Raw genomic sequence first — 57,671 nt, forward strand, 5'->3', positions numbered from 1 at the left:
CTCGCTGGTGAGCGGCCAGGTGCACTACTCGGGCATCCTCTACGAGAACGGCACCTTCGTGGACGACTGCCTGGTGTACTATCGCAGCAACGACCACGTGATGATGGTCGTGAACGCGTCGAACAAGGACAAGGACTTCGCCCACATCAGCAAGTACGTGGGCAAGTTCAACTGCAAGCTCGAGGACATCAGCGACTCGGTGGCACTGCTCGCGCTGCAGGGGCCGAAGGCGGAGGAGATCCTCGCGAAGTTGACCGACGCGGACCTCGGCGCCATCAAGTACTACCACTTCACCGACGGCAAGGTCGCCGGCGTGGGGCCGATGATCATCTCGCGCACCGGCTACACGGGCGAGGACGGCTTCGAGCTGTACCACGACGTGAAGGATGCCCAGAAGATCTGGGACGCCATCATGGCCACCGGCAAGGTGCAGGCGGTCGGGCTCGGCTGCCGCGACTCGCTGCGGCTCGAGATGGGGATGGCGCTGTACGGCAACGACATCGATGACACGGTGACGCCGCTCGAGGCCAATCTCGGCTGGCTCGTGAAGCTCAAGAAGGGCGACTTTGTAGGGAAGGCGGCGCTCGAGGCGCAGAAGGCGGCCGGCGTGCCGCGCAAGCTCGTGGGCTTCACCATCGCCGACAAGGCGTTCCCGCGGCACGGGTACCCGGTCTTCGTGAACGGCCAGCCGAGTGGCACGGTGTGCAGCGGCACGATGAGCCCGTCACTCGGGCTGCCCATCGGCACGTGCTATGTGCCGACGGCGCACGCGGCGGTGGGGAACCAGGTCGAGATCGAGCAGCGCGGCAAGCGGGTGACGGCGACGATCACGGAGATGCCGTTCTGGAAGCACGGAAGCCATAAGTAAGCGACGGTCGACGGCAGACGGTGGACGGTAGAGATGCCGCCCACCGTCTACCGTCTACCCTCTACCGTCCACCGTCCCTCTCCCCCCATGCGAGTCCTGATTACGCTCACGGACGTGGAACCAGCCGTCCGGTTGAATGCGATCCTGGAAGGCGTCCCCGACGTCGAGACGTTCGTCGTCTCGCCGATGGATGACCTGCCGGGCGCGGTGCAGCGCCACCGTCCCGATGTCATCGTCTTCTCGGGCGCGCTGCTCGATGCGCAGACGGTGGCGATCGTGCGCGACCAGCTCTGGCTGGGGACGGCGATGGTCGGCCTGGCGGACGTCGGGGATGCGGGGCTCGAACTGCGCCTCAAGCAGATTGGCTTCAGCGAGGTCATCACCAAGCCGGTCGCGCCGGAGGAGGTGGCCCAGACCGTGCGCCGTCTCCTCGACCGGCATCGCCTGGCGATGCTCACCGGGCTGTGGGGCGAGAGCGACGCCGTGCGTGAGGTGCTGGTGCAGGTGGAGCAGATGGCGCCGGTCACGAGCACGGTGCTGGTGGAGGGCGAAAGCGGGACGGGGAAGGAGCTCGTCGCGCGCGCCATTCACGCGCTCAGCCCGCGGCGCAACAAGCCCTTCATCGCGGTGAACGTGGGGGCGCTCCCCGAGACGCTGCTGGAGAGCGAGCTCTTCGGCCACGAGAAGGGGGCCTTCACCGGGGCGGCGGAACGTCGCATCGGGCGCTTCGAACTCGCGCACGGCGGCACGATCTTCCTCGACGAGATCGGCGAGATCCCGCAGAGCACGCAGGTGAAGCTGCTGCGCGTGCTCGAAGAGCGGCAGGTCACGCGGGTGGGGGGCACGCAGGCCATCCCGGTGGATGTGCGCGTCATCGCCGCCACCAACCGGGCGCTGCGGGAGCATGTGGCGCAGGGAGAGTTCCGCGCCGACCTGTATTATCGCCTGAACGTGCTGCGCATCTACCTGCCGCCGCTGCGCGAACGGCGCAGCGACATCGGGTTATTGGTGCGTCGTTTCGTGCACGAGTTCGCCACGCTGCACGAGCGCGAGTTCCACGGCATCAGCGGCGAGGCGATGGACGCGCTGGTGAACTACGCGTGGCCCGGAAACGTGCGCGAGCTGCGCAATCTGATGGAAAGCATGGTCGTGCTGGCGCACGGCCGAGAGATCGGGCTGGCGGACATCCCGCCGGGGATCCGGGAGGGCGGCGCCGACCGCCTGCTGCCGATCCCGGTGGGCGCGCTGCTGCGCGAGGGCGCCAAGGCGGACGGGCGCGAGCTCGAGTTCATCGTGCGTTCGCTGCTGGAGCTCAAGATGCAGGTCGAGGAGCTGCGCCGCCGGGTGGACGAGGAGCGGACCGTGCTCCAGCAGATGAGTGGCACCGACCCTCGGCTCGTGGCGAGCCTGGTGGGGGCGGGGCCGGGGATTGAGCCCCCCGGGCTGGCCCGTCCCAGCAACAGCGTGATGATCACTCCCGGGATGACGATGGCCGAAATCGAGCGCCTGGCCATCGAGGCCGCGTTGCGTGAAACGCGTGGTAATCGTCGAAAAGCAGCGGAAATCCTCGACATCGGCGAGCGGACGCTGTACCGCAAGCTGAAGGAGTACGGGGTTCCGGACGAGCTCGGCACGACGGAAGAATAGTCCGTCGGGGGCTGGCGGCTGGCCAAAAATTGAACAGTTTGAGGTCCGACCGGGGGCTCCAGCGTGGGTGCCCCCCGACGTCGGGCTTCGCGTGCCGGTAGGTGTATCGTTTTGTTGCAGTTTCCTTCGCGCGGGTGGTAGATGTGAGTCAGTCAGCGCATTCCGATGGCCATCCGGTGATTGCCGGGACGGTGCTGCCCCTGCAGCGCGCCGAGGAATTGTTGGCTACGTTACATAGCGTTATAAGCGTGCGGATCGTGCCGTCGGAGAGCGGCGGGGTGGACACGATTCACGTGCTGACGACGGGGGAGACGACGCCGAAGCAGATGGTGCGCAATGTCGAGAGCGCGCTGATGGCGCATCTCGGCATGCGGGTGGACCATCGGAAGGTGAGTGTGGCGACGACGTCGGCGCGGCCGACGCCGGGCGGCGGGATTTCGGGCGAGAGCGTGGCGGCGGCCCTGGCGGCGGCGCCGGTGCCGGCCGGGGCGGCGGCGAAGTCGGCGGCGGTGCCGCCGGGCCGGACGATGTATTTCGAGGACGTGGAGATCCGCGGCTCGCGGACGAAGGGCGTCGGGTGCAAGGTGACGCTGCGTCGCGGCGCGGAGGTGTTTGTGGGGGAAGCCGAGGGGTTCGAGAGCGATCGCAGCCGGGTGGATGTGGCGGCGCGCGCGACCCTGGCGGCGATCGCGAAGGTGGAGGGTGACGACCACCGGCTCAGCCTGGAGGGGAGCAAGGTGGTGGAGGCGTTTGAGCGCGAGTTCGTCTTCGTGGGCGTGACGGTGCGGATGGGGCGCGAGAGCGCGCTGATGACCGGGAGCGCCGAGGTGAAGGACAGCGCGGAGACGGCGGCGGTGCTGGCGGTGCTGGATGCGACAAACCGTTGGGTGGCGGGCCGGGCGGGTTAGGCCGGACTGTTGCGCGGCGGACAATAGAAGGTGGGGTTCCCGTTCCCGCTGAGCGAGAAGAGCTGAGCGGTACCGGTGCACTTGTGCACCATGAGCGAAGCCGACCCAAGCGGCAGCACGGTCTAGCGAGCGCTAGCCGTGACTCTGTGGAAGGGAGGTGAAACTCAAATGCTGTCAATCATGACGTGGTTCTTGGGCGCTCTGGCGGATACTCTGACTTGGGGCTAACGGAACTGGGCTGGGGACGGGACCCTCGCTTCACCTGGTACGCGATGTGAACTCGATAACGAGACGAACCCAACAGTATGTCTTGGCGGTCAGCGCGGTTACGCTGCTCGCCACGGTACTTGTCGTCCGTAGATCGAATGTTTGGGACCACGCAGACGCTATTGCGGCGGCCTTCTTCTTCGCCTTTGGTTTGCTGGCGCAATTTCTTGGCTACAGGCGCGGAGCTGGTAGGATTGGGACGATTGCGTTCCTTCCGTATCTCTCAATCGCCGCGCTTGCTCCCAATGGAGCCGCGCTTGCCTGCGTCGTGAGTTCCGTGACTATCACGGAGATTATCGCTCGGCGCGAACCCATAAAACTTCTTTTCAACGTCTCGCAACATCTACTCGCCGTTGCGCTAGCGATACTCGTCTATACCGCGCTCGGAGGCGAATCGTTGCTGAAGTCGCAACTGAACATCGTCGCGTTCATCGCGATGTTCGCGACTTACATGACGACAAATCGCTCAGTTGTAAGTGGCGTTCTTTCAATCGTAAACCGTACTGCATTCAGGCGAGAACTCTACGTCGCATCAAAAAGCACGCTCGTAAATGATGTACTGGCGTTTCCTCTTGTCTTGATCTTCGCCGTGATGTACGCCCGACTGGGCTATACGTGGTCCGCCCTGCTCGCGTTGCCGATGGTCGGTGTGAGGCAGCTGTATAAGACGGTCTTCGATCTTGAACGAATCAATGAAGAGCTGTTGCAGCTAATGGTCGCGGCCATCGAAGCTCGCGATCCGTACACTTCAGGGCACTCTCAGCGGGTTGCACGGTATAGTCGAGTGATCGCACGCTTGGCGGGCCTTAGTGCGCGTAAGGTTGAGCAGGTTGGCACGGCGGCGCTCCTACATGATGTTGGAAAGATCCATGAAGAATTCGCGCCGATCCTCAGAAAACCGGGTCGACTCAACGATGTGGAATTTGAGGTGATGAAGACCCACTCGGCTAAAGGCGCGACGCTAGTTGGGAAAGTTACGCACTTCTCTGAGCTCATTCCGATGGTGCGAGCACACCACGAAAAATGGTCTGGCAAGGGTTACCCGGATGGACTCGCTGGTGATGAGATTCCACTCGGCGCGCGCGTCATCACTATAGCGGACACAATTGACGCGATGACCACAGCGAGGCCCTATCGACCCGCGCGAACCCTAGACGAAGTGCGAGAAGAGATTTCACGGATGTCTGGGATTCAATTTGACCCACGACTCTGCGATGGGGTGCTAGAGGGGAATAAGTGGTCTGAGCTTTGCCTCGAAGTTGAGATCGCCGCGCGGGAGTTCCCTGCAGATGGCAGTCATGTGGACATGGAAGACGCTAGGTCGCAACGTCCGTCGATGGAGTTCCCGACGCACTGAGCCCAAGTAAGGCTGCCAAAGCTCCGGGAAGGGGCAGGGTATCGCGGCGGGCATGTCGCACATACCACTGAACAAACGCGACAGCTGCCTCCGAACCATGCACGCGCGTGATGCCATCCGCGTACGCAATGGCGATCACATCGGGTCCCGAGTGGCGAAATAGCTTGTCTCTGACTGCATCGATAGCGCTCAGACACTCGAGGATCACTGCAGTGTCTTGGTCATGTGATGCCACGAGCAACGCTGCAGCCATGCTCATGTACTGAGCGCGACGCCGACCCCTCGCAATGATCTCCGCGGGTCTACTTACTAGCGAACGAGCTTCGTCGAATCGACCTAGCAGACAGTAAGCAAGCGCGCGTGTATCCAACGCAGACTGCTGCCGAAAGGCGCCGCCCAGCACCTTCGGGTGATCCGTGACGTCGTGCGTCAACCTTATCGCCTCTTCGTAATCTCCGTAATCCAAGTGCACGCCCGCCATGAGGTCGGCGATCGTCGCACGGGCGTGAGGACGCTTGTGGCGATCCGCAATCTTCGCGGCTTGCGCGAGACGATCAAGCGCGACATTGAGCGATCCCATACGTCGCGCTGGGTAGTGGGCAAACTTGAGAGCGTTGATTACTTCGGCGTCGTCTTGCGACTCGCGTGCCGCGCGCAGCAAGCGACGCCCCGCCTCCTCCGCCTGATGCAATTCGCCAATCGCAGTCTCGTAGATCACCCGACCCTTGAGGAATGCAATCTGATCAAGGTTGGTCTGAGCACCGATTTCCCGCATGAGCTCGAAGAACCACGAGATGCCATCTGCATCTAGCCCATTGTCGGATGCTGCCATGCCGAGGACGGCAGATGCAAGACGAATGCTTGCGGAGAGTTGTTCGTCCGTCGCTAGATGGCGGAGTTGCGAGACCATGGTTGCCTCATCGGTTCCCAGCCACCACTCGGCGTTCAAGCGTGCAAGGTCGAGGCTGCCGATCTGATCCGGGGTCCAAGGCAGATCCAAGCTTCGCGTTCGCGCGATGGTGTCGAGCACGTCCGCCCAGACTTCCTCTGTCTGCTGCGCAAGCATTCTTCCTTGAAGCGCAGCATGGGTGGCGGCTGGACTAGATGCATACTCCACTGCGGCTTCATAGGCGTTGCTGGCGTCTGACGCCGCCCCGGTGCGCATCAAATACTCCGCACACCGCATCATCGTCGCATACGCCAGCTGCTTCTCGCCGCTCTCCTGGTACAAACGCGCCGCGTCCCAGTAGATCTCGATGCCGCCGTCCGACTGGGCGTCCGCCTCGAGCACCCGCGCCGCGCTGACCGCCAGGCTGCGAAAGACCCCGGCGGTCATCCCGTGCCGCACCCGCTCGGTCCACAGGTCGTGCGGCGCGAGCGGCTGCCCGGGCTCCGAGGGCAGCGCCAGCATGTCGTCCAGCTCCCCGAACGGCGTCACGAGCCACGGCGCCTCGACGCCGAGCACGCGCTCGACGCGCGGCAGCGTCGCATGCTGCCCAAGCAGCGCGCAGGCCTGCAGCAAGCGCAACGCGTCGCGCGACAGCGTGCGCACCTGCTCGTCGATCAGCGTCGCCAGGTCCGCGGGCATCGTCGGCGACTCGCGATGCGTCGTGTGCTGGTGCACGAGATGCCCGAGGAAGAGCGGGTTCCCGCCGCTCACCGCGCCAAGCCGCTGCGTCACCTCGTCGAACTCGCTCTCGCTCACCGTGCCGACCGACCGCGTGAACTCGCGCATCTCCTCGTCCGTCAGCGGGGCGATCCGCTCCTGCGCCGCCCCGAGCAGTCGCTGCGCTGCGCCGTCGTCGCGCGTCGGCACGCGGCGCGCCGACAGGATGACCGCGAGCTTGACGTGCGGCCGGCTCTCGAGCAGACGCGCCATCATCAGCAGGGTGATGGGGTCCGCCCACTGGGCATCGTCGACGAAGATCGCGAGCGGCGCCTCGCCCAGCACCGCGTCCATCAGCTCGACCCACGACAGGTAGACGGCGTACTGCCGGCCGCGCGCCTCCTCGGGCTCCAGCGGCTCCTCCCCGGTGTCGGCGCGCCCCATCTGCCGCATGAGCGTCAGTGCATCGGGATCGGCGCCAAGCGCCCCGGGCGCTTCGAGCAGGTGCGGCAGCAACTCGGTGAGCAGCGCGAAGGGACGATCCTCGTACGACGGGCGCGCGCCGCCGGCCACGACGCACCAGCCGGCCATCCGCGCGGCGCGCGACATCTCGCGCAGCAAGCGCGACTTGCCGATCCCCGGCGGACCGACGAACCACTGCACCGTGGCCTCGCCGCCACGCGCCAAGGCGAGGATGTCCTGCGCCCGCGCCAGCAGGTCATGCCGCCCGATGAACGGCGCCGACGTGGCCGTGACGCGCCGCCCGGTCGTGTCGGTCAGCTCGGAGATCCGCCGGCGCAGCATCCGCGCGGGAAGGCCGATGACACGCGCCCGGTCGCCGATCTCCCGCAGGTACGTGTCGAGCACTTCGAGCGCGGCGTTCTTGGCGCCGACCATCGCCAGCGCCTCCGCGCGCGCGAGCGTCGCCTCCTCGTTCAGCGAGTCGCCCTGCAGGCACATCAGCGCCCAATGCTCCACCTCGCGCCACCGCCCCTCGCGACGCGCCAGCGCGATGCGGTGCAGCGTCGCCTGCCGATACTGCGCCGCGAGGCGCGCGCGCAGCTGGTCGAGCCACTCCGCGAGCCGGCTGCCATCGGCCGGCACAAATCCGGGCAGCACGCTCGCCACGCGCTCGATGTCCGCCGGCTCCGCGCAGAACGGCCAGTCGTGCCGCAGGACCGCCGTCAGGTCGCTGTCGACGACGTCGCGCTCGAGCCGCACGTCGTCGGTGCGATCATCGAGGTTCAGCCCCGCCTTCCGCAGGCGATAGAGCGCCTGCCGCAGCGAGTGCCGTCCCGCCGCGTCATCGCTTCCGGGCCAGAGCAGCTCGATCAGCTCCGCGCGCGCAATCCGCTCGCCGCAGCGCTGCGCGAGCAGCAAGGCCAGCGGGAACAGCATCCCGTGCTCAGGGACGAGCACGAGCGTGCCGAGCGTGACTTCCGCCCGGCCGAGTCCGCGAACGACGAGCTGGACCGCTTCGTCCTGAGCCATAGGAGGAATGGATGAGCCAGCGTCACAGCCGCGTCATTTTGCCTCGGGCCGAGGCGCGGCGACAGGGGGGAGTGCGCCCCGTCTACCGGAGATTCAGGATCTTCTCGACCCCGACGCCCTCGGCTTCCGCCTGGAAGTTGAGCACCAGGCGGTGGCGCAGCACGCTGAAGGCGATCGCGCGCACGTCGTCGAGATCGGCCACCGGCCGGCCGTCCATCGCCGCGCGCGCCTTCGCGCCGAGCACGAGATACTGCCCCGCGCGCGGGCCCGCGCCGAAGGCGATGTACTTGCGCACCATCTCGCTCGCCCCCGGCTCGCCGGGACGCGTGCTGCGCGCCAGTTCCACCGCAAACTTCACCACGCTCGGCGGCGCCGGCAGGCGGCGCACCAGCTTCTGCATCTCGCGAATCTCGTCGGCCCTGAGCACGGCGCGCAGCTCCTGCGCCCCCGCGCCCGTGGTGGTGCTGACGATCCGCTCCTCCTCGTCCTGCGTGGGATAGCCCACCCGCAGCTCGAACATGAAGCGGTCGAGCTGCGCCTCGGGGAGGTGGTACGTCCCTTCCTGCTCGATGGGGTTCTGCGTGGCGAGCACGAAGAACGGCTCCGGCAGCGGATACGTGTTGCCGGCCACCGTCACCGTGTGCTCCTGCATGGCCTGCAGCAGCGCGGCCTGCGTCTTTGGCGGCGCGCGATTGATCTCGTCGGCGAGGACGATGTTTCCGAAGACGGGGCCCTTGGAGAACTTGAACGAACGCTTGCCGGTGCCGTGGTCTTCCTCGAGCAGCTCGGTGCCGGTGATGTCGCTCGGCATCAGGTCGGGCGTGAACTGCACGCGCGAGAACTGCATGTCGAGCGTCTCGGCGATCGTCTGGATGAGCAGCGTCTTGGCGAGCCCGGGCACGCCGATGAGGAGGACGTGGCCGCCCGCGAGAATGGCCGAGACCATTGAGTCGACGATGTCGTGCTGGCCGATGATGCGGCGGCCGATTTCGTCGGCGATCTGCCGGTGCGCGACCTTGAGGCGGTCGAGGAGTTCTAAGTCGCGAGAGTCCGTCATCAGGGCGTGTGGTGCAGGGGCACAGGCACAGTGTGGTGCAGGGTGCAGGGAAAACTAGGGGCGCCGCATCCGTGTGGAAGGGCGCCCGATCAAATACGCAGTGGCGGGAAAATCGTTCAGCGCACGGCGAAGGTGACGCGCTGCTCCTGCGGGTAGTTCTGCGAGACGAGGCGCGCGACGGCGGTGTAGCGTCCCGGGGCGGGGGACTTCCACTCCTCGTTGAACGAGAGGGTGTCGTCGCTGCGCAGCACCTTGTTCTGGAAGGCGGCGGTGAAGAGCCGGCCGTCGCTCCAGCGCCAGACCTGGCGGCCATGCTCATCGAGGACGGCGATGTCGTGCGTCATCCCGTCCTTGAAATTCAGTTCGACCTTGCGATCGCCGCCGTTCGTGACGTGCAGCTGGAAATGGACGGCGTCATCGACGCGCACGTCGAGCGCGGAGGCGACGGCGGGGCCCTTCTTGTGTGCGGTGTGCGAGCCTGACGCCGACTCGTTGGTGCGCGAACGCGTGCACGCAAAGGCGAGCACCGCGATGACCAGCAACACGAAAGAGACGCGTCCGTTCATTCTCTTCGCCAAAGGGGCGAAATATTTGTGATCCCCGCTGTCAGGGATCTTCCATTTCCGCCGTTCAACTTACTGACACCTTGACGATCCGTCAAACGGCTGGTAACAGTCCAAGTCGCGGTGTGGTAGGCACTTGGTCAATCGGTCATCTTGACCGAGTGCAGCGCAGGTCAGACGCTGACACTGGCCCCGGATGTGTGCTTCCCGGCAAGGCGGGGGCGGGTGAGTTGTCCACGCGCTTCTGACGGGTCGGGATGTGCGCTATGAGAGGGAAACACCGGTTTCCCGCAGCGCGTTTCGCTTGCGAAAGATTTCACAAGCGGATAATCTTCAAGGCTGTGGCGAGTGATCCGAAGGAGACGCGAAAGCGTGCCGAAACCCTGTTGAATCAAGGGGCTTTCGGGTCCGGCCCGTTGACCCAGTTCATGGGGCTCGGGCTGCAGTTCGTGCTGTCGATCCTCCTCTTCCTCTACGTCGGGAAGTGGGTGGACGGGAAGCTCGGCACCTCGCCCTGGTTCATGATCCTCGGAGTCTTCACCGGCGCCACGGCGGCTTTCTACAGCATGTACCGCTCCCTGAAAGCAGTCGAACGTCGGCAAGAGGAACAGGACCGGCTGGAGAAAGAGGGAAAGTGAAGCGCATCCTCGCCTACGCGGGGCTGTCGCTCCTGCTGATCGTGGGGCTGGCCTGGCTGCTCGCTAAGCTATGGCCCGACCCGATGGCGCAGCAGGCGGTCTGGTTCTCGGCGGGCATCGCCCTCGGCATCCAGATCATCGGCTTTCTCTTCGTCCGCGTCATCGTGCCGGCGCACGTCATTGCCGGCTGGGGCGCGGGGATGCTGCTGCGGTTCCTGACCCTGGTACTTCACGCGCTGATCGGCGTGCGGCTCATGGGATTTCCTCCCGCGCCCGCCCTGCTGAGCCTGGCTGCGTTCTTCTTCGTTTCCACGCTGATCGAACCCGTCTTCCTCAAGCCATGAAGTCTGGATTCCTCGCCCTCGCGCTGACCGCTGCCGTGTACGCCGCGCCGTTGGCGGCGCAGGAGCCCGCGCCCGCCGCCCCGGCTGCGCCGTCGACCGATGTCATGCAGACGGTCGCCGACAAGCAGAATGAGAAGCTCCAGCACGGCGGCGCGATTGCGCCGGCCGAGGGGGCACCGGCACCGAAGGCCGAGGGTGCGGCGAGCGCGGAGAAGGCCGACATCATCACGCCCCACATCACCGACGGCAAGCATATGGAGCTGCCGTGGCTGAACGCGGCGCACGGCTTCGCGAAGGAAGTCACGCTGCCGTCGGGATGGCCGTCCTTCGACGTCCCGCTGCCGATCATCGGGCTGTTCCACGTGGACACGTCGCCCACCAAGCTGGTGGTGATGCTGTGGGTCGTCGCCGCGCTGCTCATCGTGGTGCTCGTGGGCGCGGCGCGGGCGCATCAGCGCCGCGCGGCCGAGGGGCTGCCACCCCGGGGGCTGGCTGGCGCGATCGAGGCGATGGTGCTGTACATCCGCAACGAAGTCATCCTCCCGAACGTCGGGCATCACGGCGAAGGCTTCGTGCCGTACCTGCTCACGATCTTCTTCTTCATCCTCTTCGCGAACCTGCTCGGCCTGATCCCGTACATGGCGACGGCCACGGGCAACATCGCGGTGACGGCGACGCTCGCCATCCTGACCTTCCTCGTGGTCGAGATCGCCGGCATGAAGGCGCTGGGCAAGGGCTACATCAACACGATCATCTTCTGGCCGCAGGACATGCCGTTGCTCATGCGGATTCCGATGTCGATCATCCTGAGCCCGGTGGAACTGCTCTCGAAGTTCACCAAGCCGTTCGCGCTGGCCATCCGTTTGTTCGCCAACATGACGGCGGGGCACATCGTGGTGCTGGCGCTCATCGGCCTGATCTTCACGTTCCAGAGCTGGGTCATTGCGCCGGTGCCGGTCGTGATGGCGGTGGCGATCATGCTGCTGGAGCTGATGGTGGCGCTGGTGCAGGCGTTCATCTTCACGCTCTTGAGTTCGGTGTTCATCGGCTTGGTGAGGGAGTCGCATCACTAGGCGACTGATGGCAGATGGCAGATGGCAGATGGCCGATGGCTGATGGGCGGGGCTGGCATCACCCACCAGTTCCGATGGTAGCCAGGCAACTACTGGCGAGTTCCGCTGGGCCCCGGGGTCCGTTGGCGGATGGTGGCGGGGAGACCCGTTGCGGGTGCTGACGCTGTACCACTTCACGAATCAGGAGTAACGACGATGATGTTCCCCCTGTTGCAGGCCGCTGCGGCCACCAAGGAGTACATGGGTGCGTGGGCGATGATGGGCGCCGGCATTGGCGCTGGTCTCGCCATCATCGGCGCCGGCCTGGGCATTGGCCGCGTCGGCGGTCAGGCCGTTGAGGGCATGGCCCGCCAGCCGGAAGTCGCCGCCAAGATCCAGACGGCCGCGCTGATCTTCGCCGCCTTCATCGAAGGCGCCGCGCTGTTCGCCGTGGTCGTGACGTTCCTTATCCAGAGCAAGTTCTAGGCAGCCTGGCGGCCCGCACGCCCCGGGGTGTGCGGGCCCGCCGACCCCTCCTCTCCTGACACCCAGTTCCCATGCGTTCCTTCTTGATCCGCGCCCTGACGCTCGTCGCCGTTGTCGCCATGCCGGCGTTCGCCAGCGAGGCGGAAGCCCCCAAGGGCGGCCTGCTGTCGCCGGCCGGCGGCCTGATGTTCTGGACGGTGCTGGTCTTTGCGATCCTCTTCTTCGTCCTCTCCAAGTTCGCGTTCAAGCCGATCCTCGCCGCCGTGGAAGGGCGCGAGCAGGAGCTGCGCGAGACGATGGACCAGGCGAAGGCCGATCGCGAGCTGGCCGCGCAGCTGCTCGCCGAGCAGAAGCAGCAGCTCGAAGCGGCCCGCGCGGACGCGCAGAAGATCATCGCCGACGGGCGCGCGACCGCCGAGAAGATGCGCGCCGACCTGATGGAGCACACGCGCACGCAGCAGGCCGACATGCTCGAGCGCGCCAAGCGCGACATCGAGTCCGAGAAGCAGGGCGCCATCGCCGAGCTGCGCCGCGAGGCGGTGGACCTGGCGATCGCCGGCGCGAGCAAGGTGATCGAGAAGAACCTCGACGACGCCTCCAACCGCGCGCTCGTCGACAAGTACCTCGCGGCCATCGGGTCCAAGTAATGCAGAGCTCCGCGATCTCCCGGAACTACGCCGACGCGCTGCTGACGCTGGCCACCAAGGAGAACGGCCGCGACAGCTTTGGCGCGTACATCAACGGCCTGGCCGATGTCCTGGAGCACGACCAGACGTTCCATCGCTTTCTCGCCGCGCCGCAGGTGAGCGAGGTGAAGAAGAACGAGGTGCTGGGCAAGGCGCTGGACGGCAAGGCGCCGGCGCTCTTCGTGCGCTTCCTCCAGAAGATGGTGTCGAACCGCCGGCAGATGCTCATCCGGGAGGTCGCGGAGGAGTACAACGACCTGCGCGACGAGCAGGAAGGGCGCGTGCACGCGCGCGTGACGGTGTCGCGCGAGATGAGCGACGCCGACCGCGACGCGCTGGCCGCGTCGCTCACGCAGGCGATCGGCAAGACGGTGGTGCCGCACCTCCACGTCAACCCGGCCATCCTCGGCGGCGTCATCGTGCGCATCGGCGACACGGTGATGGACGGGTCGGTGCGGCGGAGGCTCTCCGTGCTCAAGGCGGGGATGACTCGCTAGGACCCTGGTGCAGGGGCACGGAGCAGGGTGTGGTGCACAGGAGGGGGAGATTGAATGGGGGCGGCCGCTGGCCGCCCCTTTGTTATTCAACCGCGTCGACTGTCGGCGCGCGTCGGGGGGCGGCATCTTTGCATAGAGGATGGCCGCATGGAGGGCCGGCATGCGCATGGGATGGGTGGCGGTGATGGCGATGGGAGCGGTGACACTCGGCGCGCAGTCACCGCGGGCGGTGACAGTGCGCGTGACGACGTCGGGCGGTCAGCCGGTGCCGTATGCCCTGCTATCGGTGGATGGGACGCCCGATCGCATCGCCGACGCGCGCGGCGGCGTGACGCTTGTGCTCCCGGCGCGCGATTCCGTGCGGGTGTCGGCGCGGCGCATCGGCTTCCGGCCGCTCGACGGCTGGGCGCGGCGGGCGGCGAGCGACGACGCATTCGAGGCGACGATGATGCCGATCGCGGCCACGATGGATACGATCCGCGTGATCGCGGCGATGGTCACGCCACTGTCCAAGACGGGGTTCTACGACCGCGTGGAGCGCGTGCAGAAGAGCGCGATGCTGGGCGAGTTCATCACGCCGGAGGAACTGGGAGCGAAGAACTATTCGCGACTCTCGGAGATCATGCAGGGGCGGCAGTACAGTCACATCGCCATGAAGAATTCAGGAGCGCGATCGCAGCCGGTGCTGCAGGGGCGTGGACGGTGTCCACTGAACATCGTCGTGGACGGGCATCCGGTGAAGAACACGATCCAGGACGAAGCGGTGAGCGGCGTGCCACTGTCGATTATGTCGCGCGGTTCGAGTCAGATCACCGGGGGAAATAATCCGATCGGCCTCGACGAGATCGTCGACGGACGGTCAATCATGGGAATCGAGATCTATCCGAGCACGGCGAATGCGCCCGCGGAGCTCATTCCGATGGCGTCGCGCGGCGGGTGCGGCCTGGTCGCCATCTGGACGGGGCCGCGAAAGTGAGGCGAGACGTTCGCGGGAAGGTGCGGGAGTTGGTCGCGTGCTGATGCGTCGTCGCTCTCGATGTGCACTGGTCGCCGCGCTTGCCGGTGCTGCGCTCGCCGCTACCGTGCTCCCGACACCAGTGCGCGCGCAATCGGTGCAGGGAACACTGCTGCGCGCCGACTCGATGCCGGCGGCCGGGGTGATCGTCGTTGCCACGCGCGGCGCGCGGGACAGCGTGCTGGCGCGCACGATGACCAACGGCAACGGCCGCTACCTGCTTACCCTCACGCCGGGCCCGGTGGCCCTGCGCGCGCTGCGCATAGGGCACCGGCCCCACGTCTTCGCGGAATTCACGGTGACGGCCGGGATGCGACGCGATGCGCGGACGGTGCTGCCCAACGATCCGATCGTGCTCGCGGCCGTCACGACGGAAGCGTCGTCGCGCTGCCGGCAGTCGGGGACGGCCGGCGCGAACGTGGCGACGGTCTTTGAGGAGGCGCGCAAGGCGCTGCTGGCGTCGACGCTCAAGTCGGGGGATGGTGATCCGCTCGCGCGGCTGAGCGTCTTCGAACAGGCGCGGTCGGTCGGCAATCGCGGGTACTCGCAACCCAAACTGGAATTCCAGGAAGGCGTGACGCTCAAGCCGTTCCAGAGCCTGAAGCCCGATTCGCTGGCGAAGGTGGGCTATATGGTGCTGGACCTCACCTCGGCGGAGTACTACGCACCCGACGCGGAGGTGCTGCTGTCGGAGTCGTTCACCAGCACGCACTGCCTTGGCCTCAGCGAGGGGAAGGACGCGACCGCGGGGCTGATCGGGCTGACGTTCCGCCCGCAGCAGCTCCGGCGGAATTACGTGGATGTCCGCGGCACGCTGTGGCTCGATCGCGCGACCAACGAACTGCGCCGCATGGAGTATTCGTACGACGGGCTGCCCATCACGATGCAGCGCGCGGACCCTGGCGGCGATGTGGAGTTCACGCGCCTCGCCGACGGCACGTGGTTCGTGAGCAAGTGGGAGATCCGGATGCCGCGGATGACGCTCTCACCGGGGACGCCGCAGCTGGTGGGGCTGTGGGTCAAAGGGGGCGAGGTCTGGTGGATTCGCCGCGGGCGATCGCTGTTGTATACCAATGGCCGCGACGAACCGGCGAAGGCCGAGCAAGTGGCGGCGACGGCGGCGGCCAGCGCGGAGCGTGACTCGGCGGCCGCGGACTTCGCGTGCACGCCGGCGAACCCCGGCGATCTCGGCGGACTGCTGGTGGGGACGGTGGTGGACGAACGCGGCGCGCCGCTTGCTGATGCAGTGGTCACGGTGGAGTGGAAGGGGAACTTCAACACCGCCGGACGCGGCATCACGTGGGAGATGCAGGGGTTGAGCGCGATCACCGGGCGTGACGGCACGTTCGGCATCTGCGGTGTGCCGACCGGCCAGATGCTGAGCGTGGCGGCGCAGTACGGCACGCGCAAGACGCCGAAGGCGGCGGTGCAGATTGCGCCCAGCATGCGCGTCGCGGCGCGGGTGGAACTTCGCGTGGTCGGCGTCCGGGGCAACGCGCCGGCGAAGGGTGTGGTCGTGCGCGTCCGCAGCGACGCCGGCGTCGCGATCGCGCACGCCCTGGTGGAAGTGGAAGGCGGGCGCGGGCGCGTGACGGACGACAGCGGGCGCGTCTTCCTGGATGCGGCGCCCGATACGCTGCGCATGGCCGTGCGACGGATCGGGCACGCGCCGTTCTCCGGCCGCATCGGTCGCACCGCGTCGGGCGAGTTTGCGGTGACGCTTCGACCGCTTGCGCAGACGCTCGCGGCGGTGCACGTGGTGGAGCGCGGCGTGAAGTCGCCGCTGGAGCTGTCCGGATTCTATGACCGGGTGCTGCGCGCGCAGCGTGGGGCGTTCAACGCCGACTTCATCACGCCCGAGGAATTGGAGACGCGTCGCGGGGCGCGCCCCAGCGACCTGTTCCAGGGGCGGCGGTTCGTGGCGCCGGCGCGCACGCCGGGGGGCAGGCCGCGGACGTTCCTGCAGGGACGAGGGCGCTGCAACATGACCGTCTACGTCGACGGACAGTTGCTGCGGCCGGATTCGCCGCGCGGCGTGATTGCCATTGACGAACAGCTCGACGCCAACGCGATCAGTGCAATCGAGATCTACGCGAGCGCGGCCAATGCGCCGGCCGAGCTGATTCCGCTGGTTGGCGCGGTGGAGGAAGCAGCGTGCGGGATTGTGGCGATTTGGACGGGATCAAGACGGTGAGGGGGGCGGGTTCTCCCGCGCCAAGCCCCCGCACTCCGCGCTCCGCCCCCCGCTCCCTGTCCTTTGTCTCTCCCGCGGGCCAATTTTCCTTCGCTATGGCCGACTCTCCCCTCAACCGTCGCGGTTTCTTCTCGCAGGGCCTGTCGCGCCTGCTGGGCGAGGTGGTGGATGCCGTGTCGCAGCGGGTGTCGCCGGTGCCGTATGTGCGGCCGCCGGGCGCCATCGCCGAGCCGGCGTTTCTCGCGGCGTGCACGCGATGCCGGGAGTGCGGGGCCGTCTGTCCGGCGCTCGCGATCCGGATGCTGCCTTCGACGCACGGGATCGCCGCCGGGACGCCGGTGCTGGAGGTGGATGACCGTGCCTGCATCATGTGCGCGGACATGCCCTGCGTGACGGCCTGCCCCACGGGCGCGCTGCTCGCGCCGAAGCAGGGCTGGGCCGACGTGAAGATGGCGGTGATCGGCATCGACGACCGGCGCTGCATCGCGTTTCAGGGCATCGAGTGCGGGGTCTGCACGCGAGTCTGTCCGGTGGGCGACGCGGCCATTCAATTGGATGACAAGGGGCGGCCGTTCATTGGCGCCGCCTGCACGGGGTGCGGCAAGTGCGTGACCGCGTGCGTGACGACACCCAGCGCGATGACCGCGCGACCCGCGAGGAACTGAGATGGACGGAAAGAGCCACGTGCAATTCGTGCCGAAACCGTGGGGGCACGAACTGATCTGGGCCCACACCGACCAGTATGTGGGCAAGGTGCTGCACATCAAGGCCGGCCAGGCGCTGAGCGTGCAGTACCACAACCAGAAGGACGAGACCATCCACCTGCTGCGCGGCGACATGATCTACCGCGTGGACTTCAGGGACGGACGCGGGCTCGTGGACGTGCCGTTCAGCGTGGGCGAGAGCTACCGCAACACGCCGGGCGTCATCCACCAGATGGAAGCGGTGACCGACTGCGATGTGCTCGAGGCCAGCACGCCGCACCTCGACGATGTCGTACGGCTGACCGACCGCTACGGTCGAGAGGGGACGAGCGCGCCATGAAGGTGATCATACCGCTGGCCGGCAAGGGGACGCGCCTGCGCCCCCACACGCACACCGTGCCGAAGCCGATGCTCAAGGTGGCGGGCAAGCCGGTGATGGACTACGTGCTCGACGACGTCCGCAGGCTGGGCGACGTGACCGAGGTCATCTACATCACCGGCCACCTGAAGGAGACCGTCGAGGCGCACGCGCGCGCGGCCTACGCCGACATGCCCGCGCGCTTCATCGAGCAGAAGGTGCAGGACGGCACCGCCGGCGCGGTCGCGCTCGCCAAGGCGTTCGTGCAGGAGCCGGTGCTCATCATCTTCGTGGACACGATCTTCGACGCGGACCTGGGCGTCATCAAGACGAGCCCCGACGATGGGATCATCTGGACCAAGGAAGTCGAGGACTACCAGCGCTTCGGCGTGGTGGTGACCGACGCCAATGGCCACATGACGAAGATCATCGAGAAACCGAAAACCCCGGTCTCGAAGCGGGCGAACATCGGGCTGTACTACATCCACGACTGGAAGCTGCTCTTCGAGGGGATCGACCAGGTGCTGACGGCGCCCAAGAACCAGGGCGAGTACTACCTGACCGACGCCTTCCAGTACATGATCGACCACGGGGCCAAGCTGAAGGTGCTCGACGTGCATGGCTGGTACGACGCGGGGAAGATCGACACCCTCCTCGATACCAACCGCGTGATGCTAGAGAAGGGACTCGCGCGGAAGCCGAAGGACCTCGAGGACTGCACCATTATCGAGCCGGTGTACATCGAGGACGGCGTGGTCGCGACGGGTTCGACCCTCGGGCCGAACGTCTGCGTGCTGGCGGGGTCCAAGCTGCTGAGTTGCACGGTGAGCCACACCCTAATTGGCGCGCAGAGCATGCTGGCGCGCTGCACGCTCACCAAGTCGCTGGTCGGCGACCGCGTGGTGCTCGAGGGGGTGCGGGGCGAGGTGACGGTGGGGGATGATGCTGAGGTGAGAAGCAGGGCTTAACAGCGACTCAGGATATGGAATCCGGATCAGGAATGCGGATTGCGATTCACGAAAGCGATGGACGATTCTACGGGGAGGGGACGATGCGTGGACTGCGAGTGATGGGGATGGGAATGCTGCTGGTGCCGGCGCTGCTGGTGGCGCAGGCGAAGCCGGCGCCGAAAGCGCCGAGCAAACCGGCGATGCCGCACGACATGAGCAAGATGGGCGCCGATACGGGCATGAAACATGACATGGCGGGAATGAAGCACGACATGTCCGCGATGGGGCAGGGGATGGGCATGGGCGACATGAAGAGCGGGTGGGCCGAACTCGATGCCTTCCACAGCCTGCTGATGTCGACGTGGCATCCGGCGCTGAAGGACAGCCTGACGATGGCGCGATCGCTGGCCCCGCAACTCGCGGCGAGCGCGGAGAAGTGGGCGAAGTCGAAGGGGCCGGCCGCGTGCGACAACGCGACGGCGCGCAAGGCGCTGCCGGGGATCGTCGCCGACGCGAAGACGTATGCGAAGGTCGTCGCCGACAAGGGCAACGATGCCGCCGTGAAGGCCGCCCTGAAGAAGGTGCATGACGGTTTTGAGATAGCGGGCAAGCCGTGCATGCAGGCCGCGATGAAGGTGAAGGGCGGGATGGGGATGGGCGCGATGATGGGACGGAAGACGGGTTGGAAGGAGTTCGACGCGCTGCACACGCTGGTGATGAACGTCTCGATGGCGGCGAACAAGGGCGACCTGAAGCCGGCGCGCGAGAAGGGCGCCGAACTCGCGAAGGCGGCGGACGCGTGGCAGGCATCGAAAGGCCCCGCATCGTGCGATAACGCCGCGGCGCGCAAGGGAATGCCGAAGGCAGTGGCCGACCTGAAGGCGATCGCCACCCTCGCCAGGAGCCAGGGCAATGACGACGCGCTCAAGGCGGCCATCAACCAGGCGCACGACTCGTTCCGGCCGGTCGCGCAGCCGTGCATGATGGGAGGGATGGCGAAGGCGTCCGACGCCAATAAGCCGGCGCCGGCAATGGATCACTCGAAGATGGACCACTCGAAGATGGTCCAGCCGCAGCCCAAGAAGCCGTAGCGCGCGGCCGTTCGGCATTGAACTCCGCCAACCTGACCACAGGTGCCGGTCACGTGAACGCCCCGCTGGCCCGTCGGCCGGCGGGGCGTCTCTCTCGCGATCTCGCGCGCGCCCGGGTACTTTTTTCGGGTCCTGAGTGTGGGAGATCGTCGTGTCACACGCCTCTGATGATCGCGCGGGCCTGACCCGCCGCGACTTGCTGAAATCGGCCGCCTTCGCGGGCGCGGCCCTTGGCGCCTCCGGCGCCGTCTTCCCCGCGATCGCCGAGTCGGTGTCGGCGGGCGCCCATCCTGACGAGGCGCCGCCCGCCCCCGCGTGGGCGAAGACCATGAAGGGCGTTCCGTTCGAGCGCCACGAGACGGTGCGCATCGCGATCGTGGGGACGGGCCTGCGCGGCCGCTCGGTGCTGCACGAATTTCTCGGCTGTCCCGGCGTGCGGGTCACCGCGCTCTGCGACAACGTCGCCGACAAGGCGCAGAAGGCCGCCAAGATGGTGACCGATGCGGGCCAGCCGGCGCCGGCGCTGTTCACCGACGGCGATCGCGCGTTCGAGCAGCTGGTGCTTCGCGACAACATCGACTTCATCCACACGGCGACGCCGTGGGAATGGCACGTGCCCGTGATGCTGGCCGCGCTGAAGGCGGGCAAGCACGTGTCGAGCGAGTGCCCGTTCGCGATGACGCTCAAGGACCTGTGGGAGCTGGTGGACGCGAGCGAGAAGTACCGCCGGCACTGCCTGCAGCTCGAGAACTGCAACTACGGCTACAACGAGATGCTGGTGAACCGCATGGTGCACGCCGGCGTGCTCGGCGAGCCGCTGCACGGCGCGGCCGCGTACCTGCACGACCTGCGGGGCATCGTGTTCGAGGACCGCGACGAGGGGCTGTGGCGGCGTCGGTGGCACACCACCAACAATGCCAACCTGTACCCCACGCACGGGCTCGGCCCGGTGGCCTGGTATCTCGACGTCCACAAGGGCGACAAGTTCGAGTTCATGGTGTCGATGAGCACCGAGGAGCGCGGGCTGACGCTCTATCGCGACGAGACGGTGAAGGACAAGTCGAACCCGAAGTGGCAGGAGAAGTACATCACGGGCGATCTCAACTCGTCGCTGATCAAGACGGCGAAAGGGCGCACGATCCTGCTGCAGCACGACGTCTCGAACCCGCGGCCGTATTCGCGCCTCAACGCGATTCAGGGAACCAAGGGCATCTTCGAGGATTACCCGGCGCGCATGTACGTCGATGGCCAGGCGGGCGGCGAGCGGTACACCAACCTCGATCCGTGGAAGAAGGACTACGAACATCCGCTGTGGACCCAGCTCGGCGAGCAGGCGCGCAAGGGCGGGCACGGCGGGATGGACTTCGTGATGGCGTGGCGCCTGGTCCAGTGCCTGCGCGAAGGGTTGGTGCCCGACATCGACGTGTACGACTCGGCGGCCTGGAGCGCGCCGTTCCCGCTGAGCGAAATTTCGGTGGCCAAGGGATCGGCGCCGGTGAAATTCCCCGACTTCACGCGCGGCAACTGGAAAGCCTAGCCCGATCGCCTGCGGTCTCCCGTCTTCCGTCTCCTGTTTCCCGTCTTTCAATGACCTTCGCCAGAATCGACTGGATCATCATCGCCGCCAGCATCATCATCTCGTTCCTGCCGGCGATCTTCTTCGCGCGGCGGGCGAGCCAGAACACGGCGGAGTTCTTCACATCGGGACGGGCCGCCCCGTGGTGGCTGGTCGGCATCTCGATGGTCGCCACAACGTTCTCCACCGACACGCCGAACCTCGTCACCAACATGGTGCGCGAGAAGGGCGTCGCCGAGAACTGGGCCTGGTGGTCGTTCCTGCTGACGGGAATGATGACCGTGTTTTTCTACGCGCGACTCTGGCGGCGCTCCCGCGTGCTGACCGACCTCGAGTTCTACGAGATTCGGTACTCAGGCAAGGCGGCGCAGGCGGTGCGCGGCTTCCGCGCCATCTACCTGGGGCTGTTCTTCAACTGCTTCATCATGGCGACGGTGAACCTGGCCGCCGCGAAGATCGGCAACATCGTGCTGGGCTGGCCCACGTGGCAGACGCTCCTCGTCTGCTCCGTCATGACCATCTTCTTTGCGTCGGTGTCGGGGCTGTGGGGGGTGCTCGTGACCGACTCGCTGCAGTTCGGCATCACGATGACGGGCGCCTTTGCGGTGACATATTTCGCCCTGAAGCAGCCGGAGATCGGCGGCCTCAGCGGGCTGTTCGCCAAGGTGCCGGCGGAGTCGCTGCACATGCTGCCGGACTTCGGCAACTGGTCGTCGGCGCTGGTGGTGTTCATCATCCCGATCACCATCCAGTGGTGGTCGGTCTGGTATCCGGGCGCCGAGCCGGGGGGCGGCAGCTACATCGCCCAGCGGATGCTGGCGTCGAAGAGCGAGAAGGACGCCGTCATCGGCACGCTGCTCTTCAACGTCATGCACTACGCGCTGCGCCCGTGGCCGTGGATCCTCACTGCGCTGGCGTCGACGATCATCTATCCGCAGCTCAGCGACATCGGCAAGACGTTCCCGTACGTGGACCCGTCGCTCATCGGCCACGACATGGCCTACCCGGCGATGATGAAGTTCCTGCCGGCCGGTTTCCTGGGCCTGGTGGTGGCGGGAACGCTGGCCGCGTACCGGTCGACGATCGAGACGCACCTGAACTGGGGCACGTCGTATCTGGTGCACGATTTCTACCGGCGCTTCCTCAAGAAGGACGGCACCGAGAAGCACTACGTGCTCATGGGACGGCTCACGACCGCCGGGCTGATGGTCTGCGCGGTGGGGTTCTCGTACCTGCTGGGGACGGCCAAGGAGGCCTTCGAGCTGATTCTCTCGGTGGGCGCCGGCACGGGCCTGCTGTACCTGCTGCGCTGGTTCTGGTGGCGCATCAACGCATGGAGCGAGATCTCCGCGATGATCGGCTCGTTCGTGGTGGCGCTTGGCTTCTTCATCGCGCGGCGCTCCGGTGTGGAGATCTCGGCCACGACGTCGCTGCTCATCACGGTGGCGAGCACGACGGTCATCTGGGTGTCGGTGACGCTGATGACGCAGCCCGAGGACCGCGCGACGCTGGTGAAGTTCTACCAGCTGGTGCGGCCGACGGGCCCGGGCTGGAAGCCGATCGAGGCGGACGCAGGCGTCGGCGGGTCGCTCGACGGGCTGCCGCAGTCGCTGCTGGGCTGGGTGCTGGGGTGCAGCTTCGTCTACTCGGCGTTGTTCGGGGTCGGCAGCTTCCTGTATGGTCACATGCCGCAGTTCTATGCGGCGCTGGCAGTCTTTGCGGGTTCTGGCTACGGCGTGTACCGGGTGCTGCAGGGATTCTGGACGGAAGGCGCGGACCCGAACTGATGAGCGTTCGCTGATGCGCACCACGCAGGCGGTGATCCTCGCGCGCGGCCTCGGCTCCCGGATGCGGCGAGCCGAGGCCGCGGTGGCGTTGGATGCGGCGCAGGAGCGGGCGGCCACCGCCGGACAGAAGGGGATGATGCCGACGCTCGGGCGGCCATTTCTCGACTTCGTGCTGTCGGCGCTCGCCGACGCGGGCGTCACGGACGTGACGCTCATCGTCGCGCCCGATCATTCGCTGATGCGCGACTATTACGAGCGGCAGTCGCCGCCGCGGCGCGTGCGATTGCGCTGGGCGGTGCAGGCGGACCCGCGCGGCACGGCAGATGCGGTGCTCGCCGCCGCCGGGCACGTCAACGACGCGCCATTCCTGGTGCTCAACTCCGACAACTACTATCCGGTGGCCTCGTACGACGCCCTCTGCGCGCTGGGCGGCGCGGGGCTGGTGGCGTACGAGGGTGAGGCGCTGATTCGCGACGGGAACATCGACCGCGAGCGGGTGATGGCCTACGCGCTGCTCGACATCGATGCCGACGGCGTGCTGCGCGCGATCGTCGAGAAGCCCGCCGCCGATCATCCATTGGCGCAGCGCGCCGAGCGGTGGGTGAGCATGAACCTGTGGAGCTTCACGCCGCGCATCTTCGAGGCGTGCCGCCGCGTGACGCCGTCGGTGCGCGGCGAGCTGGAACTGCAGGATGCCGTGATGATCGCGGCCCACGACCTGGGCGAGACCTTCCACGTCGTTCGTGCGCACGCCGGTGTGCTGGACCTGTCGCGCCGCGCTGACGTGGCCACGATCGGCGACCACCTGCGCGGGGTCACGGTTCAGCCGTGACCTGGCGCTACCGCACGCCGGGGCGCATCGAGCTGGTCGGCAAGCACACCGACTATGCGGGCGGCCCGTCGCTTACCTGCGCGACGCCTTTTCACATGCATGCGAAGGCGGAACCGATCGCGGAGCCGGTCGTGCGCGTGCACGACCAGCGCAGCCGGGCCACGATGGAGGTTCCGCTGGCGCGTGAGGCCTCGCTTACGGGGCCGCGATCGTCGGTGTATGTCGCGGCGGTGGCGCGGCGTATCGCGCGCGACTTCCCGGCGGCACGCGCGGGGGTGGCCATTTCACTCGGCTCGTCGATTCCGACGGCCATGGGGATGAGCAGTTCGAGTGCGCTCGTCATCACCATCGCGATGGCGGTCTTCGATGCCAACGCGCTCTGGACATCGTCCGAATGGTCGTCGGTGGCCGGAGACGAACTCGCGTTCGCGCAGTATTGCGCGGCGATGGAGAGCGGTGCGGCGTGGGGACCGTTCGCGGGCGACACGGGTGTGGGAACGCGCGGCGGGGCGCAGGATCACATCGCCATCTGCGCCTCGCACGCGAAATCCGTGGCAGCGTTCGCGTATCTCCCCGGACGGCTGGTTCAGCGCGTGCCGTGGCCGGACGGCTGGCACCTGGTCGTGGCGACGAGCGGCGTGAAGGCGACGAAGACCGGGAATGCGATGCACGCGTACAACCGTGTCGCCGATGCGGTGCGCGCGCTCGTCGCGGTGTGGAACGCCGACACCGGCCGCGCCGACGGCACGCTGTCCGAGATCCTGCATTCGGCTCCCGGCGCGTTCGATCACGCGCTCTCGCTGGTGGACCGCGCGGCGGGTGAATGGATGAGCGCCGACTACCTGCGTGAGCGGGTTCGACAGTACCGCGAGGAGACGACGGTCATCGTGCCGGGAATGGTCGACGCCATCGCGCGCGGCGACGCGGGCGCCGCCGGCGCGTTGATGCAGCGGTCGCAGGAGATGGCGGAGCAGGCGCTGCAGAATCAAGTGCCGCAAACCGTCTGGCTGGCCGCGCATGCGCGGGAGCATGGCGCAGTGGCGGCGACGGCATTCGGGGCCGGGTTCGGCGGCGCCGTGTGGGCGCTCGTCGCGGAGGGAGATCCGGAGCGGATGGCGCACGAGTGGATGCGGGCGTTCACCGCGGTGCCCGGCTTCGGCGGTTCGCATCGGGAAACCGCGCGCGTGCTGGTGCCGGCCGAAGGTGCCACGCGGGGGGCGGCATGAGCGCGCGGTCCGCCACTCCAGCAGGCGGTGCGCGCGGCCGATTGCCGCGAACCGTCAAGGCGCTGGCCGCGGTGTCGTTCTTCACGGATGCCGCCAGCGAGATGATCTATCCGCTGCTCCCGGCTTTCCTGACCGCGACGCTCGGCGCCAGCGCGGCCTGGGTGGGCATCATCGAGGGAGCCGCGGACGCGACCGCTTCGATGTTGAAGCTGGCCAGCGGGTGGTGGTCGGACCGCGTCAGGAAGCGCAAGCCGCTGATCGTCTTCGGCTACACGCTGGCGGCGGTGCTGCGTCCGCTGGTGGCGGCGGCGGGCGCGGCGTGGCAGGTGCTGGCGATCCGCGTCGGCGATCGCGTGGGCAAGGGAATCCGTGGCGCGCCGCGCGACGCGATGATCGCCGACGCCGTCGCGCCGAATGACCGGGGGCGTGCCTTCGGGGCGCAGCGCGCGGCCGATCACGCAGGAGCATTCGTCGGTCCGCTCATCGCGTTCGTGCTGCTGCAGTGGGTGGGCGTGAGCGTGCGGACGGTGTTCTTGCTGGCGGCGATTCCGGGAGCGATCGCGGTCCTCGCGGCGGTGTTCGGGGTGCGAGAGGGTGATGGCGGAGGGCGGACGGCTGATGGCGAAGTACGGCCGATCGCAGAGACCGGGCAGGCGGCCAATGATCCAGCGGCGACAGCCACTGCAACCGCGGCTGGTGCGCACGCGCCACTCGGTGCCCACTTCTGGCGCTACCTTGCGGTGCTCGTCCTCTTCACGCTGGGCAACTCGACCGACGCGTTCCTCCTGCTGCGTGCGTCGCAGCTGGGCGTCACCGCGGCTCTGCTGCCGATCCTCTGGGCGGCGCTGCACGTGGTGAAGTCGGCGACGAGCATTCCGGCCGGCGTGTGGAGCGACCGGGTGGGGCGGCGCACGATGATCGCCGCGGGGTGGCTCTGGTACGCGCTCGTGTATGTCGGCTTCGCATTCGCCACCGAGACCTGGCACGCCTGGGCGCTCTTCCTCTCGTACGGACTCTTCTTCGGCCTCACGGAGGGCGTGGAGCGCGCGCTCGTGGCCGACCTCGTGCCCGCGTCGCGGCGCGGCATGGCATTTGGCTGGTACAACGGCGTGCTCGGGGCCGCCGTGCTGCCCGCCTCGGTGGCCTTCGGCCTGATGTGGGACTGGAAGGGAAGCGCCTTCGCCTTCACCGTGGGCGCGGCGAGCGCATGCCTGGCGGCAATCGGTCTCGTCCTGGTGCGCCCGACGCGCACGGCCTGACGCACCGCCTGACGCGCCGTCCGGCGCTCCGCCTGACGCTCCTACACGGCAACGGCCGTCAACAGCAGCGATTGCCGGGCTGCGAATAGCGCGCGGTCAGGCGCTCGCGATGAAAGTCGCGCTCCGAGAGCGGCTCCTGCCCCGGATGCTGCGTGCGCACGTGCGTGACGTACGCCTCGTAGTCGGGGACCCCGATGATCTTACGGATCACCGCCGCGACGCGCCGCGCGACGCCAAGGGCCGGCGCGGCGTCGCGATGCATCGGGTCGGCGCGTTCGGTCATGGCTTGGCCTTGCTTCCCGTGGGGCCGATGGTGCGTTCAAACAAGTCGAAGATGCGCGAGTACTCGTCCGTCCAGCTCGATGGGCGCACGAAGCCGTGATCCTCGACCGGGTAGACCGCAAGATCCCAGCCCGTCTTGCCGAGTTCGATGAGCCGCTGGGTGAGCCGCACGATATCCTGGAAGTTGACGTTCGTGTCCACCATCCCGTGCAGCATGAGCAGCGGATCTTCGAGCCCCTCGGCGTGGAAGATGGGTGAGGAACGATGATAGGCGATCGTGTCGTGCTGCGGCAAGGTGAGAATGGATCCCGTGTAGCCGTGGTTGTAATGCGCCCAGTCGGTCACGGAGCGCAGGGCGGCGCCAGCGCCGAACCGCTTGGGTTCGGTGAAGAGCGCCATGAGTGTCATGAAGCCGCCGTAGGAGCCGCCGTACATCCCGACGCGCTCGGGATTGATGCCGTACGTCTTCTCGAGCCAGCGTGACGCGTCCACCTGGTCCTGCAGGTCCCGACCGCCCATGAAGCGATAGATGGCGGTGCGCCAGTCACGCCCGTAGCCCGCACTGGCGCGATAGTCGAGATCGAGCACGACGTAGCCCTTGGACGCCAGATAGTTATTGAACATGAACTCGCGCGGATACTGGCTCCAGAAGTGTCCCACGTTGTGCAGATAGCCGGCGCCGTGCACGAAGATCACGGCCGCGCCGTTCGCCTTGGCTCCGATGTCCTCCGGGCGATAGACATGCGCGGGAACCGGCACACCGTCGGACGCCGGGATCATCACGATGGCCGGATCGATCCACTTGAAAGCGAGCCAGTCGGCGGCCTGCGAAACCGTGAGCTGGCTGGGTGCCGGTGCCTTGCACAGCGCGGCGGGCGGGCAAGCGGTCGCCAGGAACAGGTCGGGAGAGCGGAGCGTGGTCGAGAAGACGTCGGCGATCAGCTTCTCGTCGGGCGACGGCACCGCGCCGTGACCTCCCGCACCGACGGTGAGCCGCTGCCGCGCGCCGCCGGCGATGGGCATGCGGTAGTAGTCGCGGTCGAACGCTGAGACTTCGCTGGAGTGGAAGAGGAAGGACTTTCGGTCGGCCGAGAGCGCGACGTCGTACATCTCGAACTGCCCCGTCGTCAGCGCACGCCGGTCACTGCCGTCGGCCGCCACCGAGTACAGCTGTGCCCACCCGGTCGATTCGTCCACGAAGTAGATGCGGCGGTCGTCGTCGTAGAAGCCGGCGCAGCCAAAGGAGCACGGTCCGCCGACCCACGCGGTGTCACGCATCACGGCGACGGCCTTCAGCGTTCCGGTGGCCGCGTCAACGGTGGAGAGCTGGCGCGTCTTGAAGTTGCTGGCCGCGCCGATCACGAGCGCGGTGGTGCCCGCCTGGTTCCACGCGACGAGCTGCGAGTTGGCGATGAGCGAGTCGCTGTCGATGGAGCGCAGCCATTTCACGTCGCCGCGCGGCAGCTGCTGATAGCCAAGTCGCGTGCGCGGCTGCGCGTCGCCCACCTTGGTGCGATTGGGGATGTCCTCGGTGAAGCCCGACGCGGTGACGTAGTTCGGGACGATCCCGTTGCGCGCGTCGGAAGCCGCCGTGGTCGTGGTGAAGAGCACCGCGTTGCCGGCGGGGCTCATCAGGAGCTGCGCGAGCCGCTCGCCGGCGGCGAGGGTGACGGGGCGAATGCCCAGCGAATCGCGTGCGGCCGATTCCGCGCGCCGCACCGAATCGGCGGCGAGCTGGTCGCGGATGACTTCGAAGAGGATGCGCTGGTCGCGCTCGAGCGCGCCGCGCTGGGTGTCACCGCCGGCCCGGGCCCGCGCCGCATTCGCCTCGGCGGCGCGGATGTCCGTCAGCTGGCGCGTGGCGCCGCTCGTCAACTCGATGCTCCACGCATTGCCGTCGCGCACGAAGAGCACGCGCTGGCCGTCGGGCGAGAAGCGCGGGCTGTTCTCCGGCGCGATGGTCTCGGTGAGCCGGCGCGCGACGGACTTCCTGAGGTCCACGACGAAGAGGTCTCCGCGCACGCTGACCACTCGCTGCGTGCGGTCGGGGGACAGCGCGCCATCGGCGAGCAGCGGCGCGGCCGAATCGGCCTGCGCCTCACTGATGCGTTCGGGCCTGGCCCCCGCCTGCGCGCGCACTCGGAACGGCTTGAGCGTCTCCTTCCACGAACTTCCCGCCGGCAGCCACTGGAAGTAGATCCACTGTCCATCCGGCGTCCATCGCACGTTCGACGGTTCGCGCCCATAGAGCTCGGGGCCGCGCATGATATTCGCGATGCTGAAGTCGAACGTCGGTTGCTGCGCAGCGAGCGGCGCAGCGGTGAGGGCGACGAAGGCGAGCAGTCGGCGCATGACGCGGCTCTCAATAGAAGGGGAGAAGACGGAATTGTACGCCGCCGCCCGCGATCCCGCTGGCTCCCCCTTGACGACGGAGGGGGCCCCCCGCTAGTCTTCGCTCCACAACCGAAGTGCCCCGAGGTCATTTGCCGCGTATTGCTGCCTCGTTAAACAAGAGCTAAAAAGCGATGACCCGCGGCGTCACTGCTCCGCGGGTTTTCTGTTTTCTCTCTGTTGTTTCTCTGTTGTTTCTCTGTTTCTTCTCTCGATTTCATGTCTCACTCCCCCACCTATCTCATGCCCATGTACATGTGCCGCCTTCCCTTTCGAGGAGCTGGCCGGGTGGTGGCGCGCTACGAGGCGCCTCCGACGAGATAAGCGGACCGCACGTCGCTGCACTCCCCGGCCTTCTCCCTCGACGGAGAAGGCCGTTTTGCATAAGCCGCCCTCCCGTTCCTGCACGCGTCCCCCGGCCCCGCGCGCCGACCTCGCCCCCCGTTCCTCAGGAGTCCCGATGACCACCACCGCCCACGAGACCATCAACGACACCCCCGCCCTCGGCCTCGGCACCCGCACCGTTCACGCCGCGCAGGAGTCGGCCGATCCGGCCACGAATGCCCGCGCCGTGCCGATCTACGCGACGTCGTCGTTCGTCTTCAACAACGCCGAGCACGCGGCCGACCTGTTTGCGCTCCGGCAGTTCGGCAACATCTACTCGCGCATCATGAACCCGACGAACGACGTGTTCGAGAAGCGCGTGGCGGCGCTCGAGGGCGGCGTGGCGGCGGTGGCCACGGCCAGCGGCCAGGCGGCACAGACGCTGGCCATCCTGAACCTGGCGCAGGCGGGGGAGAACATCGTCGCCTCGAAGGCGCTCTACGGCGGCACCGTCTCACTGTTCTCGCATACACTGCCGCGCCTCGGCATCACCACGAAGTTCGTGGACATCCACAACCTCGACGAAGTGCGCGCCGCCATCGACGACAAGACGCGCGCGGTCTACGCGGAGACGCTCGGCAATCCGCGCCTCGACGTGCCCGACTTCCGTGCCGTCGCCGACGTGGCGCATGCCAACGGCCTGCCCTTCGTGGTGGACAACACCTTCGCGACCCCGATCCTCTGCCGCCCCATCGAACACGGGGCCGACATCGTCCTGCATTCGGCCACCAAGTGGATCGGCGGCCACGGCACGTCGATTGGCGGCATCGTGATCGACGGCGGCACCTTCGACTGGGGGAAGGCGCCGCGCTTCAAGGCGTTCTATCAGGACCCGGACCCCGCGTACCACGGCCTCAAGTTCGCCGAGGTCTTCGGCAATCTGGGCGGGGCGAACATCGCCTATGCCATTCGCCTGCGCGTGTCGCTGCTGCGCGACATCGGCGCGGCCCTCTCGCCGTTCAACTCCTTCCTGTTCCTGCAGGGGCTCGAGACGCTGCACCTGCGCATCGAGCGGCACTGCGAAAACGCGCTGAAGGTGGCGCAGTTCCTCGGGGAGCATCCGCTCGTGACCTGGGTCAGCTATCCCGGGCTGTCGAATCACCCGACGCACGCGCGGGCCAAGCGCTACCTGGACGGGGGCTTCGGTGGCGTGCTCACCTTCGGCGTGCGCGGTGGCGCCGACGCGGCGCGACGCGTCGCGTCGAGCACCAGGCTCTTCTCGCTGCTCGCCAACGTGGGCGACGCGAAGAGCCTGATCATCCATCCGTGGACGACGACGCACGAACAGCTCAGCGACGCGGAACGCGCCGCGGCGGGCGTGAGCGCGGACCTCGTGCGGCTGTCAGTGGGGATCGAGGATGTGGAGGACCTGCTCCGCGATCTCGACCAGGCGCTGCGGCGCGGCGCGGCGGAGGCCGCGTGAGTTCGTCCGGCCGCACTCCGCGCACGCTCACGCTGCCGTCGTTCACGCTCGAGTCGGGCGTCACGCTGCAGGCGGTGCGCCAGGCGTACCATCTCGAGGGCACGATCAACGCCGCGGGCGACAATCTCATCGTCGTACTGCACGCGCTCACCGGTTCGGCGGACGCGGCGGAGGGATGGTGGCGCGGACTGATCGGCCCCGGGTTGGCGCTCGACACCGAACGCTACGCGGTGCTGTCGCCGAACCTGCTGGGATCGTGCTACGGCTCGACGGGACCGAATGACTTTCCGGACGGGGCGTTCCCGGCCGTCACGCCGCGCGACCAGGCGCGTCTCGTCGCGCGGCTCGTCGAACATCTCGGCGTACGCGACGTTGCGCTCACTTGCGGCGGGTCGCTCGGCGGCATGGTGGCGCTCGAGTTCGGGCTCTCCTTCGCCGGGCGCATACGTGCCACCGTTGTCCTGGCTGCTCCCGCGGCGCATACGGCCCATGCCATTGCGTGGAATGCGGTGCAGCGCGCGTGCCTTGACCTGGGCGGCGCGCGCGGCCTCGAGTTGGCCCGGCAGGTCGCGATGATCTCGTTCCGCACCGAGCGTGAGTTCGAAGCGCGCTTTGGTCGCGCGACGCAGCCCGATGGGCGCTTTGCGATGGAGACCTACTTGGAGCATCACGGCCGGAAATTGGCGGCGCGATTTGACGCCGCCACGTATCGCACGTTGACGCGCGCCATGGACGCGCACGATGTCGGCCGAGGACGTGGAGGAGTGGGGCCCGCGCTCCGCGCGATTCCGGGCGCGCTCTTCGCCGTGGGCGTGCCGGGCGACCAATTGTACTCGGCGGACGTGGTGCGAGAGTGGGCGGTCCAGGCGAATGCCGAGTATCGCGAGCTGGAATCGCATCATGGGCATGACGCATTCCTGTTGGAGATCGATCAGGTGGGCGCCATCCTCCGCGAGGCGATCGCCGCCGGACAGGCGATGGCCAGCATTCCGGGCGAGCCGTTGGCGGCACAAGCGTGACGATCGCCCCTTACGTGTCGAGAACCGTGACCAGACCAACAATTAGCAAGTTCGGCGGCGCGGCGCTGGCCGACCTGTCAGCCGTCCAGCGCGCCGCGGCGATCGTCGCCGAGCACGGTGGCGACCAGCCCGTGCTCGTGGTGTCGGCCCTGAAGGACGTGACGGACACGCTGGCGGGCGTCGCGGCAGGGTCGCCGACCCAGGCGAGGCGCACGATTGCCGCGCTGGAGCGTCGCCATGTCGCGATCGCGCGCGGCCTGTCGGCGGAGGCGGCCCACCGCACGCGGCTCGAGGGCGAGCTCGGCGCGGTCTTCGCGCGCCTGCGCCGGGCGGCGACGCGGGCGCGACGCGGCCCGCTGAACGCGGCGGCAACCGACTTCGTGATGTCACGCGGCGAAGTGCTGGCGTCGATTCTGGTGGTCGCCGCCCTCGAACGGCGCGGGCTGCGCGCGTCGGCGGTGGACGCGGCGCAGCTGGTGCACACTGATGGCGTGCCCGGCAACGCATCGGTCGATGTGGAGGCGACGACGCGCGCGGCGCGGCGGCTGATCGCGCCGATGCTCCGGCGCGGCGAGATCCCCGTGATCCCCGGGTTCATCGGACGCGGCGCAAAGGGCGCGGTGGTGACGCTCGGACGCGGGGGCTCGGACCTGACGGCGACGCTCATGGCGCGCGTGCTGCGGGCGCGGGACGTGGTGCTGTGGAAAGATGTGCCGGGGCTGCTCACCGCTGACCCGCGCGTCGTGCCCGACGCGCGCCTCATACCATTACTGCACGTGCGCGAGGCGTCCGAACTGGCGTTTCACGGCGCCAAGATCCTGCACCCGCGCGCGCTCATCCTGCTTCCGGCCACGGCGCGGCTCTTCCTGAGGTCGCTGGCCGATCCGACGGCGAAGGGAACGGAGATTTCGACGTTTGCCGGCGTCGGCGCCCGCACGCGCGGCCGTCCAGAGCTGCCGGTGAAGGCGCTCGCGACGATCCGCGCCCAGGCGCTGGTGACGCTCGTTGGCAATGGGATGGCCGGTCTGCCGGGCGTGGCGGCGCGAGCCCTCGGCGCCCTCGACGCGCTAGGGCTCTCGGTGTCGCTCATCTCGATGGCGTCGTCCGAGCACTCGCTGTGCATCGCGGTGCCAAGCCACTCCGCGGCGGTGGTCGCGGCGCGCTGGAAAGAGGTGTTCGCCGCCGAGATCGCGCGCCGCGATATCGAGGGGGTGGAGGTACGCCGGCATGTGGCCACGCTGGCCATCGTCGGCCTCGGGATGGCCGGCACGCCGGGCGTGTCGGCGCGACTCTTCGACGCGCTGGCGGCCGCTGGCATCAACGTGATCGCCATCGCGCAGGGCGCGTCCGAAATGAACGTCTCGGTGGTCGTCGACGATGCGCAGGCGGCGCGCGCGCAGCGCGCGGTGCACGCGGCGTTCCGCCTCGACAAGATTGGAGGTGGCGGCGCCGAGCGCCGGCTGCACGCCGACGTGGTGGTGCTCGGCTTCGGATTGATCGGGCGGGAACTTGCGCTGCAACTGGCGCAGCGGCGCACGCCGGAGGGCGGCCGATTCCGGGCGCCGGTGCGCGTGGTTGGCGTGATCGATCGCAGCGGATACGTGTTCGATCCGCGCGGACTGTCGCCCAAGCGGCTCACATCGCTGGCCGAGGCGAAGGCGGCAGGCGCGCCGCTGGCGACGCTGCCCGGCGGCGTCCGCGCCAAGGACGCGGCCGCGGTGCGCGCGGTCGTATCGTACGCGCTCGAGCGTCCGATCCTCGTTGACGTCACCGCGTCGGAAACGTCGCCCGTGCTCGAGTCGGCGCTGGCCGCCGGCGTCGACCTGGTGCTGGCCAACAAGCGCCCGCTCGTGACGCGCCACAGGGCCGGCCGCGGACTGGCCACGCTCGCCGCCGCGCGCGGCCGCCGCCTGCTGCACGAGGCGACGGTGGGGGCCGGGCTTCCCGTGATCGACACCATCAACAAGCTCGTCGCGTCGGGCGACCGCATCCTCCAGATCGAGGGCTGCCCGTCGGGAACGCTCGGCTACCTGTTCAGCGAGATGTCGCGCGGGGCCGCCTTCTCCGCGGCACTGGGCGCGGCGATGGCGAAGGGCTATACCGAGCCCGATCCACGAGACGACCTCTCGGGGATGGACGTGGCGCGCAAGGCGCTCATCCTCGCGCGGCTGCTGGGCTATGGCGGCGAGCTCCCGGACATCGAAGTGGAATCGCTCGTGCCGCCGTCGTTGCGCGCGCTCCCGCTGGACGCATTTCTGGCGCGGGTAGGGGAGATGGATGCGGAATGGATGGAGCGGGTGCGGGCGGCGCAGTCGCGCGGTGAGGTGCTGCGCTACCGCATCATCGTGACGCCAAGGTCCGTGCGCGTGGGCGTGGTGGCCGTGGACGCGAGCAGCGCGCTGGGTGCGCTCGGTGGCACGGACAACCTTTTCTCCTTCCAGACGGCGCGCTACAAGACCAACCCGATGGTCATCACCGGCCCCGGCGCCGGGGCCGGCGTGACGGCCGCGGGAGTGTTCGCCGACGTACTCACCCTGGCTGAACAGCGGTGAACGGCACCTCGCTCGACGCCGTGGCCGTGCCGCGGTACACACGCATCCACTCGTAGATGGACGCGACCAGAATCACCACCACCGACGCCATGAAGAAGAGCGCGACACCGGCGTCGAGGCGGTCATTGAAGGCCATTCGCGCCACGTCCGCCGCGGTCTTCGCCCCGGCAGGCATCGTCCCCGCGGCGAACTGCGACTCGAGGAAGCGTGCGTGCGACAGGAAGCCAAGCTTCGGGTCGCTGGACCAGATCTTGGCCGTGCCGGCGCTCATCGTCACCACGGCCAGCCACGTCAGCGGGAGCATGGTGATCCAGGCGTAGCGCGCCTTGCCCATCTTCATGATCACCGTGGTGCCCAAGCACAGCGCCACGGCGGCGAGCAGCTGGTTGGCAATGCCGAACAGCGGCCACAGCGAGTTGATGCCGCCCAGCGGATCGGTGACGCCCTGGTAGAGGAAGTAGCCCCACATCGCGACAAAGACAACGCTCGCAATGACCGTGGCGGGATACCACCCCGTGCGGCCGAGCGGCGCCCACAGGTGCCGAAGCACGTCCTGCAGCATGAAACGTCCGACGCGCGTGCCGGCGTCCACCGTGGTCAGGATGAACAGGGCCTCGAACATCAGCGCGAAGTGGTACCAGAGCGCCATCGCCGTCGTGCCGCCGAGGACGTTGGAGAACAGCATCGCCATGCCGACCGCGAGCGACGGCGCGCCGCCGGTGCGGGAGAGGAGGGTCTGCTCCTGCACGTTGGCCGCAAGCTGGTGCAGCTGGGCGGGGTCGAGGACGAAGCCCCACGTCCTGATCACCTCGGCGGCGCTCTCGGCGGTCGTGCCGATGATGCCGGCGGGCGCGTTGATGGCGAAGTAGACGCCGGGGGTCAGCACGCACGCGGCGATGAGCGCCATCACGGCGACGAGCGACTCGGTGAGCATGGCGCCATAGCCGATGAAGCGCGTGTCGCTCTCGCGCTCGAGCAGCTTGGGGGTCGTGCCGGACGCGATGAGGGAATGGAAGCCCGAAATCGCGCCGCAGGCGATGGTGATGAAGACGAAGGGGAAGAGCTTGCCCGCGAAGACCGGACCGGTGCCGTCGATGAAGCGGGTGAGCGCCGGCATCTGGAGCGGCGGCAACACGATGAGAATGCCCACCGCGAGCGCCACGACGACGCCGATCTTCACGAACGCGGACAGATAGTCGCGCGGCGCGAGCAGCAGCCAGACCGGGAGGATCGACGCCGCGATGCCGTACCCGATGATCCACTTGGCCAGCTGCGGCCCGGTCAGCGTGAAGATCGGGGCGAGCGAGGGATCCTGCGCCACCCAGCGTCCGGCGTAGAGCGCCACGAAGAGCAGCACGATGCCGATGGCAGTGGTCTCCAGCACGCGCCCCGGGCGAATGAACTGGAGGTAGACGCCCATGATCATCGCGATGGGAATCGTCAGCCCGATGGTCACCGTCCCCCACGGGCTCTGTTGCAGCGCCTTGACGACGACCAGGGCGAGCACCGAGATGAGGATGATCATGATGCCCAGCACCGCGACGAGCGCCGTGGCGCCCGCGACGGGGCCGATCTCCTCGCGTGCCATGCGGCCGAGCGACTTGCCGTCGCGCCGCACCGACGCGGCGAGGATCACGAAGTCCTGCACGGCGCCGCCGAGCACGACGCCGACGATGATCCAGAGGGCGCCGGGGAGATAGCCGAACTGGGCCGCGAGCGTCGGGCCGACGAGCGGGCCGGGGCCGGCGATGGCCGCGAAGTGATGGCCGAAGACGATCCACTTGTTGGTGGGCACGTAATCGCGGCCATCCTGCAGTCGCTCGGCGGGGGTCGCGCGGTTTGCGTCGAGGGCGAAGATCTTCGACGCAATGATACGACTATAGAACCGGTAGCCGACGAGATAGGTGCAGACGGCGGCCGTGAGCAGCCAGGCGGCGTTGACCTGCTCGCCACGGGCGAGCCCGAGGTAGCCGAGGGCGCCGGCGCCCAGCGCGGCGATGGCGGTCCAGAGGAGTGCGGAGGTCCAGCGTGGCATGGTCGGCCCGGTGGAGGCGGGAAGTGACGACGGGAGAAGATGGGCATCGCGCGGGGGGTGGTGCAATGTCTACCTTTCGGAGTCCACCATTCCGGGGTCGAGAATGCGCCGTGTGCTGGTCCTCCTCGCGACTGTCGTTGCCTCGTTGCCGGCCCAGCAAAAGGGCGCGCCACCGACGCCGTCGGTCGCCCCGCTGGCGCAGTACACCTCGGTGAAGGTGGCCGTCGTCCCCGTGCAGTTCTATCTGGGCGACACGAACTTCGTGAAGCTGCCGGCGATGGCGATGCGCGCCGCCTTCGACAGCCTGGTGTCGGCGTCCATGGAAGAGCACGGGCTCAAGGGGACGTGGGCCTCGCCGTCCGAGGTGATTCGCGCGGCGCGGCGCAATGCCATGTATTCGAGCGATCCCCACAATCTCGGCGCGTTCCCGGTGCGCAACGGGACGGGGAAGGACGGGACGATCCCCGATCCCCTGGCGGCCAACCTGCGCCGGTTGGTGGCGCTGCACGACGCGCGGTACGCGCTGATGCCGGTCGAGCTGCGCGTTGATGGCGGTGCGGGCAGTGTCCGCCTGGTGGTGCGCATGCTGCTGGTGGATGCGCGCCTGATGAAGGCGCTCTTCCAGGTGGACCTCGCGGGCGAGGGGGCGGCCGCGTATTCGCCGGCCCTGCTGCAGAAGCTTGCCGCGCGGGTGGTCGAGTTGGCGGTGGCACCGTAGCCCGTCGGCCGCCCGCATGGCACGGCTGGTACACCTCTCGGACATTCACTTCGGGCATCCCGAGGTGCCGGCGGCCGTGGCCGCGGTCGAGCGACGCCTGGCGACGCGCCAGTGGGACGTGGTCGCCATATCCGGCGACCTGACGCAGCGCAATCGCCGGTCGCAGTTCGTGAAGGCGCGGGCCTTTGTGGAGAAGGCGCGCGCCGCGGCGCCCACCGTGGTGATTCCCGGCAATCACGACGTGGCGTGGTGGTGGTGTCCGTTCGGGCTTGGCGCGCGTCCGCTCATGTATCGTGGATATCGCCGGTGGATCTCTCCCGACCTCGAACCCACGCTGCGCGCGGCGGGAGCGACGGTGGCAAGCATCAACACGTCGCACGGCATCCAATGGTTTACGCAGACGGCGCGCCCGCGTGACCTGTCGGTGGTGGGGGCGGTGCGTCCTGAGCAGTGGACACGCGCGACGGACACGCTCGCGACAGCCGCGCCGGGCGACCTGCGGGTGCTGATGCTGCATCACAACGTGCTGAAGGGGACGCTATCGAACCGGTGGGGGCTGACGACGCGGGAACGCGGTCTCGATGACCTGGCGGCGACGGGCTGTGAACTCGTGCTGTGCGGGCACGATCACGAGGGGCAGGTGGAGCAGGTGGAGCGCGATGGACGGCGCTATGTGGTGTCGCAGGTGAACACCCTCTCGAACCGCGCGCGCGCGGGGCGGCCCGTCAGTTTCCACGAAGTGGAGTGGGATGCCGAGCGGATGACGGTGACGCGCCACGCGTGGGACGCGCCCGCCGCCGACTTTGCGCCGGCGCAGACGTGGGCCTTCGCGCGCTGATCGGCCGGCTGCGCGGCGCGCGCGCGAAGGCATCGCGCGACGCGGGGCAGCTGGCGCTGGAGTTCACCGCGGCGCCGAGGAGTGGCGCCGAGCTGCTGCTGCGGCTGCACGCCCTGGGACTGCGTGGCGTGCGGGCGATCACGCTGACGCGGAACCGTTCGGTGATGGTGAGCCTCACCGACGGGACGCTCCGGCTGCATCGCGCCTTCCTCGTCGCCCCCGAGGCGGTGCACCGCGCCATCGTGCGCTTCCTGATGTCGCCGCGTCGCCCCGACCGGCTTGCCGCGCGGCGAGTGCTGCTCGCATATCCGGTGAGCGAGGAAGACCGCCGAGCGCCGCGGGTGCCGGAGCGGACGCATCCCGACGACGAGGGGATCGCGGCGAAGCTGGCGGAGTGGCATGCCCGGTACAATGCGGAGCGGTTCGGCGGCGCGCTCAAGCGGGTGGCGGTGCGGGTGTCGCGACGGATGCGTGCGCGGCTGGGGCACTACGCACCGGCGCAACACGGCCGGCCGGCGGAGATCGCCATCTCGAGGCGCCACCTGCGTCGCCACGGTTTCGCCGACGCACTGGAGACGCTGTTGCACGAGATGGTGCATCAATGGCAGGACGAACAGGGGCATCCGCTGGGGCACGACCGGCGGTTCCGCGAGAAGGCGCGGGCGGTGGGGATTGCGGGGCGGGCGAAGCGGGAAGTCGATTAACACCGAGTACGACAGAGAACGACAGAGTACGACAGAGTGCGGCAGTCTCTCACGGACGGATGAGCCACCTATGACCCTTGCACGCATCGACTGGTTCATCGTCGCGGTCTACTTCCTGCTGAGCCTTGGCGTCGGGCTCATGTTCACCCGGCGGGCGTCGCGCTCCACGGAGAACTACTTCCTCGCCGGGCGCACGGTACCGTGGTGGCTGGCCGGCGTTTCGATCGTCGCCACGACGTTTGCGTCCGACACGCCGCTGCTCGTCACCGGCATCACGGCGCGCGGCGGCATCGCGGGGAACTGGATCTGGTGGGCGTTCGTGCTGTCGGGAATGCTCACGGTCTTCTTCTTCGCCCGCCTCTGGCGCCGCTCGGGCGTGATGACCGACGTCGAGTTCGTCGCCATCCGCTACTCGGGCCGCCCGGCGCACTTCTTGCGCATCTTCCGCGCCGTCTACCTCGGCCTGCCCATCAACGCCATCATCGGCGGCGCGGTGACGCTGGGGATGATCAAGGTTCTCAAGTCCACCACGGGCATCGACGAGTGGACGGCGGTGCTGGTCTGCATTGCGGTGACGGCACTGTACTCGACGCTCGGCGGTTTCATGGGCGTGCTGTGGACCGACTTCTTCCAGTTCCTGCTTGCCATGGCGGGATCGGTGGCGCTGGCGGTCTTCGCCGTGGGCGCGGTCGGCGGACTGAGTGGGCTCCAAAGTGGACTGGTGCAGGTGCACGGCGATGCGGCCACGTCGCTCCTGACCTTCTTTCCGCGCACGGACGGCGCGTACCTGCCGCTCATCACGCTGGCCGTCTTCCTCTCGGTGCAGTGGTGGTCGGCCGTCTATCCCGGCGCCGAGCCGGGGGGCGGGGGCTACGTGGCCCAGCGGATGTTCGCCTCGAAGGACGAGAAGTCGTCGCTTCTGGCCGTGCTGTCGTTCAACATCCTGCACTACACCGTGCGGCCGTGGCCGTGGATTCTCACCGGGCTCGCGTCCATGGTGTTCTACGCCGGGAACGCCGCGGTCACGGCCGATCCCGAGCTGGGCTACGTCAAGATGATGACTGACGTCCTGCCGCACGGATGGCGCGGCGTGATGCTCGCCGCGTTTGGCGCGGCCTACATGTCCACCATTTCCACCCAGCTCAACTGGGGGGCGTCGTACCTCGTCAATGACCTGTACCGGCCATACATACGGAAGGACGCGAGCGAGCAGCACTACGTGGCCATCTCGCGCGTGGCCTCCGTCATCATCATGGTCCTCAGCGCACTCGTCGCGCTCCGGCTCGGGCGGGTGACGCGCGCGCTCGACATCCTGCTGTCCATCGGGGCAGGCACGGGCCTTGTCTTCATTCTCCGTTGGTACTGGTGGCGCGTGAGTGCGTGGTCGGAGCTCTCGGCCATGGTGGCGGCGACCGCGACGTCGCTCATCCTGCAACTGGCGGTGGGTCCGGAGGGACTCGGACTCGGCACGACCGGGCGCGATTCGCAGATCTTCTTTGCCTATTCGATCCTCATCACCACGGCGGTGGTGACCGTCGTCTGGCTGACGGTGACGTTCGTGACCCCGCCCACCGACGAGCAAACGCTGGTGTCCTTCTTCCGGCGGACGCGCCCCTCGCGCCGGGGGTGGGAACACATTGCGGCGCTCGCCCCGGACGTACAGGTTGAGCGCACCGGCTGGGTGCCGCTTGGACAATGGGTGCTGGGTTGCCTCACCGTCTACCTGTCGCTCTTCGGGATCGGTGAGTTGCTGCTTGGCGGTTCGATCCGTGGCCTCCTGCTCATTGCGGCCTCACTACTGTGCGGATGGGGCATCCTCCATTCGTTGCGCGACCGTGAGGCGCTGCCGCCGTCTGCCACGCCTGACTCCTCAGTGCCATGACGGATCTCCATGCACTCGCGCAGCACCTCATCGACGGTCACGATGCCGACGTGGCGCGCCTCACGCGCGAAGCGCTCGATGCCGGCCAGGCGCCGGCCGACATTCTCGAGCAGGGGCTGATCGCCGGTATGCAGGTGGTGGGCGAACGCTTCCGCGACAACATCATCTTCGTGCCTGAGGTGTTGGTGGCGGCGCGCGCGATGAAAGCGGGGCTCGCCCACCTTGAACCGGTCCTCGCCGCCTGCGGCATCGAGCCGGTCGGGACCTTCGTCATTGGAACGGTCAAGGGCGATATCCACGACATCGGCAAGAACCTGGTCGGGATGATGCTCAGGGGCGCCGGCTTCAAGGTCGTTGACCTGGGCGTCAACACGCCGCTCGCGAAGTTCGAGGCCGCCATCGCCGAGCACCGTCCGGAGATCGTCGGCATGTCGGCGCTGCTGACGACGACCATGGGGCAGATGAAGGTCAACATCGACGCCTTCCGTGCGGCGGGGCACCTCGAGCGCATGCGCGTGATGGTGGGCGGCGCCGCGGTCTCGGAAGACTACGCGATGTCGATCGGCGCGCACGGGCACGGCAAGGACGCCCCGTCCTCGGTGACCGGCGCCCTCGCGCTGCTGGCCGAGGTGAAGGCGACGCGCCGGTGAGCGTCCGCATCCGGTTTCTTCCGGAGGATCGGTCCACGGTGTCGGACGGGCCGGTGGACCTCTTCCTTGCCGCCGCGCAGTGCGACATCTGGACCGAGCAGCCGTGCGGCGCGCGGCTGGCGTGCGGCAAGTGTCGCGTGCGGGTGGTGCACGGCGTCGCGAGGGTGACGACGGCCGATGAACGGTTGCTGACAGCCGCCGAACGTTCGGACGGCTGGCGACTGGGCTGCCAGTTGACGCTCGAGACGGACACGACGCTGCTGATCCCGCCGCAGTCGCGCAGCACCGCGGCCAAGTCGTTCGGCGATGCCGCACTGTTCGCGGACGGCATTGAACCGACATTCACGGCGGCGGCCTCGTCGGCAGGAGCGGGCGCCGAGGATGGAACGCCTTTGTATGGCGTCGCGGTGGACATCGGCTCCACGTCGCTGGCGGCCGCGCTCGTGAACCTCCGCACCGGCGCGGTACACGGCACGACCTCGCGCGTGAATCCGCAGGTGCGCTACGGCGCCGACGTGATTGCCCGCATTCACCACGCCCAGGAACACGCGGACGGCAACGGGCAGTTGCACGCCTGTGTGGTGCAGGCCATCGGTTCCATGATCGCCGACCTGACGGTACCCGGGCCGGTGGACGCGTCGCAGGTGATTGCCGTGGCCTGCGCCGGCAACGCGACCATGACCCACGCCGCCGTTGGCGCCGACATCACCCCGCTGGGCCAGGCGCCGTATTGCGGATCGTTCACCCAAGAGGTCCGGCAATCCGCGCGATCGTTCGGGTGGCCGGTAAGCGCGGACGCCACGGCGCTGTTCCTGCCGATGGTCGGGCATCATATCGGAGGCGACACGGTCGGCGCGATGCTGGCCTGCGGCCTCGATCGCGCCGAGGGATGGCAGCTTCTCATCGACCTCGGCACCAACACCGAAGTCGTGCTCGGCAGCACGCGAGGATTGTTTGCCACCTCCACGGCGGCGGGCCCGGCCTTCGAGGGGGCGAACATCGAACACGGCATGCGCGCCGCGCCGGGGGCAATCGACCGCGTGCGCGTGCTCGCCAACGGCCGGTTGGTGGTCGGAACCGTCGCCAACCAGCCAGCGCGCGGCATCTGCGGCAGCGGGCTGATCGATGCCGTCGCCGAACTCCATCGCGCCGGCGTGATCGCCGACAGCGGCTACCTGCGGAGCCGCGCCGAATGCGAGGCCGCCAGCGTGCACACGGCGCTGTTGGGACGGATCATCGAAGAGCCGGCGGCGCCCGGGGCCCAGCGACGCGTGCGGCTTGACCGCGATGTGACGCTCAGCGCGCAAGATGTACGGCAACTCCAGCTCGTGAAGGGATCCATCGCGGCAGGAATCGCCCTCGTCCTCGCGCACGCCGGTGTGCGCGCCGACGCGATCGACGCCATCCACATTGCCGGAGCCTTCGGGAGCTTCGTGCGCAAGGAGTCGGTGCAGGCGATCGGACTCGTGCCGGCCATCGATCCCGAACGCGTTCACTTCGTGGGGAATGCGGCTGGCGTGGGCACGCGGATGGTGCTGGTGGACGCGCGCCTGCGCGAACGGGCGCGCCGGATCGCCGAACAGTGCGCCTATCTCGAGCTCGCCGGGCACCCCGATTACCAGGACGCGTTCGTCGCGGCCATCCCCCTCGGAGAGCGGCCGTGACCGAGGCGGAACGCACGCGGGCGGCGTTCGCGGCGCTTCAGGCGGTGCTGCGTGACGTGGCGTCGAACGTGGCCGGGAGGATCGAAGAACGCTGTCCGTATCGGGCGCGCGACGAGCGCTGTACGTTTGCCGGCGGATGCGTCAACCAGCGCCGCGAGGCGCGACCGAACGCCGAGGATGGATGCTGGATCAGGTGCGGCGGCGATCAGCAGCTGCGGAGGCGGGGCGAATGAACGGTCGAGAACGGATGGAGGCCGCGATGCGGCTCGGCGTTCCCGACCGCGTTCCCGTGATGTGCCAGCTCGCGCTCGGGCACTACTTCCTGCACTCGGGGCTCGACGCCATCGAGATCTGGCACGACACGCCAACCTTCGCCGAGGCGCTCATCCGGCTGCAGCAGCGCTACGGCTTTGACGGCATCCTGATCAACCTGCCGGGGCGCGACCCGGCGTGGCGCACGGCGATCGCCAGGATCGATGTCCACGGTGACGAGCGGATCATCACCTGGAAGAACGGGTGGTACACGGCGGCGCCGCACGACGACAATCCGCACGTCTACCAGGCCGACGGCACGCGGCACTTCCCGGCCTTCGAGGAGATCGACCCCGACCGGCTGTTCTATGCGGAACCGCACGACGTCTCCGGCATCACGCATCCGTATTCGTGGGGTTTTGGCGGCGAGCCGGCCGAACCAGGGCCGGAATTCTTTCCGCCGTGGCATTACGGCACCATCCGAGAAGTCGTGCGCCGGGTCGGACGCGACGTGTCGGTGCATGGCGAGATCTTCTCACCGTTCGCGCAGTTCATGGAGTTGCTCGATTACACGAACGGCCTGATGGCGCTGATGGATGATCCTGCGAAGGTGCGTGCCTGCCTGGACCGCCTCGCGGACGGCGCCATCGAACTCGGCTGCGGCCAGGTGCGGGCGGGGGCGCACGCCGTGCTCATCTCGTCGGCGTTCGCGGGGGCCGGACTGATCTCGCGCGATCACTATGCGCAGTTCGTGCTGCCGTACGAGCGCAAGGTCATCGATGCGATCCATGCGCGGCATGACGTTCCCATCTACACGCACACGTGCGGCGCCATCGGCGACCGGCTCGACCTGATGGAGGCGACGCACACGCAAGGCATCGACACCCTCGATCCGCCGCCACTCGGCACGGTGGAGCTGGCCGAGGCCGTGCGGCAGGTGAAGGGCCGAATGTTCATCAAGGGGAACCTCGATCCGGTGAGCACCGTGCTGTTCGGCACGCCAGACGACGTGCGGGCCGCGGCGCGTGAGCGGTTGCGCATCGCCGGGCCCGGCGGCGGCTATATCCTGAGCACGGCCTGCTCGGTCTCGCCGGCGGCGCCGCCGGAGAACATCGCGGTGCTGCGCGAGGCGGTGGACGCGTGGGGCCAGTATGACGGCGCCACGGGGGGACTTCGCGAATGACCGAGCGGCTGCTCGACGCACTGCGCCGCGGCGCCACGTTCATCGGCGACGGCGGCATGGGGACCGAGTTGCAGCGCGCCGGGCTCGAGGCCGGCGGGTGCGGCGATGCGTGGAACCTGACGCACCCCGAGGAGGTGCAGGCAATCCACCGGCGCTACGTCGAGGCCGGCGCCGAGGTCATCCTGACGAACACGTTCGGCACGAACCGTTTCGTCCTCTCGCGCTACGACCTTGAGGGGCGTGCGGCGGACATCGCGCGCGCGGCGGCGATCAACGCCCGCGCGGCGGCGGAGAAGCGCGCGTATGTGCTGGGTGATATCGGGCCGTGCGGTGGCTTTCTCGAGCCGCTCGGCGACATCGGCGTCGCCGATCTCGCCACGACGTGGCGCGAAGTCATCGCGGCGATGCTCGATGAAGGCGTGGACGGCATCCTGTTCGAGACGATGACTGCGGTTGACGAGATCACGCTCGGCATTCGCGTGGCGCGCGAGCTTGGCGCGCCGCTGGTGGCCGCCTCGATGGCGTACGACCCGGTGCGCGGCGGCGGCTTCAAGACGATGATGGGCGTGTCGCCGGCGGATGGCGCGCGCAGTTGTCTCGCGGCGGGGGCCGACGTGGTGGGGGCGAACTGCGGGCGGATGGAGCCCGAGGAGTTTGCGTCCGTCGCGATCGAGATCCGCGGGAGCACGGAGGCGCCCATCATCCTGCAGCCGAACGCCGGGCAGCCTCGGCTCGTAGGCGATACGATCGTCTACCCGCGTGATCCGGTGTCGCTCGCGCCGGCGCTTGTGGCGCTGACACCCCACGCGGCGATCGTCGGCGGCTGCTGCGGCACGACCCCGTTGCATATCCGGGCCCTCGCCGACGCGCTGGGGTAGCGCGCCTCAGCACGTCAGTAGAATTGCCGCGCGTAGAATCAGGCAAATACCCGCGCAAATACTGGATATTTCCCTACGGCGTCGTCGCGTCCCGCCCGTAGCGTAAGCTCATTCTGCTGGCTCCCCCTTCCTGAGGCACGCTGTTGCGGCGGCGTGCGACCGTTTTGCCGTGGGGATACACAATGCGGATGAGACCAGTCCGGCTGACCATGGCCGGTGCAGCGGTGGCACTGATGCTTGCCGCGGCCTGCCGCCCCGTGGAGGATCATGGGGCGCGGTGGAGCAAGGCCAGAGGGCCCGCGGCGGTCAAGCCGGCCGAACCGTCGCCCGCGACCAAGGGCGCCAAGGCGACGGAGGTCGCCCGGACGGCGGCGCTGTATCCGGTGGCACCACCCCCATTCTCGGATGGCGTCTTCCCGTGCTCGGAATGCCACGGCAAGACCGACGTCGTCAACCGGACGCCCCATCCGGTGGAGTTCCACGAAGACATCGTGCTGCACCACGATGAGAAGAACCGCTGGTGCCTCGACTGCCACGACGCGCAGAACCGCGACAAGCTCCATCTGGCCGACGGCCGGCTGATCGACTTCACCGAGTCGTATCGCCTGTGCGGGCAGTGTCACGGCCCGACTCTGCGGAACTGGAAGGCGGGCGAGCACGGCAAGCGCACGGGGTCGTGGAACGGCGCCAAGCAGTACCTACTGTGCGCCAACTGCCACAGTCCGCACTCGCCGCATTTCAAGCCGATCAAGCCGAAGCCCGCCCCCATGCGGCAGGAGGCGATCAAATGAGAGAGCTCCCCACGCTCCCGCTGCCGGCGCCCGCGCCGCCGGCCGAGGGCTATTCGCGCCGCGAAGCGCTCGTCATGGGGCTGTTCGCGCTGGCCGCGGCGGCGACCGCGACCGGTTGCTCCGCCGCCGACAAGCTGGCGTACGAAGAGTTCGTGCAGAAGCACTTCAAGGACCTCTCGCCGGAGGAGCTGAAGGACCGGCTGGCCTCGATGGAGAAGCGGTACACGGAGCAGTTCGGCAAGGAGGTGAAGGTCAGCGCCACGCCGCCGATGCCCGGCGTGCTGTTCGGGTACGCGCTCGACCTGTCGCGCTGCATCGGCTGCCGGCGCTGCGTCTATGGCTGCGTGGAGGAGAACAACCAGTCCCGCGACCCGCAGACGCACTGGATCACGGTGCTCGAGATGGACAAGGAAGAGGGCGTGAACCTGCAGAATGCGAACGCGTTCTACGACCACGAGACGGTGCCGGCGCCGGGCAAGTTCTACATGCCGGTGGCGTGCCAGCACTGCGAGAACCCGCCGTGCGTGAAGGTCTGCCCGGTGCAGGCCACCTGGAAGGAGCCGGACGGCATCGTCGTGATCGACTACGACTGGTGCATCGGCTGCCGCAACTGCATCGCGGCCTGCCCGTACGGCGCGCGGCGCTTCAACTGGGGCAAGCCGTCGATCCCCAAGGACGAACTGAATCCGAACACCGAGTACCTCGGCAACCGGCCGCGCCAGCGCGGCGTCGTCGAGAAGTGCTCGTTCTGCCTGCAGCGCGTCCGGAAGGGGCTCTATCCGAAGTGCGTCGAGGTCTGTCCGGTGGGCGCCCGCAAGTTCGGCAACCTGCTCGATCCGGAGAGCGAGATCCGCTACATCATCGAGAACAAGCGCGTGTACATCCTCAAGGAAGAGCTGAACACGCAGCCGAAGTTCTTCTACTACTACGGGCTGTGAGGAGGATGCCGAGATGAATGTCCTCAGCAAGTTCGGCAGCTTCGTCACCGGCACCGCGCGCATGGCCTTCGTGGGCGGCAACCGGTACTACTACGCCTGGCTCGGAGTGCTGGCGCTCTGCATCGTGCAGGCGGTGTTCGCCTTCTCCCACCAGTTCCAGAACGGCCTCATCGTCACCAACATGCGGGACTCGGTGTCGTGGGGCTATTACATCGGCAACTTCACCTTCCTCGTCGGCGTGGCGGCTGCGGCGGTGCTGCTCGTCGTCCCCGCCTACGTCTACGACTGGAAGCCGATCAAGGAAGTGGCGCTCTTCGGCGAACTCCTGGCCGTCTGCTCGATCGTGATGTGCCTGCTGTTCGTGCTGGTCGACATGGGGCGGCCCGACCGCTTCTGGCACATCGTCCCGTTCCTCGGGCGCATGAACCTGCCCGGTGCCATCATGGCGTGGGACGCGGTGGTGCTCAACATCTACCTCGCCGTGAACCTGGTCGTGGCGAGCTACCTGGTGTACTGCGGCTACCACGGGATCCACTACAACAAGAAGTTCGTCTGGCCGCTGGTCATCTTCTCGATCCCGATGGCGATCAGCATCCACACAGTGACGGCCTTCCTCTACAACGGCATGGCGAGCCGCCCATACTGGAACAGCGCCATCCTCGCGCCGCGCTTCATCGCCTCCGCCTTCTGCTCGGGGCCGGCGCTGCTGCTGATCCTCTTCCAGATCCTGCGCAAGGTGTCGGCGTTCGAGATCAAGGACGAGGCCATCCACAAGGTGGCCGAGCTGATGGCCTACGCCATGGGCTTCAACCTGTTCCTGTTTGGCGCCGAGGTGTTCAAGGAGTACTACTCCAACACGCACCACCTGGTGCACTACGAATACCTCTTTGCCGGACTGCACGGCGAGCCATCGCCGATAGCGCTGTACGCATGGATGTCGCTGGCGTTCGCCGTCATTTCGTTCTTCCTCTTCCTGATTCCAAGGACGCGCCGGAACATCGTGACGATGAACATCGGCTGCGTGCTCATCTACGCGTCGGTCTACATCGAGAAGGGCATCGCCCTCATCATTCCGGGCTTCACGCCGGACCAGCTGGGGCAGGTCTACGAGTACGTGCCGAGCGCGACGGAACTGCGCGTGGCGGCGGGCGTGTTCGGCATCGGCTTCCTGCTCTTCACGCTGATGGTGAAGGTGAGCGTGGCGATTCTCTTTGAGCGGCCGCGGGCGGAGGGGGCGCACTAGGCGATGCGGAAGGATTGCCGCGGACTGCTGGCCGATGGCCGATGGCGGATGGCGGATGACAGCATGCTCCAGAGGCGGGCGACCCGGCAATTGCGTTAGTATTAGGGGTTGTCCAACCCTCGAATCTCTGCCCCGCCATGTCTGATTCGCTGCTGGGTTCGCCCGCGCTGAGGCCGCGCACGGGCGATCTCTACAACATCGACGCGGCGCTCACCGAAGAAGAGCGCGCCATCCGCGACTCGGTGCGCGCCTTCGTCGACGCGAAGGTGATGCCGATCATCGGCCAGTGCTACATCGACGGCCGGTTCCCCACGGAGCTGATTCCCGAGATGGGCGCGCTGGGCTACTTCGGCGCGAACCTTCCGGAGGAGTACGGCTGCGCCGGGCTCAGCAACGTCGCCTACGGCATCATCAACCAGGAACTCGAACGCGGCGACTCGGGCATCCGGTCGTTCTCGTCGGTGCAGGGCGCGCTGGTGATGTATCCGATCTTCACCTTCGGCAGCGAGGAGCAGAAGCGCCACTGGCTGCCGAAAATGGCGACCGGCGAGGCCATCGGCTGCTTCGGCCTCACCGAGCCCGATTACGGCTCGAACCCCGCCGGCATGATCACCCGCGCGCGAGAGCAGAAGGACGGCACGTGGGTGCTGAACGGCGCGAAGATGTGGATCACGAACGGCTCGCTGTCGCACGTCGGCGTGGTCTGGGCCAAGACGGAGGACAACGACGCCGAGGGCACGAGCGTCCGCGGCTTCCTGGTGCCGACGGGCAGCAAGGGCTACACGATCAAGGAAACCAAGGGGAAGCTGTCGCTGCGCGCCTCGATGACGAGCGAACTCGTCCTCGACGACGTGCATCTCCCGGCCGACGCCATCCTGCCGAAATCGGGCGGGCTCAAGAGCCCGCTGATGTGCCTCACGCAGGCGCGGTACGGCATCGCGTGGGGCGCCATGGGGGCGGCGCTGGCGTGCTACGAGGAGGCGCTCAGCTACTCGAAGACGCGCGTGATGTTCGACCGCCCGATCGGCGGGTTCCAGATCCAGCAGGTGCGCCTGGCCGACATGCTCACCGAGATCGTGAAGGGGCAGCTCCTGGCGCTCCACCTGGGACGCATGAAGGACGCCGGCACCTTCACGCCGCAGCAAGTCAGTCTCGCCAAGCGCAACAACGTCAACGTCGCCACCGACATCGCCCGCGAGGCGCGCCGTCTCCTCGGCGCCAACGGCATCCTCGCCGAGTACCACTCGATGCGCCACATGGCCAACCTCGAGAGCGTGTACACGTACGAGGGGACGCACGACGTGCACTCGCTGGTCATCGGGATGGCGGAGACGGGGTTGAACGCCTTCAAATAGAGAAACAACAGAGAGACAACAGAGAAACAACAGAGAGACAACAGAGAGCCAACAGTGGGCATCATCCTCTACTCCATTCCCTTCTTTTTCCTGTTGATCGGGATGGAGCTTGCCTACGCGGTCTGGTCGGGAAAGCATCTCCTGCGGCTGAATGACTCGATCGCCGACCTCTCGTGCGGCATCCTCTCGCAAATCAGCGGCGTCTTCACCAAGCTCTTCTCGGTCGGGATCTTCATCTGGATCGGTGAGCGATGGACGCTGCAGGGATGGTTCGGCGTCCCAGCCTGGCCCGCGGCGCTCCCGTTCTTCCGCGTCGACACCTTTCCGTGGTTTGGCGTTCGCGGTCCCGAATTCGCCAGCTGGGCGCTGGCGTTCGTGCTCGTGGACCTCGCGTACTACTTCAGCCACCGCTACGCCCACGAAATCAACCTGCTCTGGGCCGGGCACGTGGTGCACCACTCGAGCGAGGAGTACAATCTGGCCGTGGCGCTGCGCCAGAGTTCGCTGCACGGCCTGATGTCGTGGGTCTTCTATGCGCCGCTGGCCGTGCTCGGCATGCCGTGGCAGCTCTTCGTGGCGTGCAACGCGCTGAATCTCGTCTATCAGTTCTGGATTCACACGCGCGCCGTGGGCAAGCTGGGGCGCGTGGCGGAGTATGTCCTCAACACGCCGTCCCACCACCGCGTGCACCATGGCGTGAACCCGAAGTACCAGGACAGGAACTACGCCGGGGTCTTCATCACGTGGGACCGCCTGTTCGGCACATTCGTCGCCGAGGAGGAAGAGCCCGTGTACGGCCTTACGCGCGCGCTGCGCAGCTGGAACCCGCTGTGGGCGAACGTGCACGTCTTCTGGGAGATCGTGAAGGCGGTCGGGTCGGCGGAGTCCTCGCAGGAGCGGTGGATGTATGTCTTCGGGCCGCCGGGATGGCGCCCTGACCGGCTCGGCGGACGCGTCCGGCCGCACGAGGTCCGCGTCGAGACGTTCGAGCGTTACGACCCCAAGATCCCGGGCTCGCTCGCGGCGTATGGCCTGTTCCATTTCACCTGCGCGGTGCTGGCGACAGTGCTTCTGCTGGCCGGCGCAACGCGCCTGCCGGTGACACAGCTGGCGGCCGGCGGATTCTATGTTGCCATATCGCTGACGGCGATTGGCGGGATCTTCGAGGCGGAACGATGGGCGGCGCCGCTCGAGACGTCACGCCTTGTCGTGCTGGGCGCCGCCACCGCGGTGCTCTGGCGCATGCAGGTGGTGCCTGGGTGGTTTGCCGGGCTGACTGCGGTGGCGGTCGTCGGATCGCTGGCCTGGTTCATTCCGCGTCGCGGCTTCCTGACGGAAAACACGCCGGCGCCGGTGATGCAGTAGGGGCGGGCGGAAGGCGAAGGATGGGAGACGGGAGCTGGGTGGCTTGTCTCTCGGCAGTTTGTTCAGCAGACGCTCGATGCGGGGCGTAGCACTCGGTAGTACTCACTTGACACATCGATCCTCACAGGCAGGTGGCCTTTGACACACACCATTCGACGTTCACTGATACTTGCCGCGGCGTTTGCCGTCGCCTGCGGCAGTTCCGATTCCGATCCTTTCAAACAGAAGATCCCAGGCGATGGAATCGCGGCCATCGACACGGCCTCGCTGATGCATCACATCCGCGTGCTGGCCGATGACTCGCTGCTCGGGCGCGCCCCGGGGACGCTGGGCGAGGAGAAGACGGCCGCGTACGTGGAAGCGCAATTCTCCGGGATGGGACTGAAGCCGGGCAATCCCGACGGCACGTACTTCCAGAAGGTGCCGATGGTCGGCATCACGGTGACGAACAGCCCGACGATGACCTTCGCCAAGGGCGGCGCCACCGCGTCGCTGAAGTGGCGCGACGACTTTGTCGCGTGGACCAAGCACGTGAACGAGACAGCCGCGCTGCGCAACTCGGAGCTCGTCTTTGTCGGGTACGGCGTCGAGGCGCCGGAATTCGGCTGGGACGATTTCAAGGGCGTGGACCTGAAGGGGAAGACGATGGTCGTCCTCGTCAACGATCCGCCGGTTGCGGACACGGCGATCTTCGGCGGGCCGCGGATGACGTATTACGGCCGCTGGACCTACAAGTATGAGCAGGGGCTGAAGCACAAGGCGGCGGGCGTGCTCATCGTCCACGAGACGAAGGAAGCCGGCTACCCCTTCGCCGTGGTGCAGGGGAAGACCGCCGAGCAGTTCGACCTCGTGACGCCGGACAAGAACATGGCCCGCAGTGACGTCGAGGGGTGGATCACCCTCGACCAGGCCAAGGCGCTGTTCAAGATGGCGGGGCAGGATTTCGACTCGCTCAAGGCGAAGGCGGCCACCAAGGAGTTCGCACCCGTTCCGCTGGGCGTCCGCGCCAGTGTCACCCTGAAGAACAAGCTGCGGACGATCGAGTCCCGGAACCTCGTGGCGAAGCTCGAAGGGAGCGACTCGACGCTCAAGAACGAGTACATCGTCTACAATGCCCATTGGGACTACTTCGGCGTCGGCGCCAAGGTGAACGGCGACTCGATTTACAACGGCGCGTCGGACAACGCCACGGGTGTGGCCGGGCTGCTGTGCATCGCCAAGGCGTTCTCGCTCCTGCCGGCGCCCAAGCGCTCCATCCTCTTCCTCTCCGTCACCGCGGAAGAGCAGGGACTGCTCGGCTCGCAGTACTACGCGACCAACCCGCTGTATCCGATCAACAAGACCGTCGCGATCATCAACATGGACGGTCTCAACACGTGGGGCCTCACGTCCGACATCGTCGTGATGGGCTACGGCGCGTCGGACCTGGACGACTACGCGCGCGCGGCGGCCGAGGAACAGCATGGCCGGGTGCTGCGCCCTGATGCCGAGCCGGAGAAGGGGTACTACTACCGCTCCGACCACTTCAACTTCGCCAAGGTCGGCGTCCCCGCCTTCTATCCGGGCGCAGGCGTGACGTTCGTCGGCAAGGATTCGACGTATGGCATGCAGAAGCGCGCCGAGTACGTGGCCAACCACTACCACAAGCCGTCGGACGACATCAAACCCAGCTGGGACCTGTCGGGTGCGGCGCAGGACGCGCAGCTCTACTATCGGATGGGCTATCGGGTGGCGATCGCGCCCACCTGGCCGCAGTGGAAGCCGGGGAACGAGTTCCGGGCGATCCGCGAGGCAAGCCTGAAGAAGTAGAGACGGTTTAAGTGTTGGGATGGTGATGGCGGATGGCGGATGGCGGATGGCTGATGGCAGATGGCAGATGGCTGATGGCGGATGACTGCGCGACTTCGCGGTCATCCGCCATCTGCCATCTCCCGGCACGGTCGCTACGCTCGCTTCCGCCGCACCGCCAGCCTGCCGCGCAGTCCTCGCGGGATCATCGTCAGCACCCGCCACATCACCTTGTTGAGCAGGCCCGGCACACAGATCACGCTGCCCCCGCGTTCCAGCTGCCTGAGCGACGTCTCCACGACGTGCTCCGCCCGGCCCCACATCCAGCCCGGGATCTGCTGCTTGACGTGCGGCATCTCCGCGTGGATTTCCGTGTGGGTAAAGCCGGGGCAGAGCGCCTGGACACGGACGCCAGCGCCACGCACTTCGGTGTCGAGTCCGAGCGAGAACGACGTCACATAGGCCTTGCTGGCCGAGTAGTTGACGTTGCCGGGGCCGAAGAGAAAGCCGGCGATGGAGCTGACATTGATGATGCCGCCGGCGCCATGCTCGATCATCCGCGGCAGCGCCGCGGCGCACAGGCGCATCGGAGCCAGCATGTGGAGGCGCAGCATGTTCATCTGCGGCTCGATCGGGATCTTGTGCAGCTTGCCGGTGGTGGCGAAGCCCGCGTTGTTGACGAGGAGGTCGAGGCGGGGGAGGGCGGCGGTGCGCGCCGCGACGTCCTCCCGCCCCGCGTCGGTCGCGAGGTCGGCGGTCCACGCCTCGCAGCGAATTCCGTACTGTGCCGAGAGCTCCCGTCCCAACGCCTCGATGCGCGGCGTGGACCGGGCGACCAGGATCAAGTCATAGCCGCGCCGGGCGAGTGCCGAGGCGAAGGTGCGGCCAATGCCAGCGGAAGCGCCGGTGACGAGAGCGAGGGGCATCGGTGGGGCCAGGAATGGCGGATGGCAGGAGGCAGATGGCGGATGTCGGGCTGAAGAATGGTGGCCGAGCCGCTGCTTGGCTACCTCGCCGAGCTCCTCCGCCCTCTGCCATCTGCCTTCCGCCATCTGCCCATCGGCACCGCAACCGTATAGCTTGAAGGCGCACTCCAACCGAGGGTTTTCACGGTGAAATTGGCCGTGTGCATCAAGCGCGTTCCCGACATGGAAGGGCGCTTCAAGATCGCGTCGTCCGGTACCGGCATTGACGAGGCGGGTCTCAAGTTCGACATGTCCGACTTCGACGGCTATGCCGCCGAAGTCGCCATCCAGATCACCGAGAAGCTCGGCGCTGGCGAGGTGACGGTCATCTCACTCGGACCCGATGTCGTTCAGGAGACGTTGCGCAAGGCGCTCTCGATGGGTGCGCACCGGGCGGTGCAGCTCAAGCACGACGCGCCGGTCAGCGACGGCCTCGCCATCGCCACGGCGCTCGCCGCCGAGCTCAAGGACGGCGGCTACGACCTGATCCTCTGCGGCCGCATGGCCGTGGACACGCAGAACCGGTCCACCGGCGTCTTCCTCGCCGAGCTGCTGGGACTGCCGGTCATCACCGCCATCTCCCAGCTGAACGTCGAAGGGGGCGCGGTCAAGGCGCGACGCGAACTGGAGGGGGCCTACGAGCTGATCGAGTGCCCGCTGCCGGCGGTCGTCACAATAGACGAAGGGATCGCCCGCGCGCGCTATCCCTCGCTGAAGGGGATCATGGCGGCCAAGAAAAAGCCGCTCGAGGTCAGGCCGGCGCAGTTGGGACCGGTCACCTACCAGTTGGAGAAGATGGAACTCCCGGCCGAGCGGGCCGCGGGACGCATCATCGGCGAGGGGAAGGACGCGGTCCCCGAACTCGTCCGTCTCCTCAAGGAAGAGGCGAAGGTGCTCTAATGGCGAACATTCTCGCATTCTCCGAAACACGCCTCGGCGAGCTGCGCCGCGCCGGGCTCGAGACCGTCACCGCGGCGCGCCAGGTGGCCGATGCCACGGGCGGTCAGGTGCACGCCGTGCTGGTGGGCGCTCCCGGCGTCGCGCAGCACGCCGCGAAGCTGGCGGCGCACGGCGCCGACGTGGTGCTGGTGATGGAGCACGACGCGTTCGCCAACTACAACCCCGAAGCCATCGCGGCGACGCTTGCCGCACGCCTGGGCGACGGCTATCGCGCCGCGTTCTTCGCGGCGAGCGCCATCGGGCACGATCTCGTGGCGCGCGTCGCCGCGAAGCTGAAGCTCGCGTATGCCTCCGACGTCACCGAGTTCACCTTCTCGGCCGACACCGTGGCCGTGGCCCATCCGGGCTACACCAACAAGATCGTGCAGCGCTTCGTGCTGAAGGCCACGCCGGCGCTCATCTCGCTGCGTGCCGGGGCCGTGCTCCCCGTCGAGAGCGCCAAGGCGGGCGCGGTCGAGACGCTGGCGCCGGCCGTCGACCCGACGGCGGTGCGCGTGAAGGTGACGCTCACCGAGAAGGCGGCGGGCGGCAAGATCGACCTCGGCGAGGCGCCGGTGATCATCGCCGGCGGTCGCGGCCTCAAGGAAGCGGCGAACTTCAAGCTGGTTGAAGATCTGGCAGCGGCGTTTGGCAATGCGGCGGTCGGCGCGACGCGCGCGGTCACCGACGACGGCTGGCGGCCCCACTCGGACCAGATTGGCCAGACGGGGCGGCTCGTGAGCCCCGATCTCTACGTGGCCTGCGGCATCTCCGGCGCCATCCAGCACCTGGCCGGCATGCGCACCTCGAAGACGATCGTCGCGATCAACAAGGACAAGGAAGCGCCGATCTTCAAGGCCGCCGACTACGGCATCGTGGGCGACGTGATGGACGTGCTCCCGGTGCTCACCGCGGCGGTCAAGGCGGCGAAGGCCGGGGCGTAACGACACGTCGGGCGGCGCCTCGGTGCGGGAGGCGACGCCGCTTCGGTACCATGTTCTGACTTGCGCACCGCGCCGCTCGATGCCAACGCGCGGTGTAGGCCGACAACCCAGATCCGATGACCGAGTCGCGCCGTCTCCTGCAGCACTTCCTTGCCGCGCTCGCCTATCGTACGCAGAAGGCGCTGCGCGATGCGCCCGATGGATTCGGCGAGTTCCGTGCCGGGCCGAACGTGCGCACCCCGCACGAACTGTTGTGGCACATGAGTGGCCTCGTCGGCTATGCGCGCACGTTCCTTCGGGGCGGAGAGTACGCGCCGCCCCGCGTGCCGACGATCTCGGACGAAGTCGAGCGCTTCCACGCGTTGTTGGCCGCGCTCTCCGCTGACCTAGCCGATGCGCGACTGACGTCGCGCATCACCGATGAGCAGCTGCTGCAAGGGCCGTTGGCCGACGCGATGACGCACGCGGGGCAGCTGGCCCTGCTGCGCCGCCTGAGTGGCTACCCCGTACCGTCCGAGAACTTCATCCACGCGGCGATTCGTTCGGACAACCTGGGCGCGTCTCAGCCCGCACCGGCCGCTCCAGACGAGTGGTGGCGCCCGGACCTGCCGCCGCAGCCGCCCGGTCCCGTGCGGCGCATCGACCGCGACGCATAGGTTCGCATGGTCGATGCCGGGTCGGCAACGCGCGAGCCCGGCAGGCGTGACGCCTGCCGGGCTCGCGAATCCTGCGGGTGTTTCACTCAGAACGAGTAGCGCACACCAAGCTGCATCTGCCGCGGATCGCCAAGGCCGCTGCGGATCGTGCCGTCGAAGTTGAACAGAAGTGAACCGAACGCGGGATCCTTGTAGTTGTTGCGGCCGAGCACGTTGAAGACCTCGAAGATGAACTCCGCGGAGTTCCCCGTGCCCACCTTGACCGGACGCGCGAGCCGGAGATCCCAACTCGCGTACTCATTCCGGCGCCGCAGCGTGTTGCGCTCGAGGATCGTGCCGTTCGGGCAGATGCGGTCGGCCGCGCTGCCCGCCCGCTCGCCCGTCGGCCGGTTGTTGGTGCCGCACTTCGCCGACATCGGGGATGCCGATGTGTAGGTGAAGCGGTTATTCATCGAGAAGCTGTGGCCGAGGTTCGTGAGCACGAACGCGTTGAAGCGGTGCCGCTGGTCGCGATCGCTGTATCCCCACTCGTCATCGAGCCGGTCGGCCCGCGCGTACCGGAACGTGAACGGGTCACGCTCATTGTCGTCGTTCGACCGGTCCCACGAGATCGTGTAGTTGGCGTCGAACACCCAGTTTCTGGCCTGCCGCCGGGCCAAGCCGAAGGTCAGGCCGCTGTACTTGCTCTCGGCGGTGCTCTCAACGGTCGTCAGGTCGCCAATGCCGTTGCCGCCGGCCAGCCCCGTGGACCACGGATTGCCGAACACCGCGTCGTTGCGATTCACGAAGCGGGTCAGGCGGTCGGACTTCGCGAAGGTATACGAGGCCGACCCGGTGAGCCCGGAGGTGCCGAGTACGCGCTCGTACGCCAGCGACGTGCTGAAGGTACGCGGGTTGCGGAAGTTCTTGTCAACGACGAAGACGCCCGGCTGCCATGGCGCCTGATTGGCGCCGGGGGCGGGGAGCAGGTTCTCGATGGCCGGCGGTGCGCCGAGGATGCCGGTCAGTGCCGAGTTTCGGAACATCGTCTGGCCAATGGAGCCGTTGTTGTTGCGGACCGCGGCGAAGTTCAACGCGGCCACGCGTGCGTGGTAAATACCCGCCGAGGCGCGTACCACTTCCGTACCGTCGCCGTTGCGGTCCCAGGCGAGGCCGAGGCGCGGCTGGATCATTCCGTAGTCCGACGGGATCGTGCCATCCGACGGGAACGTGAAAGTCCCCTTGGAGTTGGTGACCGTCTTGCCGATGAAACCGGCGAAGAAGACCTTGCTCGGGTCAGTCAGCACGTCGGGTTGCTTCTCTCCCTCCCAGCGCAGGCCGTAGTTGATGGTCAGGCGATCCGTGGGCTTCCAGGTATCCTGGATGAAGAGCGA

At 67.6% G+C, this 57,671-nt stretch carries 50 protein-coding genes (1 of these 50 running past the window's edge); 42 read left to right on the top strand and 8 right to left on the bottom strand.

The annotated features are described in order from the left end of the window. The 4 genes from gcvT to VGJ96_00440 all read left to right on the top strand — a co-directional run. The coding region (gene gcvT, locus VGJ96_00425; GenBank protein HEY3285564.1) for a glycine cleavage system aminomethyltransferase GcvT at nt 1-868 on the top strand (868 nt) is incomplete at its 5' end. 87 nt (nt 869-955) lie between these two features. Continuing rightward, complete coding sequence (locus tag VGJ96_00430; GenBank protein ID HEY3285565.1) at nt 956-2,515, top strand: sigma-54 dependent transcriptional regulator; 1,560 nt, start codon at nt 956-958, stop codon at nt 2,513-2,515. Nucleotides 2,516-2,658: 143 nt separating this feature from the next. Beyond that, on the top strand, nt 2,659-3,423 hold the full coding sequence (locus tag VGJ96_00435; protein ID HEY3285566.1) for a hypothetical protein: 765 nt from the start codon (nt 2,659-2,661) through the stop codon (nt 3,421-3,423). Nucleotides 3,424-3,697: 274 nt separating this feature from the next. Then, a complete protein-coding gene (locus tag VGJ96_00440) occupies nt 3,698-5,047 on the top strand; it encodes an HD-GYP domain-containing protein (protein HEY3285567.1) in 1,350 nt (449 codons plus the stop codon). Here VGJ96_00440 and VGJ96_00445 read toward each other — a convergent pair. From VGJ96_00445 to VGJ96_00455, 3 genes are all read right to left on the bottom strand, one after another. Further along, a complete protein-coding gene (locus tag VGJ96_00445) occupies nt 5,007-8,144 on the bottom strand; it encodes an AAA family ATPase (GenBank protein ID HEY3285568.1) in 3,138 nt (1,045 codons plus the stop codon). The two genes, VGJ96_00440 and VGJ96_00445, sit on opposite strands and share 41 nt — an antisense overlap. An 82-nt stretch (nt 8,145-8,226) precedes the next feature. Beyond that, the gene (locus tag VGJ96_00450; protein ID HEY3285569.1) at nt 8,227-9,201 is read right to left on the bottom strand and encodes a MoxR family ATPase; all 975 of its coding nucleotides are present in this window, start codon (nt 9,199-9,201) and stop codon (nt 8,227-8,229) included. A 116-nt stretch (nt 9,202-9,317) separates the two neighbouring features. Beyond that, nucleotides 9,318-9,767: a BsuPI-related putative proteinase inhibitor gene (locus tag VGJ96_00455; GenBank protein ID HEY3285570.1), complete on the bottom strand. Its 450-nt coding sequence runs from the start codon at nt 9,765-9,767 to the stop codon at nt 9,318-9,320. A 413-nt stretch (nt 9,768-10,180) separates the two neighbouring features. Here VGJ96_00455 and VGJ96_00460 point away from each other — a divergent pair, with 413 nt between their 5' ends. The 17 genes from VGJ96_00460 to VGJ96_00540 all read left to right on the top strand — a co-directional run bounded on the left by VGJ96_00460 (nt 10,181) and on the right by VGJ96_00540 (nt 26,459). Beyond that, complete coding sequence (locus VGJ96_00460; GenBank protein HEY3285571.1) at nt 10,181-10,402, top strand: AtpZ/AtpI family protein; 222 nt, start codon at nt 10,181-10,183, stop codon at nt 10,400-10,402. Then, on the top strand, nt 10,399-10,746 hold the full coding sequence (locus tag VGJ96_00465; protein HEY3285572.1) for a hypothetical protein: 348 nt from the start codon (nt 10,399-10,401) through the stop codon (nt 10,744-10,746). The genes VGJ96_00460 and VGJ96_00465 overlap by 4 nt, the downstream gene beginning before the upstream one ends. Continuing rightward, the gene (gene atpB, locus VGJ96_00470; protein HEY3285573.1) at nt 10,743-11,819 is read left to right on the top strand and encodes a F0F1 ATP synthase subunit A; all 1,077 of its coding nucleotides are present in this window, start codon (nt 10,743-10,745) and stop codon (nt 11,817-11,819) included. The genes VGJ96_00465 and atpB overlap by 4 nt, the downstream gene beginning before the upstream one ends. A 195-nt stretch (nt 11,820-12,014) precedes the next feature. Next, nucleotides 12,015-12,284, top strand: a complete 270-nt coding sequence (atpE, locus tag VGJ96_00475; protein ID HEY3285574.1) for an ATP synthase F0 subunit C — start codon at nt 12,015-12,017, stop codon at nt 12,282-12,284. 71 nt (nt 12,285-12,355) lie between these two features. Then, nucleotides 12,356-12,931 carry a F0F1 ATP synthase subunit B gene (gene atpF / locus VGJ96_00480; GenBank protein ID HEY3285575.1) on the top strand — a complete coding sequence of 192 codons (576 nt, stop codon included), beginning with the start codon at nt 12,356-12,358 and terminating at the stop codon, nt 12,929-12,931. Further along, entirely contained in the window at nt 12,931-13,467 is a 537-nt protein-coding gene (locus VGJ96_00485) for a F0F1 ATP synthase subunit delta (protein ID HEY3285576.1), read from the top strand. The genes atpF and VGJ96_00485 overlap by 1 nt, the downstream gene beginning before the upstream one ends. A 160-nt stretch (nt 13,468-13,627) precedes the next feature. Further along, nucleotides 13,628-14,443 carry a hypothetical protein gene (locus tag VGJ96_00490; protein HEY3285577.1) on the top strand — a complete coding sequence of 272 codons (816 nt, stop codon included), beginning with the start codon at nt 13,628-13,630 and terminating at the stop codon, nt 14,441-14,443. A 106-nt stretch (nt 14,444-14,549) separates the two neighbouring features. Continuing rightward, entirely contained in the window at nt 14,550-16,676 is a 2,127-nt protein-coding gene (locus VGJ96_00495; GenBank protein HEY3285578.1) for a carboxypeptidase-like regulatory domain-containing protein, read from the top strand. Nucleotides 16,677-16,771: 95 nt separating this feature from the next. Next, nucleotides 16,772-17,341, top strand: a complete 570-nt coding sequence (locus VGJ96_00500; protein ID HEY3285579.1) for a 4Fe-4S dicluster domain-containing protein — start codon at nt 16,772-16,774, stop codon at nt 17,339-17,341. A 1-nt stretch (nt 17,342) separates the two neighbouring features. Continuing rightward, nucleotides 17,343-17,720 (top strand): cupin, encoded by a 378-nt coding sequence (locus tag VGJ96_00505; GenBank protein ID HEY3285580.1) that lies wholly within the window; start codon nt 17,343-17,345, stop codon nt 17,718-17,720. Beyond that, nucleotides 17,717-18,706, top strand: a complete 990-nt coding sequence (locus tag VGJ96_00510) for a nucleotidyltransferase family protein (GenBank protein HEY3285581.1) — start codon at nt 17,717-17,719, stop codon at nt 18,704-18,706. The genes VGJ96_00505 and VGJ96_00510 overlap by 4 nt, the downstream gene beginning before the upstream one ends. Nucleotides 18,707-18,789: 83 nt before the next feature. Continuing rightward, on the top strand, nt 18,790-19,779 hold the full coding sequence (locus VGJ96_00515; protein ID HEY3285582.1) for a hypothetical protein: 990 nt from the start codon (nt 18,790-18,792) through the stop codon (nt 19,777-19,779). A gap of 151 nt (nt 19,780-19,930) precedes the next feature. Further along, nucleotides 19,931-21,316, top strand: a complete 1,386-nt coding sequence (locus VGJ96_00520; protein ID HEY3285583.1) for a Gfo/Idh/MocA family oxidoreductase — start codon at nt 19,931-19,933, stop codon at nt 21,314-21,316. Between the two features lie 50 nt (nt 21,317-21,366). Next, nucleotides 21,367-23,142, top strand: a complete 1,776-nt coding sequence (locus VGJ96_00525) for a sodium:solute symporter family protein (GenBank protein ID HEY3285584.1) — start codon at nt 21,367-21,369, stop codon at nt 23,140-23,142. 13 nt (nt 23,143-23,155) lie between these two features. Next, nucleotides 23,156-23,974: a sugar phosphate nucleotidyltransferase gene (locus VGJ96_00530; protein HEY3285585.1), complete on the top strand. Its 819-nt coding sequence runs from the start codon at nt 23,156-23,158 to the stop codon at nt 23,972-23,974. Next, the gene (locus VGJ96_00535) at nt 23,971-25,200 is read left to right on the top strand and encodes a galactokinase family protein (GenBank protein ID HEY3285586.1); all 1,230 of its coding nucleotides are present in this window, start codon (nt 23,971-23,973) and stop codon (nt 25,198-25,200) included. Before VGJ96_00530 ends, VGJ96_00535 begins: the two co-directional genes overlap by 4 nt. Before the next feature lie 41 nt (nt 25,201-25,241). Further along, nucleotides 25,242-26,459, top strand: coding sequence for an MFS transporter (locus tag VGJ96_00540; protein HEY3285587.1), 1,218 nt, complete (start codon nt 25,242-25,244; stop codon nt 26,457-26,459). Between the two features lie 58 nt (nt 26,460-26,517). On the opposite strand, the gene VGJ96_00545 is transcribed toward VGJ96_00540, so the two are convergent. Further along, on the bottom strand, nt 26,518-26,742 hold the full coding sequence (locus VGJ96_00545; protein HEY3285588.1) for a YbdD/YjiX family protein: 225 nt from the start codon (nt 26,740-26,742) through the stop codon (nt 26,518-26,520). After that, nucleotides 26,739-29,093 carry a prolyl oligopeptidase family serine peptidase gene (locus VGJ96_00550; protein HEY3285589.1) on the bottom strand — a complete coding sequence of 785 codons (2,355 nt, stop codon included), beginning with the start codon at nt 29,091-29,093 and terminating at the stop codon, nt 26,739-26,741. Before VGJ96_00550 ends, VGJ96_00545 begins: the two co-directional genes overlap by 4 nt. 499 nt (nt 29,094-29,592) lie before the next feature. On the opposite strand from VGJ96_00550, the gene VGJ96_00555 reads away from it, so the two are divergent. From VGJ96_00555 to VGJ96_00565, 3 genes are read left to right on the top strand one after another with little or no spacing between them, the layout of a single operon-like run. After that, nucleotides 29,593-30,939: an O-acetylhomoserine aminocarboxypropyltransferase/cysteine synthase family protein gene (locus VGJ96_00555; GenBank protein HEY3285590.1), complete on the top strand. Its 1,347-nt coding sequence runs from the start codon at nt 29,593-29,595 to the stop codon at nt 30,937-30,939. Continuing rightward, a complete protein-coding gene (gene metX / locus VGJ96_00560) occupies nt 30,936-31,958 on the top strand; it encodes a homoserine O-acetyltransferase (GenBank protein HEY3285591.1) in 1,023 nt (340 codons plus the stop codon). The genes VGJ96_00555 and metX overlap by 4 nt, the downstream gene beginning before the upstream one ends. A 26-nt stretch (nt 31,959-31,984) precedes the next feature. Next, a complete protein-coding gene (locus VGJ96_00565) occupies nt 31,985-34,510 on the top strand; it encodes an aspartate kinase (protein ID HEY3285592.1) in 2,526 nt (841 codons plus the stop codon). Here the strand turns inward: VGJ96_00565 and VGJ96_00570 are convergent. After that, nucleotides 34,488-36,545 carry a carbon starvation CstA family protein gene (locus tag VGJ96_00570; protein HEY3285593.1) on the bottom strand — a complete coding sequence of 686 codons (2,058 nt, stop codon included), beginning with the start codon at nt 36,543-36,545 and terminating at the stop codon, nt 34,488-34,490. The two genes, VGJ96_00565 and VGJ96_00570, sit on opposite strands and share 23 nt — an antisense overlap. A gap of 103 nt (nt 36,546-36,648) precedes the next feature. Between VGJ96_00570 and VGJ96_00575 the strand changes: the two genes are divergently transcribed. The 15 genes from VGJ96_00575 to VGJ96_00645 all read left to right on the top strand — a co-directional run bounded on the left by VGJ96_00575 (nt 36,649) and on the right by VGJ96_00645 (nt 52,815). After that, nucleotides 36,649-37,263 (top strand): hypothetical protein, encoded by a 615-nt coding sequence (locus tag VGJ96_00575; protein ID HEY3285594.1) that lies wholly within the window; start codon nt 36,649-36,651, stop codon nt 37,261-37,263. Nucleotides 37,264-37,279: 16 nt separating this feature from the next. Beyond that, a complete protein-coding gene (locus VGJ96_00580; protein HEY3285595.1) occupies nt 37,280-38,101 on the top strand; it encodes a metallophosphoesterase in 822 nt (273 codons plus the stop codon). Continuing rightward, nucleotides 38,083-38,805 (top strand): SprT-like domain-containing protein, encoded by a 723-nt coding sequence (locus tag VGJ96_00585; GenBank protein HEY3285596.1) that lies wholly within the window; start codon nt 38,083-38,085, stop codon nt 38,803-38,805. Before VGJ96_00580 ends, VGJ96_00585 begins: the two co-directional genes overlap by 19 nt. A 70-nt stretch (nt 38,806-38,875) precedes the next feature. Then, nucleotides 38,876-40,687, top strand: a complete 1,812-nt coding sequence (locus tag VGJ96_00590; protein HEY3285597.1) for a sodium:solute symporter family protein — start codon at nt 38,876-38,878, stop codon at nt 40,685-40,687. Next, nucleotides 40,684-41,337, top strand: coding sequence for a corrinoid protein (locus VGJ96_00595; protein ID HEY3285598.1), 654 nt, complete (start codon nt 40,684-40,686; stop codon nt 41,335-41,337). Before VGJ96_00590 ends, VGJ96_00595 begins: the two co-directional genes overlap by 4 nt. Then, on the top strand, nt 41,334-43,001 hold the full coding sequence (locus VGJ96_00600; GenBank protein ID HEY3285599.1) for an ASKHA domain-containing protein: 1,668 nt from the start codon (nt 41,334-41,336) through the stop codon (nt 42,999-43,001). Before VGJ96_00595 ends, VGJ96_00600 begins: the two co-directional genes overlap by 4 nt. After that, on the top strand, nt 42,998-43,234 hold the full coding sequence (locus tag VGJ96_00605; protein ID HEY3285600.1) for a hypothetical protein: 237 nt from the start codon (nt 42,998-43,000) through the stop codon (nt 43,232-43,234). Before VGJ96_00600 ends, VGJ96_00605 begins: the two co-directional genes overlap by 4 nt. Next, a complete protein-coding gene (locus tag VGJ96_00610) occupies nt 43,231-44,436 on the top strand; it encodes a uroporphyrinogen decarboxylase family protein (GenBank protein ID HEY3285601.1) in 1,206 nt (401 codons plus the stop codon). Before VGJ96_00605 ends, VGJ96_00610 begins: the two co-directional genes overlap by 4 nt. Beyond that, nucleotides 44,433-45,314: a homocysteine S-methyltransferase family protein gene (locus tag VGJ96_00615; GenBank protein HEY3285602.1), complete on the top strand. Its 882-nt coding sequence runs from the start codon at nt 44,433-44,435 to the stop codon at nt 45,312-45,314. Before VGJ96_00610 ends, VGJ96_00615 begins: the two co-directional genes overlap by 4 nt. Before the next feature lie 188 nt (nt 45,315-45,502). Continuing rightward, on the top strand, nt 45,503-46,105 hold the full coding sequence (locus tag VGJ96_00620; GenBank protein ID HEY3285603.1) for a hypothetical protein: 603 nt from the start codon (nt 45,503-45,505) through the stop codon (nt 46,103-46,105). Next, nucleotides 46,102-47,043, top strand: coding sequence for a 4Fe-4S dicluster domain-containing protein (locus tag VGJ96_00625; protein HEY3285604.1), 942 nt, complete (start codon nt 46,102-46,104; stop codon nt 47,041-47,043). Before VGJ96_00620 ends, VGJ96_00625 begins: the two co-directional genes overlap by 4 nt. Nucleotides 47,044-47,056: 13 nt before the next feature. Continuing rightward, nucleotides 47,057-48,286 carry an NrfD/PsrC family molybdoenzyme membrane anchor subunit gene (gene nrfD, locus VGJ96_00630; GenBank protein HEY3285605.1) on the top strand — a complete coding sequence of 410 codons (1,230 nt, stop codon included), beginning with the start codon at nt 47,057-47,059 and terminating at the stop codon, nt 48,284-48,286. Nucleotides 48,287-48,423: 137 nt separating this feature from the next. Beyond that, on the top strand, nt 48,424-49,641 hold the full coding sequence (locus VGJ96_00635; GenBank protein ID HEY3285606.1) for an acyl-CoA dehydrogenase family protein: 1,218 nt from the start codon (nt 48,424-48,426) through the stop codon (nt 49,639-49,641). 54 nt (nt 49,642-49,695) lie between these two features. Then, nucleotides 49,696-51,006, top strand: coding sequence for a sterol desaturase family protein (locus tag VGJ96_00640; GenBank protein HEY3285607.1), 1,311 nt, complete (start codon nt 49,696-49,698; stop codon nt 51,004-51,006). 270 nt (nt 51,007-51,276) lie between these two features. Then, the gene (locus VGJ96_00645; protein ID HEY3285608.1) at nt 51,277-52,815 is read left to right on the top strand and encodes a M28 family peptidase; all 1,539 of its coding nucleotides are present in this window, start codon (nt 51,277-51,279) and stop codon (nt 52,813-52,815) included. Nucleotides 52,816-52,949: 134 nt separating this feature from the next. Here VGJ96_00645 and VGJ96_00650 read toward each other — a convergent pair whose 3' ends face one another. Continuing rightward, nucleotides 52,950-53,720 (bottom strand): SDR family oxidoreductase, encoded by a 771-nt coding sequence (locus tag VGJ96_00650; protein ID HEY3285609.1) that lies wholly within the window; start codon nt 53,718-53,720, stop codon nt 52,950-52,952. A 186-nt stretch (nt 53,721-53,906) separates the two neighbouring features. Between VGJ96_00650 and VGJ96_00655 the strand changes: the two genes are divergently transcribed. From VGJ96_00655 to VGJ96_00665, 3 genes are all read left to right on the top strand, one after another. Then, nucleotides 53,907-54,659 carry an electron transfer flavoprotein subunit beta/FixA family protein gene (locus tag VGJ96_00655; protein ID HEY3285610.1) on the top strand — a complete coding sequence of 251 codons (753 nt, stop codon included), beginning with the start codon at nt 53,907-53,909 and terminating at the stop codon, nt 54,657-54,659. After that, nucleotides 54,659-55,642 carry an electron transfer flavoprotein subunit alpha/FixB family protein gene (locus VGJ96_00660; GenBank protein HEY3285611.1) on the top strand — a complete coding sequence of 328 codons (984 nt, stop codon included), beginning with the start codon at nt 54,659-54,661 and terminating at the stop codon, nt 55,640-55,642. The genes VGJ96_00655 and VGJ96_00660 overlap by 1 nt, the downstream gene beginning before the upstream one ends. Nucleotides 55,643-55,758: 116 nt before the next feature. Beyond that, nucleotides 55,759-56,298: a hypothetical protein gene (locus VGJ96_00665; GenBank protein ID HEY3285612.1), complete on the top strand. Its 540-nt coding sequence runs from the start codon at nt 55,759-55,761 to the stop codon at nt 56,296-56,298. An 86-nt stretch (nt 56,299-56,384) separates the two neighbouring features. On the opposite strand, the gene VGJ96_00670 is transcribed toward VGJ96_00665, so the two are convergent. Next, nucleotides 56,385-57,671 carry the 3' portion of a TonB-dependent receptor gene (locus VGJ96_00670; protein ID HEY3285613.1) on the bottom strand. 1,752 nt of this gene lie beyond the right edge of the window, so only the last 1,287 of its 3,039 coding nucleotides appear in the window; its start codon lies beyond the right edge, outside the window — the gene reads right to left on this strand; it ends in the stop codon at nt 56,385-56,387.

The sequence above is a fragment of the Gemmatimonadaceae bacterium genome (assembly GCA_036504815.1).
Taxonomy (GTDB): Bacteria; Gemmatimonadota; Gemmatimonadetes; order Gemmatimonadales; family Gemmatimonadaceae; genus PNKL01.

Excerpts from the sequence above, each read along its gene's own strand:
- VGJ96_00430 (HEY3285565.1), top strand. The coding sequence starts at position 956 with ATGCGAGTCCTGATTACGCTCACGGACGTGGAACCAGCCGTCCGGTTG.
- VGJ96_00445 (HEY3285568.1), bottom strand. The coding sequence starts at position 8,144 with ATGGCTCAGGACGAAGCGGTCCAGCTCGTCGTTCGCGGACTCGGCCGG.
- VGJ96_00450 (HEY3285569.1), bottom strand. The coding sequence starts at position 9,201 with ATGACGGACTCTCGCGACTTAGAACTCCTCGACCGCCTCAAGGTCGCG.
- VGJ96_00455 (HEY3285570.1), bottom strand. The coding sequence starts at position 9,767 with ATGAACGGACGCGTCTCTTTCGTGTTGCTGGTCATCGCGGTGCTCGCC.
- atpB (HEY3285573.1), top strand. The coding sequence starts at position 10,743 with ATGAAGTCTGGATTCCTCGCCCTCGCGCTGACCGCTGCCGTGTACGCC.
- atpE (HEY3285574.1), top strand. The coding sequence starts at position 12,015 with ATGATGTTCCCCCTGTTGCAGGCCGCTGCGGCCACCAAGGAGTACATG.
- atpF (HEY3285575.1), top strand. The coding sequence starts at position 12,356 with ATGCGTTCCTTCTTGATCCGCGCCCTGACGCTCGTCGCCGTTGTCGCC.
- VGJ96_00485 (HEY3285576.1), top strand. The coding sequence starts at position 12,931 with ATGCAGAGCTCCGCGATCTCCCGGAACTACGCCGACGCGCTGCTGACG.
- VGJ96_00490 (HEY3285577.1), top strand. The coding sequence starts at position 13,628 with ATGCGCATGGGATGGGTGGCGGTGATGGCGATGGGAGCGGTGACACTC.
- VGJ96_00500 (HEY3285579.1), top strand. The coding sequence starts at position 16,772 with ATGGCCGACTCTCCCCTCAACCGTCGCGGTTTCTTCTCGCAGGGCCTG.
- VGJ96_00505 (HEY3285580.1), top strand. The coding sequence starts at position 17,343 with ATGGACGGAAAGAGCCACGTGCAATTCGTGCCGAAACCGTGGGGGCAC.
- VGJ96_00510 (HEY3285581.1), top strand. The coding sequence starts at position 17,717 with ATGAAGGTGATCATACCGCTGGCCGGCAAGGGGACGCGCCTGCGCCCC.
- VGJ96_00515 (HEY3285582.1), top strand. The coding sequence starts at position 18,790 with ATGCGTGGACTGCGAGTGATGGGGATGGGAATGCTGCTGGTGCCGGCG.
- VGJ96_00525 (HEY3285584.1), top strand. The coding sequence starts at position 21,367 with ATGACCTTCGCCAGAATCGACTGGATCATCATCGCCGCCAGCATCATC.
- VGJ96_00530 (HEY3285585.1), top strand. The coding sequence starts at position 23,156 with ATGCGCACCACGCAGGCGGTGATCCTCGCGCGCGGCCTCGGCTCCCGG.
- VGJ96_00545 (HEY3285588.1), bottom strand. The coding sequence starts at position 26,742 with ATGACCGAACGCGCCGACCCGATGCATCGCGACGCCGCGCCGGCCCTT.
- VGJ96_00550 (HEY3285589.1), bottom strand. The coding sequence starts at position 29,093 with ATGCGCCGACTGCTCGCCTTCGTCGCCCTCACCGCTGCGCCGCTCGCT.
- VGJ96_00555 (HEY3285590.1), top strand. The coding sequence starts at position 29,593 with ATGACCACCACCGCCCACGAGACCATCAACGACACCCCCGCCCTCGGC.
- VGJ96_00570 (HEY3285593.1), bottom strand. The coding sequence starts at position 36,545 with ATGCCACGCTGGACCTCCGCACTCCTCTGGACCGCCATCGCCGCGCTG.
- VGJ96_00575 (HEY3285594.1), top strand. The coding sequence starts at position 36,649 with ATGCGCCGTGTGCTGGTCCTCCTCGCGACTGTCGTTGCCTCGTTGCCG.
- VGJ96_00580 (HEY3285595.1), top strand. The coding sequence starts at position 37,280 with ATGGCACGGCTGGTACACCTCTCGGACATTCACTTCGGGCATCCCGAG.
- VGJ96_00590 (HEY3285597.1), top strand. The coding sequence starts at position 38,876 with ATGACCCTTGCACGCATCGACTGGTTCATCGTCGCGGTCTACTTCCTG.
- VGJ96_00595 (HEY3285598.1), top strand. The coding sequence starts at position 40,684 with ATGACGGATCTCCATGCACTCGCGCAGCACCTCATCGACGGTCACGAT.
- VGJ96_00610 (HEY3285601.1), top strand. The coding sequence starts at position 43,231 with ATGAACGGTCGAGAACGGATGGAGGCCGCGATGCGGCTCGGCGTTCCC.
- VGJ96_00615 (HEY3285602.1), top strand. The coding sequence starts at position 44,433 with ATGACCGAGCGGCTGCTCGACGCACTGCGCCGCGGCGCCACGTTCATC.
- VGJ96_00620 (HEY3285603.1), top strand. The coding sequence starts at position 45,503 with ATGAGACCAGTCCGGCTGACCATGGCCGGTGCAGCGGTGGCACTGATG.
- VGJ96_00625 (HEY3285604.1), top strand. The coding sequence starts at position 46,102 with ATGAGAGAGCTCCCCACGCTCCCGCTGCCGGCGCCCGCGCCGCCGGCC.
- nrfD (HEY3285605.1), top strand. The coding sequence starts at position 47,057 with ATGAATGTCCTCAGCAAGTTCGGCAGCTTCGTCACCGGCACCGCGCGC.
- VGJ96_00635 (HEY3285606.1), top strand. The coding sequence starts at position 48,424 with ATGTCTGATTCGCTGCTGGGTTCGCCCGCGCTGAGGCCGCGCACGGGC.
- VGJ96_00645 (HEY3285608.1), top strand. The coding sequence starts at position 51,277 with ATGCATCACATCCGCGTGCTGGCCGATGACTCGCTGCTCGGGCGCGCC.
- VGJ96_00650 (HEY3285609.1), bottom strand. The coding sequence starts at position 53,720 with ATGCCCCTCGCTCTCGTCACCGGCGCTTCCGCTGGCATTGGCCGCACC.
- VGJ96_00660 (HEY3285611.1), top strand. The coding sequence starts at position 54,659 with ATGGCGAACATTCTCGCATTCTCCGAAACACGCCTCGGCGAGCTGCGC.
- VGJ96_00665 (HEY3285612.1), top strand. The coding sequence starts at position 55,759 with ATGACCGAGTCGCGCCGTCTCCTGCAGCACTTCCTTGCCGCGCTCGCC.